Genomic DNA, 56597 nt, shown 5'->3' on the forward strand with positions numbered 1-56597 from the left:
CGGCATCGGCCTCACGCAGGAAGCCGATGATCTGTTCCTCGGTAAAACGCTTCTTCACGTCCAATCTCCTTGGGTTGCGGGATTGGACTCCAAATCGCCGTGCTACTCAAAACCGGGGGGACGTCGCGCCTCAACCCGCCCATTGGGCGCTCCTGGAGGGAGCTGCAGTGGCCGTGACTAGTGCGACTGACAAGTGGCGGCATCTCAGGCCTACTTGAGATTTTGTTCACGACCGATACACACGCGCCTTGTCTAAAGTGATTTACAATGTCGCCCGTGTCAGCCTCCTCACTTCTACTGCGACTGCTCCTGATCGTCATGCTCGTGCTTAACGGCGCGTGGTCGGCATTTGCGTCGATCAGTATGAACCCGGCCATGGAAGCGCAGGCCAGCGAAGTGGCTGCCGCGGTGCAAGGCGACGAAGACTGCGTCGCCCATCACAGTGCTGAGAATCATCCCGATGCCACCTCGATTGAAAGGGCTGGCACTGGGCATGGCGACCATGCCGGTCCCGACTGTTGCAAGTCTTCTGCGTGCCGGTGCGCCTGCGTACACGCGTGCGCGAGCGCACTTCCGGCGCGCCTGCATGTTTCGGTGCAACTGGCCTTGGGCCTGGATGTCATGCCGCTGCCCCTAGGGCATGCGGCACCTGCCTTGCCTCATCTGATCCGACCACCGATCGGCTAAGCGTCCCTAAGCGCCGCAATGGCGCCGTTGGTGTGGCTTGCATGCCTATTTATAGGCCAGCCGCCCGCTCTGTACCACCGCCCGCCGGTGGCAACACGACGCTTGGAGCATTTTCATGTCGCATGATGATTTTCGTGGTCCACACGGTGGACCGCCGCTGCTACCTTCGCGGCGGCGATTTGTCCAGGGCTTGGCCTTGGGAGGCGCAGTCGCAGGATTAGGTTTCTGGCCCAAAGCCAGTTGGGCGCTCAAGGGCCCGGGACAACCCAACGTACTATCGGGCACCGAGTTTGACCTAACCATCGGCGAGACGCCGATGAACTTCACCGGCAAGACCCGCACCGCGATCACCGTCAATGGGTCCGTTCCGGCGCCGTTGCTGCGTTGGCGGGAAGGCACCACGGTCAACCTGCGTGTCTCCAATGCATTGCCCGCTAACTCCCTCCATGGCGCGGACACCTCCATCCATTGGCACGGCATCATTTTGCCGGCCAACATGGACGGCGTGCCGGGCCTGAGCTTTGACGGTATCGGACGTGGTGAGACCTACCACTACCGGTTCACCCTGCATCAGGGCGGCACCTACTGGTACCACAGCCACTCGGGGTTCCAGGAACAAGCCGGGCTCTATGGCCCGATCATCATCGACCCATTGGAGCCGGAGCCCTTCAGCTTCGATCGCGACTACGTCGTGATGCTGAGCGATTGGACAGACCTGGACCCGACGGCCCTGTTCGATCGTTTGAAGAAGATGCCGGGCCATGACAATTACTACAAGCGCACGGTCGGCGATTTTGCGCGCGATGTGAAGCGCAACGGCCTGTCGGCCACGTTGGAAGATCGCAAGATGTGGGGCGTGATGCGGATGACGCCCACGGATCTGTCCGACGTCAACGCCAACACCTACACCTACCTGATGAACGGCACGACCTCGCTGGGCAACTGGACCGGTTTGTTCCGCAGTGGCGAGAAGGTGCGCCTGCGTTTCATCAATGGCTCTGCCATGACGTACTTCGATGTGCGTATTCCGGGGCTAAAGATGACCGTGGTGGCAGCAGATGGCTTGTATGTCCATCCGGTTTCCGTCGACGAGTTCCGCATCGCGGTAGCAGAAACCTTCGATGTGATCGTGGAGCCCTCCGGGCAGGACGCATTCACCATCTTTGCCCAAGACTCCGGTCGCACCGGCTACGTCAGCGGCACGCTCGCCGTGCGCGAAGGATTACGCGCGCCCGTTCCGTCTGTGGATCCCCGGCCGCTGCTGACGATGGCAGACATGGGCATGGATCATGGATCGATGGATATGTCTGGCGGCAGCAAGGGCATGGAAGGCGGCTGTGGTGCGGCCATGGGCATGCCTGGCATGACCCCACCTGCCAGCGGTAACGCGACCTCGGCCCATGCAGGCCATGCGATGCCCGCCGCCGGCGATGGTGCCATGGCAGGCATGCAGCACGGGGGCATGCAATCACACCCTGCCAGCGAGACCAACAATCCCCTGTTGGACAACCAGGCCATGAGCGTGAGTTCGCGCTTGGATGATCCGGGTAATGGCCTGCGCGATAACGGCCGTCATGTACTGACGTATTCCATGCTCAAGAGCACCTTTGAAGACCCTGACGGACGCGACCCCGGTCGCGAGATCGAGCTGCATCTGACCGGACATATGGAGAAATTCTCCTGGGGCTTCAACGGTCAGAAGTTCTCCGATGTCAAGCCGCTGCGGCTGAACTACGGCGAGCGTATGCGCATCGTATTGGTTAACGACACGATGATGACCCATCCCATCCATTTGCACGGCATGTGGAGTGACGTGGAGGACGACAACGGCAACTTCATGGTGCGCAAGCACACGGTGGATATGCCGCCGGGTAGCCGACGCACGTATCGCGTGCGTGCCGATGCGTTGGGCAGCTGGGCGTTCCATTGCCACCTGCTTTATCACATGGAAGCCGGAATGATGCGCACGGTGAGGGTCGACGAATGAACATCAATAGACGCGATACCACCCTGACTGCGCTGACGCTGGCTATCTCGCTGGCCCTGGCCAATGCGGCCAGCGCCCAATCCATGCAGCACGGCTCCATGCCGATGGAGCAGGGCGCGCAGACCCAGACTCAGGATCACTCTGCACAACAGGCGCCGACATCAAAACCTGCGCCAGCCCAAAAGCCTGCAACACCGGCCAAGCCGAGCGAAGCGACGATCGATCATGCGACGATGGGCCACGCCGCGCCGCAGGCTAAAGCAGCCGAGCCTGCCATGCAGGGCATGGACCATTCGCAAATGGGGCACGTCTCGCCCGCGAGCACACCTGCGGCGCCCACAGCACAGGCGCAGTCGATGCAGGGCATGGATCACAGTCAGATGGCACAGCCCGCTGCAGCCGACACCTCTAGTACGGCCACGCCTGCGATGCAGGGGATGGACCATTCCAAGATGGGGCACGGCGCGCCTCCGAGCACGCCCGCAACGCCCAAAGCGCAGACACAGTCGATGCAGGGCATGGACCACAGTCAGATGGGACACGGGCCTGCAGTGCCAACGCAGCCGCGCACCCCGATACCCGCGGTGACGGACGCGGATCGCAAGGCGGCCATCGCGCCGGAACACGCGCATCCGGTGCATGACAACTCGATCAAGAGCTACGTGCTGCTCAATCGCCTGGAAGCCTGGGATGCCGATCCGGGCACCGGGCTGGGCTGGGAGGGCCAGGCTTGGATCGGTACGGACCTCAATCGCGTCTGGCTCCGCAGTGAAGGCGAACGCACGGATGGTCAGACCGAGTCGGCTGATCTGGAAGTGCTCTACGGCCGCAGTATCTCCACGTGGTGGGATGTGGTGGCCGGTGTGCGTCATGACTTCAAGCCTGGGGCATCTCAAAACTTCGCCGCTATCGGTGTACAGGGCTTGGCGCCGATGAAGTTCGAAGTGTCCGCCACAGCCTATCTCGGCGAAGGGGGCCAGACTGCCGCCAATGTCGAGGCCGAGTACGAATTGCTGCTAACCAACCGGCTGATCTTGCAGCCGCTGGTGGAAGTCACCGCCTATGGCAAGAACGATCCATTGCGCGGGATAGGTTCGGGTCTGAGTACCGCTGAGGCGGGGCTACGACTTCGTTATGAGTTCACCCGAAAGTTCGCTCCCTACATCGGCGTGGTGTACGAGCGCGCGTTTGGCAATACCGCAGACATGCGACGCGAGCATGGCGAGTCCTTTGAAGACACGCGCTTGGTCATCGGCCTTCGTACCTGGTTCTAAGGGGAACTGACAATGAAATCCAACAAAAGGATGTGGGTATGGCTCGGTGCCGGCGTGGGATTGGTTGCGGTCGCGGCAACTGCCACGGTCTCTCTGGGCGTGTACAACGTGGCCGCCGACGATCCGCATAGTCGCCCGGTGTATGCGCTACTTGAAACGGCGCGCGAGCGTTCCATTGAGGTGCGCGCCGCCAAGCTTCAGGTGCCCACGAACCTGGATGATCCTGAGCGTATCCGCCAGGGTGCGGGCAACTACAACGCCATGTGCGTGACCTGCCATCTTTCGCCAGAGGCGGCGGCCACCGAGATGAGCAAGGGCCTGTACCCCGCGCCACCGAACCTAAGCAAACAGTCGGTCGCTCCAGCTGAGGCGTTCTGGGTGATCAAGCACGGCATCAAGGCCAGCGGCATGCCCGCGTGGGGCGGCAGCATGGACGATGAGTTCATCTGGAACATGTCGGCCTTCCTGCAGAAGCTGCCCACGCTGGACAAGGCCGGTTACCAGGCGTTGGTGGCCAGCAGTGATGGTCATTCGCATGGCGGCGGCGAGACGCAAGGCCACCATGACGACGAAAAGGCCGAGGATCACCCTGCCCCATCCGAGCCGGGCAACAACTCCATGCCGCATGCGCACCCGCCGGGCGTGGACGACGATCACCACGGCCCGACACTCAGCGACACGGAAGTCGGGTTGGTGGACCACCGCCATCCCAACGGCAAGGTGGAGTCGCACCCTGCACCACACACGCCCGTGGCCGGTGACGGCCATGCGCACACCCATTGATCTCCTTGGAGCCCACGCAATGAACGCAACAGCAATCTCGTTCACCCTCGCACTGGCACTGGCCGTCGTGTCCCCCGCAATGGCGCAGGCGACACAGCCGCACGCACATCACCCCGCTGCCGCGGCATCTGCGAACGTCGACGTCCCAGTCACTGCAGAGGCCGCGGTCGCCGTAGCGGAGCGTTTCAACAGCGCCCTGTCTAGCGGCGATCTGGCCACGGTCGAAGCCCTGCTCGCTGCCGACGTTCTCATCCTCGAGTCCGGGGGCGCCGAACACAGCCGCGAGGAATACATGGGCCATCACGCAGTCAGCGATGCGGCGTTCCTCAAGGGCGCCCATCGCCAGCTGCTCCGTCAGCGTGCACGAACCGCTGGCGAGTTCGCGTGGGTCGGAACCGAAAGCGAGCTGCACGCCCAGAAGGACGGCAAGCCACTGACCGTCCAGAGCACCGAAACGATGGTGCTGAAGCAGACCGCCGATGGCTGGCGGATCGTCCACATCCACTGGTCCTCGCGGACCAAGCGCTGAGCGGAGAACCAGAAATGAAAACCTGCAGATTGAACCGACTGGCGTGGGCGGCTTTTGCGGTCGCCGGCCTGGGTGCCTGCACCCAGGCGGCTACACCCGCGCAATCCACCATCGCGCCCACAGCGCAGGTCGCCCCGAAAACGGCCGACGCGACTCCCGCTACCCTGCCACGCATGACGGTCCACAAGACCCCGACCTGCGGGTGCTGCGGTAGCTGGATCGACCACGTGAAGAAGGCGGGGTTCACCGTGGATGTGCATGACATGGATGACCTGGGTCCGGTCAAGGAGCGCCTGGGTGTCCCCTATGCAAAGGGCTCCTGCCACACGGCGGAGGTCGGCGGATACGTCATCGAAGGCCATGTCCCGGCCGAGGACATCAAGCGCCTCCTCGAAGAAAAGCCGGACGCACGCGGCCTGGTCCTGCCCGGAATGCCGCTCGGTTCGCCGGGCATGGAGGTCCCGGAAGGACGCCAGCAGCCGTATACGGTCGAGCTGGTCCATCACGACGGAACCACCGAACCCTTCGCACAGCATTGATCCGCAAGAGCAACAGGGGGCGGTGTTGCGGGCGCGCCGATTCTCGTCCGCGATGAAGCAGGAGATCCACATGACTCACCATTCCGAAGACCACCGGTCTCAGGCCATGAACGAGTGCATCGACAACTGCACGCAATGCCACGCGATCTGCCTGGAGACCATCAACTATTGCCTGGGCAAAGGCGGTGCCCACGCAGCACCGGAGCACATCGCCCTGCTGGCGACGTGTGCCGATATCTGCGCCACCAGCGCCGACGCGATGCTGCGTGGCGCCAGCGTTCACTCCGTCGTTTGCGGTGCCTGCGCGGAGATCTGCCGCCAGTGTGCCGATGCATGCGATGCCATGAACGACCCCGAGATGACGCGCTGCGCCGATGCCTGTCGCCGCTGCGCGGAAAGCTGTAGTGCCATGGCAGCCTGATGCGTCGGGGATCCCGCCGTAACCAGCGGGATCCTCACTTCGCGAAACCACAAGCATCAAGAGTCGACGAACCGTTGTTTCACTGACAAGCAGGCAGCCAACGCTGTCGGGTCCACCACTGCACGGCCCCAGGAACGGGACCTTGCATCACACTCGCAAAGAGGACAATCCATGAAGTCGTCAAACCTTTTCCGCTCCTTCGCGCTCGTCCTGGCGATCGCTGCAGGGCAGTTCTCGCTGCAGATCGCGCATGCCCACGCTGCGCTGCAGCAGTCCACACCGGCGGCAGATGCGGTGGTGGCCTCTCCAGGCCAGATCGATCTCGTGTTCAACGAAACACTGATTCCGCGGGCGTCGCGTCTCAAGTTGCTCATGAAGCACGGCAGCTCCGCCATGCCGATCGAGAACTTCACCACCGAGATCGTCAACAACGGAAAGACCCTGCGCGCCAGGTTGACTGGTCCGCTTGCTCCGGGCGTCTACACCGTGGAGTACCGCGCGGTCGGTAGTGACAACCACCCCATGCCGGGCAGCTTCAGCTTCACGGTGCGCTGAGGAGTCGCGAATGTTCGACCTGTCGGCTTACGCACTGAGATTCCTGGAATACCTGGTTCTCATGCTTCTTTTCGGCGTCCCACTGTTCGGTTGGTACGGTTTGCGTCGACCGGCACTCGCCCACACCCTGGCCGGGTGGCCATTCATGGGCGTTCTGTTGGTGAGTGCCGCCGTCGGTCTCGTGCTCACCGGGGCCGATGTCGTCTTCAAGACCGCGGGCATCATGGGAATGCCGATTGCCGACGTTGATCGCGAATCGCTTGGCTGGTATCTGCTTGATACGTCCGCAGGCCGCGCAGCCATTGCGAGAGGCGCGCTGCTGATCGCCATGGTATTTGTGCTCGGGTGGCATCGTCGCCGCGGGAAGGTGGAGTCCGCCTACCCGCTGTCGGCGACGCTGGCGGGCGGCGCCCTCGCCTCGCTGGCATGGAACGGCCACGCCGCCGCTGGCGAGGGCGTGGCAGGCGCGGTCCGGCTCTCTGCGGGCCTCGTCCATCTTCTCGCTGCAGGCGGCTGGATCGCAGCGGTCCTGATGTTCCTGGGAATGCTCCTGCGCGGCAAGGACGCTGCGGGCAACGGGCGTCTGCGATCAACGCATGACTTCCTGCATGGATTCTCGACGCTGGGAACGATTTTCGTTGCTGCGCTCATCGTGTCTGGCATCGCGCATTACGGTGATCTCACCGCGTGGTCATTGTCGGCGCTGGTCCAGAGCACCTACGGAAACCTGTTGCTGTTCAAGCTTGCCCTGTTCGGCGGAATGCTGGGCCTGGGAGCGCTGCACCGATGGACGCTGGTGCCGCGCCTTGAACGGGCGCTGGCCGGCGGAGATCCCTCGCAGGAGGTGCGAGCCTTGCGGCAGAGCGTTGCGGCCGAGGCTGCGCTGGCGATCCTGATCCTGATTGTTGTTTCAATGCTCGGGACGCTCAGTCCTGTGTAGCGGTTGCAGTCCCTACGGCAGCTCGAGGCTGGTACCGAAGTCAACGGGGATCAGCGCGGGGGCACTACCACTTGACTCTGGACCATGGTCAAGGGCAGACACTCGGCATCTGGTCCAACGGAGCGCTCCCATGCAGATAGGTCAACTCGCCAGGCGGACACACGTGCCCATCGACACAATCCGCTACTACGAGAGCCACGGCATTCTGCCCGTCCCTATCCGCCGCGATTCTGGATATCGCTCCTACGACGATGCCGACGTGGCGCGCCTGCATTTCGTGCGTCGCGCCAAGGCGCTGGGCTTCACGTTGCGCGAGATCAGCGAATTGCTTCAGCTCTTCGGGCGGTCGGGTGAGGACATGGCGGCGGTACGTGCGTCGGCGGCGGCACGCCTCGTCGACGTCGAGCGCAAGCTGGATGAACTCGCACGCATTCGCGATGGGCTACGCCAACTTGTCGCTGCCTGCCCCGGTCAGGGTGGCATCCAGGACTGCCCGATCCTGGGCGCCTTGTCGAAGGAAGACGCATGAACACGCACGACCACCACCAGCAGGCACACGGACATGGCAGCAGCACTGGCGGGCGCGCGCCTGAAGGGGGTCCGCCAACCGCGCCTCCCGGAACGGTGAAGGATCCGGTCTGCGGAATGAACGTCGACCCGAAGACGTCGCCCCACCACGCCGTAAACGCTGGCACGACGTACCATTTCTGCTCGGCTGGCTGCCGCACGAAGTTCGTCGCCGACGCCGGAAAGTACCTCGCCCCCGGGCCGATCGAGCCAGCGGCCGCAGTTCCGGGCGCCATGTACATCTGCCCGATGCACCCCGAAGTCCGCCAGGACCATCCCGGTACCTGCCCGCTCTGCGGCATGGCTCTGGAACCGGAGATGCCCGGGCTTGACGACGAGGCGAACCCGGAGCTCGTCGACTTCAGCCGCCGGTTCTGGTGGACGCTTCCGCTGACGGTGGCGACGCTCGTGCTGGCCATGTTCGGCCGGCATCTCCCGAGCCTCGAACTAGGCGGCGTGCAGATCCTGCCGCTGTCCATCCACGTGCAGACCTGGGTCGAACTGTTGCTGACCACCCCAGTCGTACTGTGGGCCGGCTGGCCGTTCTTCGAACGCTGCGTGCAGTCGATCCGCAACCTCCATCCCAACATGTTCACGCTCATCGGGATCGGCGTAGCAGCGGCCTTTGGCTACAGCTTGGCCGCCACCCTGGCACCTGGGTTGTTCCCGGCCTCGTTCAACGAGCACGGGCGCGTCGGCGTGTACTACGAAGCGGCGGCGGTGATCGTGTCGCTGACCCTGCTCGGCCAGATGCTGGAGCTGCGGGCGCGTTCGAAGACATCCGCGGCGATCAAGGGCCTGCTTGGGCTGGCGCCGAAGGAAGCCCGACGGCTCAATGCCGATGGCACCGAGGAAGACATCCCGCTGACCCACGTGCACGTCGGCGACCAGCTTCGCGTGCGGCCCGGTGAGAAGGTGCCGGTGGATGGTGAAGTGGTGGAAGGGCGCTCCAGCGTCGACGAGTCGATGCTCACCGGCGAGCCGATCCCGGTCGAGAAGACCGCGGGCGACCAGGTCATCGGCGCGACGCAGAACGGCACAGGTGCGCTGGTGATCCGCGCCGCCAAGGTGGGTTCCGATACCGTGCTCTCGCAGATCGTGCAGCTGGTCGCGCAGGCGCAGCGCTCGCGCGCACCGATGCAGCGGATGGCCGACACCGTCGCCTACTGGTTCGTGCTCGCGGTGCTGGCGATCTCGGTAGCGACCTTCTTCATCTGGGGCTTCTTCGGCCCGGACCCGTCCTGGACCTACGCGGTGCTAAACGCGGTCTCGGTGCTGATCATCGCCTGCCCCTGCGCGCTGGGCCTGGCGACGCCGATGTCGATCATGGTCGCCACGGGCAAAGCGGCGCAGGTCGGAGTGCTGTTCCGCGATGCCGAGGCGATCGAACACATGCGCCGCATCGACACCCTGATCGTCGACAAGACCGGCACGCTCACCGAAGGACGCCCGGCGTTCAAGGAAGTCGTGTCCTTCGACGGCTTCGACGCCGACCGGGTGCTGCATCTCGCGGCCAGCCTGGACCAAGGCAGCGAGCATCCGCTGGCCGACGCCATCGTCGCCGAGGCCCGGCGCCGGAACTTCGAGTTCGACCGCGTGGAGGACTTCGATTCGGTCACCGGCATGGGGGTGCGCGGAACCGTAGCCGGTCATGCGCTTGCCTTGGGCAATACCGCATTGATGGAGGATCTAGGCGCCAATCCCGGCGCGCATGTCGACGTGGCCGAGCGGATGCGTCGCGAGGGTTCAAGCGCCATGTTCCTCGCCGTGGACGGGCGCCTCGCGGGCCTTGTCGCGGTCGCCGACCCGATCAAGGCGTCGGCTGCGGTCGCCATCAACGAGCTGCAGGCCGCCGGGCTGCGCATCATCATGGCCACTGGCGACGGGCTCACCACCGCACGCGCCGTGGCCGCCGAACTCGGCCTGGACGAAGTGCATGGCGAGGTCCGTCCCGAGGACAAGGCCGAGCTGGTGCAGCGCCTCAAGCGCGAAGGACGGCGGGTGGCGATGGCGGGCGACGGCATCAACGACGCGCCAGCCCTCGCCGCGTCCGACGTCGGCATCGCCATGGGCACGGGCACCGATGTCGCAATGTCCAGCGCCCAGATCACCCTGGTCAAGGGCGACCTGCGCGGCATCCTGCGCGCCCGCAAGATCTCGCAGGCCACGGTGGCCAACATGAAGCAGAACCTCACTTTCGCGTTTCTCTACAACGCGCTGGGGGTTCCAATCGCGGCCGGGGTGCTGTACCCCGCGTTCGGGATCCTGCTGAGTCCGATGGTCGCGGCGCTTGCGATGAGCTTGAGCTCGGTGTCGGTGGTCGCCAACGCGCTTCGCCTGGCCAAGACGGCGGCAGTTCCGACACCACCAAGGGCGACCGCGCCGGACCATACCTCCGGTCTGGCCCCGGATTGATCTGGATCAGTTGCATCTGACCGAGCAAAAGGTAACCTCAAGCCATGATCCGCCGTCGTCACCGTAGCTGGTTCCAGCGCACCGTCCTCCTCGCGATGGCGGCATTGCTCTGGTCCCAGTTCGCGCTGGCCAGCCATGGCGGCTGCCTGGGTCTTCCGGGCACACCCGCCGCCGCAGTCGCGGCCGGCGCGGATGCCCCCCACGACCACGGCCACGGCTGCGACGCGGAGCTTCCCTCGGCGGACAGGGCGGTGTGTGCCGCGCACTGCAGCGAGGGGGGTATTTCGGCCGACAGTGGGCGCATCCCACCGGTCCCGCCGCTGTTTGTCGGAGCGTGGGTCTCCTGGTTCGTCGTGGCCGAGGTCGCCGATGCCGGCCCAGGGGTCACGCCCAGCTGGGTGGAATCGCCCCCCAGGCCCGCCTGGCACCGCCCCACCGCCCATCCAGCGGCTCTCCTGCTGATCTGATGCCCGAACGCTGACTGCTCCGCACGCCTCTGTGCGGCGCAGTGCTGTGCGTTCGTGCCGTGCGCGTCACGGCATGTGTTCTGCCTCGTCCGAGCGACCTGCGTCGCGTCGGCCCAAGGACACTGATATGGCATCCCTGTTCGACCCGATGCAGGCCAGGCGCCTGCACCCTTACCCGCTGTTCCGCCGTCGGCCACTGCTCCGGCACCTGCTTGCCTGCGTGTTCGCCGGCGGCTTGTGGACGCTGGCGCTGCCCGCGACCGCCACCGAACCCATCCCGGGGCACAGCCTCGAGTCGATCCGCACCTGGGTTCTGGAACACAACCCCGAGCTGCGGGCCATGGACTTCGAAACCCAGGCCGCCGAAGCGAGGATCCTTCCCGCAGGTGCCCTGCCCGATCCGATGGCCTCGGTTGGATTCCGCGGCCTCGATCCGGACAAGCCCTGGCGCACCGCCGGTGCCGAGCGCGAGGTGAACTACGCGCTGCGTCAGCGCTTCCCGCTCTGGGGCAAGCGTGGTCTGGCGCGGACCGCGGCCAGCCAGGACGCGGTCGCGGTCGGGCTTGACCGCATCACCGCGGCGCGCGACCTGCTGGCAGAGGCTGAAGCGGCGTACGTGCGCTACTGGCATGCCGATCAGGCCGTGGCCGTGCTCGACCGCCGCATCGCCCTGCTCCGGCAGGTCGAGGAAATAGCCGGCGTGCGCTACGCCTTGGGTCGCGCGGCGCAGCAGGATGCCATCCGCGCCCAGGTCGAGCAGACCAGCCTACAGCGCGAGCGGATCGAACGCCTCGCGACCAAGCAGGAGGCGGCCGCCACCTTGAACGCGGTGCTGGGACGCCGTTCCGATGCACCGCTGGCGACTCCCGATGAGGCGCCGCGCCTCGTCGTCCACAGCGCCTCGCTCACCGAGGCACTGGATGACGCAAATGCGCACCCCGCGGTGCGCTCGCAGCAGGCCCGCGCCGAGGCCGCGCGCACGAACGTGGTACTGCAGCGTCGCAACCGCTTTCCCGACATCACCGTGGGCGTGGGTGCGATGCAGTACGGCAACGGCATCGAAAGCACCGAGCTGATGCTCGAGGTCGAGATCCCGTTCCAGCAGCGCGCCCGCCGCGAACGCGAGCGCGAGTCGCGCCTGCTCGAAGACGCGGCGCTGGCCCGCAGAGATGCCACGTTGCGGGCCGTCGAGGAAAGCGGCGCCTCCGCCTGGTCGCAGTGGACCAGCGCACGCGAGCGCCGCGCGCTGATCGAGAACACGCTGCTGCCGCAGGCCGACGCCACCTGGCAGTCCGCGCTGGCCAGCTACCAGGTCGGCGAAGTCGACTTCGGGACGCTGCTGGAAGCACTCAATGAATGGCAGGGCGCCGACCTCGCACGGGTCGATGCACTGCGTGACGAACTGTTGGGCGCCGCCGCCGTGCGCGCCATCGAAGGAGATATCCGATGACCCGTGTCCAGACCCTGTCGCTCGCCATCGGCGTCGCACTCGCCGCACTCGCCGTCGGCTGGATGGCGGGCCGCGCCACGAACGATTCGCCCACCGCAGCCACGTCCGCCGAGGCAGCGGCCGCGGAACGCAAGGTGCTCTATTACCGCAATCCGATGGGCCTGGCGGACACGTCGCCGGTGCCGAAGAAGGATTCGATGGGCATGGACTACGTCCCGGTCTATGCCGACGACGCCCCGCCGGCGGCGCCGGGTACGGTGGTGCTGCCCCCGGACAAGGTGCAGGCGCTGGGCGTGCGCACCGAGGCGGTCAAGCGAGGAGCCATGTCCGCCACCGTGCGCACCAGCGGCACGGTCGAGGTCGACGAGACCCGGCAGTACGCGATCGCGCCCCGCTTTGAAGGCTGGGTGGAGCGGCTGTACGCGAACCAGACCGGCATGCGCGTCCGCGCCGGGCAGCCGCTGCTCTCCGTCTACAGCCCACAGTTGGCGGCGGCGCAGCAGGAATACCGGCTGGCCGACGAGACCGCCCGCAGGTTGGCCGGGTCCGATCCCGCGAGCGCGGCATCGATGACCCGCCTGCGCGATGCCGCACGCACCCGCCTGCGCAACTGGGAAATCAGCGACGCGCAACTCGGCAAGACGGGGCTGGTGCTCACCGCGCCCGCGGACGGGGTCGTGATCGAGAAGCCGGTGGTCCAGGGCGCACGCTTCGAGCCCGGCGAAACCATCCTGCGCCTGGCGGACCTGTCGACGGTGTGGGTGATCGCGAAGGTCCCGGCGGCGCAGGCCGCGGGCATCCAGCCCGGCCAGCCCGCACGCTTTGAAACCGTGGCCTTGCCGGGCCAGGTGGCCGAGGGCGCGGTCACCTTCGTGCAGCCCGTCATCGATGCGATGACGCGCACCGTGGATGTGCGCATCGCCCTGCCCAACCCCGACGGCGACCTCCGGCCGGGGCTCTACGGGACGGTGGTGCTGGAGGAGCCGGGTGCTGGACCGGTCCTGACCGTTCCGCGCTCGGCCGTGCTCGACAGCGGCACGCGCCAGGTGGTGCTGGTCGAGACCGGCCCCGGCCGGTTCGCACCGCGCGACGTCACCCTGGGTCGCCGTGGCGGCGATCGCATCGAAGTGCTCGACGGGATCGCCGAAGGCGAACAGGTCGTGGTCTCCGCCAACTTCCTGATCGACGCCGAAAGCAACCTGCAGTCGGCACTCCAGGGGCTTGAGGGTCATGCAGGACACGGCGCGCCTTCGGGCACCACTGAGGATCCACACGCCGGGCACGGTGAGGACGCCGTCGATCCGCACGCAGGTCATGTTGACGAGGTCGCTGATCCCCACGCAGGCCATGCCATACCGGCGACATCGGGAGATCCACCGGCTGCCGCCAGCGATCCTGGCGCGTCCGACGGCCATGACAGCCATGGCGACCATGGAACGATGAACGACCACGGCACACCTGCTCCCGCCACCAGCCACGAGGGGCACTGACATGCTTGGCCGTCTCGTTGAATGGTCGGTGCGCAACGTCTTCCTGGTGCTGCTGATGGCGCTGGCGATTGTCGCCGGTGGCATCTACGCACTGATGAAGACGCCGCTGGACGCACAACCGGATCTGTCGGACGTGCAGGTGATCGTGTTCACGGAGTACCCGGGGCAGGCGCCCCAGGTGGTCGAGGACCAGGTCACCTATCCGCTGACCAGCGCCCTGCTCGCGACGCCGAAGTCGAAGGACGTCCGCGGCTTCTCGTTCTTCGGCGCCTCCTTCATCTACGTCATCTTCGAAGAAGGCACGGACCTGTACTGGGCGCGCTCGCGCGTGCTCGAGAACCTCAACGTCGCATCGAAAAACCTGCCGGCTGGCGTGGCACCGGCACTGGGACCCGACGCGTCCGGCGTGGGCTGGGTCTACCAGTACGTGCTGCAGAGCGACCGCCACTCGCTGGACGAGCTGCGCGCGATGCAGGACTGGTACCTGCGTTACCAGCTCACCACCGCGCCCGGCGTGGCCGAGGTCGCCAGCGTCGGCGGTTTCGTGCGCCAGTACTCGATCACCGTTGATCCGCTCCGGCTGCGCGAGTTCGACATCCCGATTTCACGGGTGTCCGAGGTGATCGCCGAGAGCAACCGCGACGTCGGCGGCCGCGTGATCGAGATGGCCGAGACCGAGTACATGGTGCGGGGCCGCGGCTACCTGCGCGGTATCGAGGATATCGAGAGCCTGGTTCTGCGCGCCGAAGGGGGCGCACCGGTGCTGATCGGCGACGTCGCCCGGGTCGAACTGGTACCCGATGAGCGCCGTGGCATCGCCGACCTGGACGGCGAAGGCGACGTCGTGGGCGGGATCGCCATTGCGCGCTTCGGCGAAAACGCCCTGGCCGTGATCGGGGGGGTGAAGGAAAAGATCGCCCAGCTTGCGAGTGGACTCCCCGAGGGCGTCAGCGTCCAGGCGGTCTACGACCGCTCCGATCTCATCGTGCGCGCGATCAAGACGCTACGCACGACGCTGCTCGAGGAGAGCCTGATCGTCGCACTGGTGTGCCTGGTATTCCTGTTCCATGCGCGCAGCGCGCTGGTCGCGATCGTCATGCTGCCCGTCGGCGTGCTGATCGCGGTGATCGCGATGCGCATGCTGGGCATGAACTCCAACATCATGAGCCTGGGCGGCATCGCGATCTCGATTGGCGTGATGGTCGACGCGGCGATCGTGATGATCGAGAACGCGCACAAGCACATCGAGCGCTCCGACGGCTCCCGCAGCCGGACCCAGCTGATCATCGATGCCTGTCGCGAGGTCGGGCCGGCGCTGTTCTTCAGCCTGATGATCATCACCGTCTCGTTCCTGCCCGTGTTCGCCCTGGAGGCTCAGGAAGGTCGCCTGTTCAAGCCGCTGGCCTTCACCAAGACCTTCGCGATGGCCGGTGGCGCGCTGTTGTCGATCACGCTGGTACCGGTACTCATGCTGCTGTTCGTGCGCGGCAAGATCGTGCCCGAGCACAAGAATCCGGTGAACCGGTTCCTGGTTGCGGCCTATCGGCCGGTGATCAACGTCGTTCTGCGGCATCGCATGGCCACAATCATGTTTGCGTTGGTCGCCCTGTTTGCAAGCCTGTGGCCTGCATCGCGGCTGGGCAGCGAGTTCATGCCAACCCTCAACGAAGGCACGCTGCTGTACATGCCCGCGTCGCTTCCGGGCATGTCGGTGACCAAGGCCTCGGAGCTGCTGCAGCAGCAGGACCGGATCATCAAGGGCTTCCCGGAAGTGGAGTCGGTGTTCGGCAAGGCGGGCCGTGCCCTGACGGCCACCGATCCCGCACCGCTGGAGATGTTCGAGACCGTCATCAACCTCAAGCCCGAGGACGAATGGCGGGACGGCATGACCACCGACAAGCTCATCGCCGAGATGGACGCGGCGCTGAAGTTCCCGGGCGTCGCCAACTCCTGGACGATGCCGATCAAGGCGCGCACCGACATGCTGGCCACCGGCATCCGCACGCCCGTGGGCATCAAACTCTTCGGCACGGACCTTGAGCAACTCGACGCGCTGGCCACCGAGATCGAAGCCGTGGTGCGCGAAGTGCCGGGGACGACCAGCGCGTTCGCCGAGCGCCTGACCGGCGCCTACTACCTCGACATCACCCCCGACCTGGGCCGCCTGGCGCAGTACGGCGTAACCCTGGGCGAGGTGCAGGACGTGGTGGCGGCCGCGCTCGGCGGCGAGATCGTCACCACCATCCTCCAGGGCCGTGAGCGCTTCAGCGCGATCGTGCGCTATCCCCGCGAACTCCGCGACGATCCGCACCGGATAGGCAGCCAAGTCCTGGTGCCGGTGCCCGGCGGCGCCCAGGTGCCGCTGGGCGAACTGGCGCGGATTGAGGTCAGGAAGGGTGCGCCGAGCATCCGCACCGAGAACGCGATGCTGGCGGCGTACATCTACGTCGACACCCGAGAGAGCGATCTCGGCCGCTACGTGAAGGCTGCGCAGGAAGCGGTCACCGAGCAGGTGCAGTTCCCGCCTGGCTACTACGTGACCTGGAGTGGACAGTACGAATACATGCAACGTGCCGCGGAGAAGATGCGTGTCGTCGTTCCGGTGACGCTGGCGCTGATTTTCCTGCTGCTGTACCTCAACTTCCGCCGTGTCACCGAGTCGCTGATCGTGATGCTGTCGGTGCCCTTCGCACTGGTCGGTGGCATCTGGCTGATGTGGATGCTCGACTACAACACCAGCGTCGCGGTGATCGTGGGCTTCATCGCGCTGGCCGGCGTCGCCGCGGAAACCGGCGTGGTGATGCTGATCTACCTCGACCACGCACTTGAAGCGCGTGCCGCGCAGAGGCAGGCCGAAGGCCGGGCACTGGATTCACGGGACCTGCGCGAGGCCATCATCGAAGGCGCGGTCGACCGCGTGCGCCCGAAGATGATGACCGTGGTCGCGATCATGGCGGGCCTGCTGCCCATCATGTGGAGCAGCGGTACTGGCTCGGAAGTCATGCGCCGAATCGCTGCGCCGATGGTAGGTGGCATGGTGTCTTCGACCATCCTCACCCTGGTCGTGATCCCGGCGCTGTACTCGCTGATCAAGCAGCGGCAGCTGGCCAGGAAGCCGCACCCCTCCTCCGCACTACCCAAGGAGAAGTAGTGATGGGGCCGTTCAACGCAGGCAGGGACCGACGGTTCATGCAACTGTGGCCGCGAACATCCGTCCGTCTACGGCCAATTCGCGCATTACTGGCTTCGCCCACCGCAAGGCCGGTTGACCTGTGTGCGAGACACAGGTCTAGCCTGATCAACACCTCGCCGGGAGCAAGCCGATGACGACCAAGGAAGAAGTGACGCTGCCGCTGATGACGGTCCGCCAGCTGGCACGGCAGGGCGATGTCACGGTGCATGTGGTGCGCAACTACCTGCGGCGCGGCCTGCTGCAGGCGGCGAGGCACACCGAGAGCGGCTACCAGCTGTTCTCGGCTTCGGAGCTCCAGCGCCTGCGCTTCATTCGCACCGCCCAACAGCTCGGCTTCACGCTGGCGGAGATCGAGGAAATCGTCCGCCACAGTGTTCTGCGAAGGAGTCCCTGCCCGCTGGTGCGCGACATCATCCGACGCAGACTCGAAGACACCCGCCAGCAACTGGACAACCTGCTGGCCATGCACGGGCGGATGGAGCATGCCGTCCACGCCTGGAATTCGCTGCCGGACTCCATCCCGACTGGCGACGATGTCTGCGCATTGATCGAATCCGTTGCAGCCGCTGAGGGCGGCGGATTCGTCAGGTCCACCCCGGGGCGACTCCCTGGACGCCGCCCCACTCAGGAGAACTTGCCATGACTGTTCCTGGTCCTGCCACCTCAGGGTCCCGACGTTGGGTCTTCTGGATCTTCCTGGCGCTGGCCCTGTTCTATCTCGGCGTCGAGCACCGCGCCCACCTTGCGGGGACGCTCCGCTGGCTGCCGCTGGCCATCTTGCTGCTGTGTCCCTTGATGCATGTGTTCATGCACAAAGGGCATGGCGGTCATGGAGGCGACGGAAGTCATGGGCGCGACGGCAATGCCGACGACCCACCCCATGGCCACCATCAGAGCCGTCGGAACCGGGCATGGAACGACGAAACGTCCGACACCTCGAACGAAGGACACCGACATGCACGCACCTGACTCCGGCTACGGTCTTTGGCTCCTCGCCGCCATCAACGCCGCGTTCTTCGTCTTCTTCGCCTGGAGCTTCTACAAACCGCTGACCCGTTGGGACTGGCGTGGGTTCGGTATGTTCTCCGCCTTCGTCGTGGCCCTGTTCGCGGAAATGTATGGCTTCCCGCTGACGCTGTACGTCTTGGGCGGGTGGCTCAGCGCCAACTATCCGCAGGTCAACTGGCTCAGCCACGACGCCGGCCATCTGCTGGAGATGTGGTTCGGCTGGCGCGCCAATCCGCATTTCGGTCCATTCCACCTGGCGAGTTTCATCCTGATCGGCGGCGGGTTCTGGCTCCTGTCGGCAGCCTGGCCCGTGCTGTATCGGGCACAGCGTGAGGGTCGGCTTGCCCGGGAGGGCGTGTATGCACGCATGCGTCACCCGCAGTACGTCGCCTTCGTACTCGTACTGACTGGTTTCCTCCTGCAGTGGCCCACGCTGCTCACGCTCGCCAGCTATCCGGTGCTGGTGTGGGCCTATGCCCGCCTCGCGCGTCGTGAGGAGAGAGATTGCCTGAGCCGCTTCGGCGAGGACTACGTGAGCTACATGCAGGAGGTGCCGGCCTTCATACCGCGACGCCGGCGCGGTCCTGTCCGATCGGCGGGGGAAGTCCGATGAAGGCCGACCGTCGTGTTCCATCCCTTTGTGCTCTCGCAGTCTCGCTGTTTCGCCTCACATCCATTCAAGGAGTCCACACAATGAACAACGTCACACATGCCGCCTGTTTTGCTGGCCCACGCACCAATCCCAATCGCTGGTTCGCCGCGCTGGCGCTGGCGGGCGCCTTTGCCTTCTCCTTCGCACTGCCGGGGGCTGCTTCCGCGAGCGAAGGCGGGTTCCGCCACAACGTGTTGATGCGCGGCCAGGTTCTGGAGACGCAGGACGACACACTGGTGGTCTGCGTCGGCAAGGCCGACGGAGCCCAGGTCGACCAGGTGCTGGATGTGATCCGGCACAAGCGCCGTAACCGCGGTCCCCGGGATATCGGGCCGCGCTTTCGCCGGGAAGCCGTCGGTCAGGTGCGCATCACCGGGCTGTTCGACGACCACTACGCAGAGGCTGAAGTGATCTCCGGAAAGCCCAAGGTCAATGACATCGTCGAGCTGATTCGACCGTGAGCAAGCCACGCGTCCGGCGCGATCTGCGTCGGACGTGTGCCCGCTTTCCGCCATCACTTCCTGCCAGAACCGGAGCTCATCATGACCTCGACTTCCCGCCCGACGCTGCAGTTCCTCGGTGCCGCCGGTACCGTCACCGGATCGCGCTACCTGGTCGAGGCCAATGGCCAGCGCGTGCTGGTCGACTGCGGTCTCTTCCAGGGCTACAAGCAGCTGCGCGACCGCAACCGGGCACCGTTCCCAGTCGATCCGGCGTCCATCGACGCGGTGGTCCTGACCCACGCCCATCTGGATCATTCGGGCTACCTGCCCGCGCTGGTCAAACAGGGATTCCGCGGCTGGATCCACTGCACCCACGCCAGCGTGTCCCTGTGTGGCCTGCTGCTTCCCGACAGCGGGCACCTGCTTGAAGAAGAGGCGAAATACGCAGCCCGCAAGGGGTACTCCAAGCACAAGGAACCTCGACCGCTTTACACCGAGGAGGACGCCCGCCGCAGCCTGAAGCAGCTCAAGGGGCATGACTACGAGCGCGACATCGAGGTCGCGTCGGGCTTCAAGGTCCGCTTCCATCCCGCCGGCCACATCCTGGGCGCCGCACACCTCAGCTTGGACGTCCAGGGCCAGCGTCTGCACTTCAGTGGCGATCTGGGGCGTCAGCAGGAATCGCTGATGAATCCGCCCACGCCGCTGCCCGCCTGTGACGTGCTGGTCTGCGAGTCCACGTATGGCGACCGCGAACACATTCCCATCGACCAGGAAGCGGAACTGGCGCCCATCATCCGCCGCGTTGCCGCCCGCGGGGGCGTGATCGTCATCCCCGCCTTTGCCATCGGCCGCGCCCAGGCGCTCATGCTGCATATCTCCCGGCTGCGCGAGCGCAAGGAGATTCCCCGCGTGCCGGTCTACCTCAACAGCCCGATGGCGATCAACGCGACCCGGCATTACCACGCCCACCATTCCGAACACCACGTGTCCGAAGAGGACTGCCAGCGGATGTTCGACGTGGCCACCTTCGTCAACACGGTGGAAGAGTCGAAGGCGCTCAACCGCCAGCGCGGGCCGATGATCATCATCTCCGCCAGCGGCATGATCACCGGTGGACGCGTGCTTCACCACATCGAGGCGTTCGGCCCCGATGACCGCAACGCGATCCTGCTCGCCGGCTACCAGGCCGGTGGAACACGCGGTGCCGCGCTCGCGGCGGGCAAGCCCAGCTTGCGCATGTTCGGTCGCGAGGTGCCCATCCGCGCCGAGGTGGTGCAGTTGCAAGGCTTTTCCGGCCACGCCGACGCCGGGGAGCTGCTGGACTGGATGCGCACCGCGCCATCCGCGCCGCGCGTCGTCTATCTCACCCATGGCGAGCCCGATGCAGCCGACACGTTGCGCGGGCGCGTGCAGCGCGAGCTGGGCTGGCGGGCGCGCGTGCCCGAGCATCTGGAGCGCGTGGGACTGGAGGATGCGCAATGACCGGGCAGGCCGCAGGCCATACCCGCCTGCGCGTCACCCGTGCCGGCATCGACACCTACCAGCAGCCGGTGGTCTACATGCATCGCGACTGCGAAGTCTGCCGCTCGGAGGGCTTTGCCGCGATGACACGCGTGAGGCTGGACGTGGACGCCCGCACGTTGGTGGCGACGCTGAACGTGGTTGTCGACGATCGGCTTGGCCTGGATGAGATAGCCCTGTCGGAGGCCGCGTGGACGCTGCTGGATCCCATGCCCGATGCCTTGGCCTGGGTCGGGCATGCGGAACCCGCGTCGTCGGCAGGCGCGCTCCGGGCCAAGGTATTCGGCGCGCGGCTGGACGACGCGCAGTACCTTGCCCTGGTGCAAGACGTGATGGAAAGCAGGTTGTCGGACCTGGAGCTTGCCGCGTTCGTCACAGCCAGCGCCGGCGACCGCCTGGACCACGCGGAGACGACCGCGCTGACGCGCGCCATGATCGCCGTCGGCCAGCGCCTGGACTGGGGCGAAGGGCCGGTGCTGGACAAGCACTGCGTGGGCGGCCTGCCGGGCAATCGCACCACCCCGATCGTGGTGGCCATCGTGGCTGCGCTGGGCTACCGCATCCCGAAGACGTCCTCGCGCGCGATCACGTCGCCCGCGGGCACCGCCGACACCATGGAGGTCATGGCGCCGGTGGCGCTCGATCTGGCGGCGATGCGCCGGGTGGTGGAGCGCGAGGGCGGCTGCATCGTCTGGGGTGGCAACGTGCGCCTGAGCCCGGCCGACGACATCCTGATCCGGGTCCAACGGCCACTCGACTTCGACAGCGACGGCCAACTGGTTGCCAGCGTGCTGTCAAAAAAGATCGCCGCGGGTTCAACCCACGTCCTGATCGACATGCCAGTGGGTCCGACCGCCAAGGTGCGTGGCGAGGCCGCGGCCCACAGCTTGGGCACGCGGCTTGGACACACCGGCGCTGCGCTTGGACTGCACTTGGGGATCCATCGCACTGACGGCACCCAGCCGGTGGGTCGGGGAATCGGCCCGGCGCTCGAGGCGCACGACGTGCTCAAGGTGCTGCGCAACGCGGCCGATGCACCCGCCGACCTTCGCGAACGCGCACTTGCGCTGTCCGCGGCGCTGCTGGACATGGCAGCGGGCAGCAACGCCGGCACCGGACTGGAGCGCGCGCGCGGCGTGCTGGATTCCGGGGCGGCGCTGGCCAAGTTCCTGGCGATCTGCGAGGCCCAGGGAGGCTTCCGCGAACCGCGGCGGGCAGCATTCACCGCCGACGTCCCGGCAACCGCATCGGGTCGGATCGCGGTGATCGACAACCGCAGGCTGGCCAAACTGGCCAAGCTGGCCGGCGCACCGACATCCCCCACCGCCGGCCTCGAAACCGGTCTGCGGATCGGCGATACGGTCGAGCGGGGACAACCTCTGCTCACCCTGCATGCGGAGTCGCCGGGAGAACTGGCCTACGCCCTGGAGCACGCCGTGACGCTGCAACCTTTTGTGCTTGGAGAGGTTCCATGACCCGTGTGCTGATGCCATTCCCGGCCGATGCAGTGTTGGCCGGCAACATCAACCAGCCCCTGCAGGCGCGCATTGCACCCGTGGCTTGGCGGCACTTCCCAGATGGCGAGTCGCTGGTCACCCTGGACGACGCACTGGCCGGAGCCGATGTGGCGCTCCTGGCCAGCCTGCGCAACGCCGATGCCACGGCCCTCCCGTTGCGCTTCGCCGCCCGGACCGCGCGCGAGTTCGGGGCTCGTTCGGTCGGCCTCATCGCACCCTACCTGGGGTATATGCGCCAGGACACCCGCTTCCATCGCGGCGAGGCGGTCAGTACACCGCTGTTTGCGCAATTCCTCGAAGAGGCTTTCGACTGGCTGGTGACCGTGGACCCGCACCTGCACCGCGTCGAGCGCCTGCAGTCGCTCTACCGCATTCCGACGGTCCACGTATCGGCGACGCCGGCCGTGGCCCGCTGGATCGCTGAGACCGTCCCCGACGCTGTGCTGATCGGCCCTGACAGCGAGAGCGAGCAGTGGGTAGCGGACATCGCCGCCCTGTCCAGCATGCCCTACCAGGTGCTGGCCAAGGAGCGGCACGGCGACTACGACGTGCGCGTCAGCCTGCCCGACCCGGCAGCCGTGGCTGGTCGGACTCCGGTGCTGATCGACGACATCGTGTCGTCCGGCCACACGATCCTGGAGACCCTCGCACACCTGCGCCGGTTGTCGTTGCCGTCGCCGTTGCTGGTCGCCATCCATCCGGTGTTCGCAGGCGACGCCTATGCCCGCCTGCAGGAGGCGGGCCTGGCCCGCATCGTCAGCACTGACACCATTTCCCACCCCTCCAACGCCATCGCGCTGGGTGCGGACCTCGCCGCCGCGGCATCGACCCTGATGACCGCTTCGACCGATTCCCCGGAGGACCCATGAACCTGCATCTCAACTGCTGCACCGCCGACCAGCTGTCGGCCGCCGAGCGCCAGCGGATCCTTGAACTCGCCGACGCCCACCGGCAGGCCGATCCCGCGTTCGCCCACTGGGCGGCCGGCTACGGGGTGATCCGACATGACCCGCTTACCCAGCTCCGGGTCCGCCAGATGGTGCACGAGCTGGTCGCCCTGGGCCGCACGCCGGATGCCGGCACCGCGTGGCAGCGGCTCGCCGCGGCCGACCGCGTCACCAGCGCCGGCATGTGGCTGGTGGCGCACATGACCTACAGCCAGCGCGTTCGTACCGACGGCGCGGCCCTGGAGGTCGATGATTTCAAGACCACGCCTGAAGGCCACACCGGCGGGTCCCTCAACATGGTGCCCGCCTACGCCGGCTACCTGCTGATAGATTCCCTGGATGGCGTCACCCGCGCGTGGATGATGGGCCAGGGGCACTGCGTGGCCGCCATCGACGCGCTGAACGTGCTGGTTGGCAACATGACCGACCGGCACGCCGAACGTTACGACCGCACCGGCGAAGGGCTGAGCCGGTTCGTAAGCGACTTCTATGCCTACACCCTCAATCCGGACGGAACGCCGGCGTCGCCCCTCGGCTCCCACGTCAATGCGCACACCGCCGGGGGCGTGATGGAAGGCGGCTATCTCGGCTTTGCCGAGCTGCAGTACGTGCATGCGCCGCTCAAGGATGAACGCCTGGTCGCCTTCCTCAGCGACGGTGCGTTCGAGGAACAGCGTGGCAGCGACTGGGCGCCCCGCTGGTGGCGCGCCGAGGACAGCGGACTGGTCAGCCCGATCATCATCCTCAACGGGCGCCGCATCGAACAGCGCAGCCAGATCACCCAGCAGGGCGGCGAGCGGTGGCTGGACCGGCACCTGCGATTGAACGGCTTTGATCCGATCGCGCTGGACGGGCGCGATCCGGCCAGCATCGCGTGGGGCATCCACGTGATGGAGTCGCGCCTGCAAGCGGGCGCCGCTGTTCCCGCCGACGTGCGGCTGCCCTATGGCATCGCCGAAACCGTCAAGGGCTTCGGCTTCCCCGGCGCCGGGACCAACGCCTCGCACAACTTGCCGCTGCCGGGGAATCCGGCGAAGGATGCCGCGGCGCGCACGCTCTTCAATGAAGGCGCAGCGGCGCTATTCGTGGCCGCGTCGGAGCTCGAGCAGGCCGTTGCCGCACTCAACAGCCACGATCTCCAGCAGCGGGTGCGCGAGCGCGACCATGCGCTGGCCGATCGCCAGGTGGAACCGCCCCGCGTCCCGGCGATCGCCGACCGCGGCGCCGGCGGTGAGAGCTCGCCAATGACCGCACTCGACGAGCAGTTCGTCGCCATCGCCGAGGCGAATCCGGGACTGCGGGTGCGCGTGGGCAATCCCGATGAGCTGCGCAGCAACAAGCTCGACCGGACCCTGGACGCGATGAAGCACCGGGTGCACGAGCCCGAGCCCGGCGTCGCCGAATCGCCAACCGGCGCGGTCATCACTGCGCTCAACGAAGAAGCCGTGGTCTGCGCGGCGCTCGGCAACAAGGGCGGGCTAAACCTGGTGGTCACCTACGAGGCGTTTGCACCGAAGATGCTCGGCGCCGTACGTCAGGAACTGATCTTCGCCCGCCACCAAGCCCAGGCCGGGCGCCCACCCGGCTGGCTGGGCGTGCCCCTGGTGCTGACCTCGCACACGTGGGAGAACGCGAAGAACGAACAGTCCCACCAGGATCCGACCATGGCCGAGGCACTCATGGGCGAAATGGCCGACATTTCGCGCGTGGTGTTCCCGCCGGACGCCAATGGCGCTGCCGCCGCCCTCGCCCGCGCCTACGCGCAACGGGGCACGGTCACCACACTGGTCGTTCCCAAGCGTCCGGTGCCTCATGAGCTGACCCCGCAGCAGGCCCAGGCACTGGCCGAGACCGGCGCAACATGCCTCGCCGGCGATCCGGAGACGGCGGCGATCCTGCTGGTGGCCACCGGCGCGTACCAGCTGCAGGAAGTGCGCCGCGCACAGGCGCGTCTGGCCGCACGCGGAATGTCGGCCGCGATCGTCTATCTCGCCGAACCCGGCCGATTTCGCGCCCCGCGCGATCCGGAGGAGGCAAGGTACGTGCACTCCGACAGTGCGGTCCAAGCGCTGTTTCCGGTGGGCCGGCCGCGCGTATTCGTTACCCACACCCGTCCGGAGCCCTTCCTCGGTGCGCTGCGCCGACTCGACACCGGCCCCACCACCACCGCGGCGCTGGGCTTCGTCAACCGGGGCGGCACACTGGACGTGCCGGGCCTGCTGTTCGCCAACCGCAGCACCTGGGCGCACGTGGTTGACGCGGCTGCGGGCGTCCTCGGCGAGTCCCGCGACAACCTGCTGTCCGAAGCGGAGCTGGCGGCCGTGGATGGTCGCGGCGATCCGACCGCCATCCTGCGCGCGGAAGCGGGGCCGGCATCGTGAGCCGGCCGGCCAGGACCTCGCGCTGATGGCGGGCACGGTGCGCCGCGGAGGCCAGATCGCCTGGGCCGGACTGACTCTCGGGGTCGCGGTGTTGCGCCTGCGCCGACGCAGACCCGAACGGCTTCCCGCGTACGTCAGCGCCACCCTGGTGGGGCTGGGTACCACCTTCGTCAAGCTGGGCCAGGGTTTGAGCCTGCGCTGGGACCTGCTGCCGGCGCCCTATCGCGAGGCATTGTCGCGGTTGCACAGCGACGTGCCGGCATTTCCTGCTGACCAGGCCAGACACATGGTCGAGCAGGCGTTCGGCGCCTCCGTCGAAGAGCTTTTCGCCAGCTTCGATGACCATCCGCTGGCCGCCGCGTCGGTGGCTCAGATCCATCCGGCACGCATGCATGACGGTCGCGACGTGGTCGTCAAGGTCACCCGGCCCGGCATCCACGCTCAAGTGCAGGCTGACCTGCGGCTGCTTCGACGCACGCTGCGCGTAGCCCAGTGGATCTGGCCGCCTCTGAAGCGACACCGCCCCCTCGAACTGGTGGACGAGCTGGGCGCATTCCTGCGCGATGAAATCGACATGCGTCACGAGGCGCAGAACATGCGCCGCATGGCGAAGGTGCTCGATGCCCTGCCCGGCATCACACAGCCACATGTCGTTGAGCCCTACGCCACCCGCGACGTGCTGGTCCAGGATCGTAGCCACGGCACCCGCCTGGAAGCCGCTTATGGAACGGCGGCGGCTCCCGCACTGGCAAGGGCGCTGCTCGGTGCCTACGTGCATCAGCTCTTCGGCGCCGGCGTCTTCCATGCGGACCCGCACCCGGGGAATCTGTTCTTCTTTGACGACGGTCGCCTGTGCCTGCATGACTTTGGCTCGATCGGCGTGCTCGTCCCTGCATCCCGGCTCGCGCTCGGCGGCATGGTCGAGGCCATTGCGGCCGACGACGCCGAGGGCGTGCTGGATGCAGCGATCGCCATGGGCTTCTTCCCGCCGCAGGTCGACCGCCGCTCGCATGTGCGCGAGATCCACCTGATCCTGGCCGAGATGGCCAGCCGTCCGCTGGCGCAGTGGTCCATTGCCGAGGCAATCTGGCGCGTGGCACGCATTGGGCAGGGCGCTGGCTTCCGGCTTCCGGCCCACCTGCTGTCCCTGATCCGGACGCTGTTCCTGGTCGAGAACACGCTGCGGGCGCTGGATCCGGATCTGGACCTGCTGGGGACGCTGTCCGCGCAGGCGGCCGCGATCGCCGACATTGCCGAAGCCAGCCGCCCCAGCGGCAACAGGCCGCTTGCCATGCGGCTGGCCCGCACTGCGCGCCAATTGCCACAGATCGCCACCGACCTGTTGCGGCAGGCGCAACTGAGCGACGGACGACCCGCCTTCTCCGTACACCACCATGGCCTGAGTTCCACGCAGGAGGCAATCGCGCGCACGGGCAACCGGCTGGCGTTGGCCCTGGTCACCTTGGGCCTGTACGTAAGCGGTGCGCTGTTGAGCCTGCATTCCGACGGCCCGCAAGTGTTCGGTCACATGCCTTTCCTGGCTATGGTGGCTTTCGCTGCTGCGGGATTGCTCTCACTGCGGCTGGTGATGGCCATCGCCAGATCGGGACACTTGTAACAGAACACTGATCTATCTCCCCGCTGGTGCCCGGCGCATCAGTGCATCCAGGAAGGCAGACCCATGACGCAACACAATCATCATCATCAAGATCATCAGGCGCGCGGCGAGCAACAGCCGCATCCCCGCACGGGTGCTGAAGGTGACGTCCATGCCGGGCACGACAAGCACGCCGGCCACAGCGTGGCGAGCTTCCGCGACAAGTTCTGGCTCACGCTGCTGCTGACCATCCCCACTCTGATCTGGAGCGGGATGATCCAGCATTGGTTCGACTACACCGCACCACAGTTCCCGGGGTCGGCGTACATCCCGGCGGTGTTCGGCACGATCGTGTACTTCTACGGCGGCTCGCCGTTCGTCCGCGGCGGATACCACGAGCTGAGAAATCGCCTGCCGGGCATGATGACGCTGATCTCGCTTGCGATCACCGTCGCCTTCTTTTACAGCGCGTTGGTCACGCTCGGCGTTGTCGAGGGCTTGGACCTGTGGTGGGAGCTGGCGACGCTGGTGGCGATCATGTTGCTCGGCCACTGGATCGAGATGCGTTCGATCAACCAGGCACAGGGCGCTCTCAAGGAACTCGCGAAGCTGCTGCCTGATATGGCGGTGCGGTTGGATGAGGCCGGTACCGCGAAGGAAGTCCCTGTCGCGGAACTGAAGCGCGGCGACCTGCTGCTCATCAGGCCCGGCGCGAGCATTCCCGCCGACGGCGTCGTGAAGGAAGGGACCAGCGCCGTCAACGAAGCGATGATCACCGGCGAGTCCAAGCCGATGGACAAGTCGACGGGCGACCGGGTGATCGCCGGCACCGTCAACGGACAGGGCTCGTTGCGTGTCGAGGTGACGGGAACCGGCGACGAGACCGCGCTCGCGGGTATCATGAGGCTCGTCGAGCAGGCCCAGACGTCGCGCTCGCGCGCCCAGGCCCTGGCGGACCGGGCGGCGTTCTACCTCACGATCATCGCCATCGTCTCCGCCGCGGTTACCGCCATTGTCTGGCCACTCCTCGGTCGACCGTGGAGCTTCACGATCGAGCGCGTAGTGACCGTGCTCGTGATCGCCTGTCCCCATGCGCTAGGTTTGGCCATCCCGCTGGTGACCGCCATCTCGACCACGATTGGCGCACGGAACGGCCTGCTCGTGCGCGATCGACGCGGCCTGGAAGAGGCCCGTTTGCTGAACACGGTCGTGTTCGACAAGACAGGCACGCTCACGCTCGGTTCGCACCGCGTCGTGAAGACCACTGCCGCCGATGGACTCACCGACGACGAGGTGCTTCGCGTGGCCGCGTCGGTCCAGCGCGACGCTGAACATCCGATCGCGCAGGCGCTGATGACCAGCGCCAAGGAACATGGCATCGACGTTCCGATGTCGCAGGACTTCGAGTCCATGCCGGGACGCGGCGTGCGCGCAGTCGTCGAGGAGCGCTCGCTCCACGTTGGCGGGCCGGGTCTGTTGAGAATGCTCGCGGTCGAACCGCCGGAGACGCTTCGGCGGGCTGCCGAATCAGCGGCAGCCGATGGTCAATCTGCAACCTACCTGGTGGAAGGCGACCGGGTGCTCGCCGTGTTCGCGATCGCTGACGCCATCCGTCCCGAATCGTTCGATGCGGTCAAGCGTCTGCACGACGAAGGACTGGAGGTTGTCCTGCTGACGGGTGATTCCACGGCGGTCGCAAACGCGGTCGCGAAGGAACTCAACATCGACACCGTCTTCGCCGAGGTATTGCCCGAGGACAAGGTGGCAAAGATCGAGGAGCTGCAGGCCCAGGGCAAGCGCGTCGCGATGGTGGGTGACGGTGTCAATGACGCTCCGGCGCTGCTCACGTCCGACGTCGGCATCGCCATCGGCACAGGGACGGACGTCGCGGTCGAGGCCGGCGACGTCGTACTCGTGCGCAGCGACCCGCGCGACGTGCCAGCGATCATCGAATTGAGCAAGGCCACCTATCGCAAGATGATCCAGAACCTGTGGTGGGCCGCCGGCTACAACATCGTCGCCATCCCTCTCGCCGCTGGCGTTCTCGCCGCATGGGGGATCCTGCTGCAACCTGCGCTTGGGGCAGTGCTCATGTCGCTGAGCACCGTCGTTGTGGCAATCAATGCGCAGTTGTTGCGCCGGGCGGTGCGGTCCCCATGAACATGATTCGGGGACACCTGTGACCACGCGCCGGCTTCTTGCACTCAACGTTGGCTCGTCCACCCTCAAGGGCGCGTCCTATCTGTTCAACACTGAGGGACACGGCGCGCAGTCTCGTCTGCTCGAGCGCTCCCGGGCCGAAATTCCAGTCGGCGTGGATGCGCAGGAGCGCCTTGCCACCCTGCTCGAGGCATTGTCGGAGCCGTGGCCCAGCCCCGACGTGGTGGTGCACCGAATCGTACATGGCGGTGACCTGCACGACGCCCGCGAGCTCGACGAAACCGTGCTCGCGAAACTGGATGCATTGGTGCCGTTCGCACCCTTGCACCAGCCGGTAGCCCTCGCTTTCGCGCGTGCCGCGCGCATGCGTTGGCCGCACGCGCGCCAAGGCGTGGCCTTCGACACCGACTTCCACGCGTCGCTCGCGCCCTGGAGCCGGCGCTTGCCTGTCCCTGAAGCATGGGATGCGCTGGGCATCCGCCGCTACGGTTTCCATGGACTCGCCTTTGCCTCCGCGCTCCGCATAGTGGCCAGCCACGACGCTGGAATCCTGAAGGGCCGCGCTGTCTTCGCGCATCTGGGGGGGGGCTGCAGCGTCTGCGCCGTCGAGGGCGGCCGCAGCCGCGACACCACCATGGCGCTCACTCCGCTGGGTGGAATCCCGAGCCCTACCCGCTCCGGAGATCTCGATCCCGGCGCGTTGCTGTATCTGCTGAGGCATGAACGCCTGGATGCGCAGGCGCTTGAAAACGGCCTGTACCGCAGTGCAGGCCTTGCCGGAATCGCCGGCCATGGCGACATGCGCGTGTTGCTGACGGATCCCGGCCCGCAGGCCCAGCTTGCCGTGGAGCTCTTTGCAGTCCGGATTGCGCAGTCCATCGCGGCCATGGCCACGGCAATTGGCGGTCTCGACCATGTCGTCTTTTCCGGCGGCATCGGCCATCGCGCGCCGGTTTTGCGGGCTCGCATCGTCGCGCGACTGGCCTGGCTCGGCCTGGCGCTGGCACCTGACGTCAACGATGCTGGAGCCACGCGGATCGACCGCGGGGGCGGGCCGAGCATATGGAACGTCGCGATCGATGAGGAGCGCGAACTGGCTGAATCGGCACTCGCCTGGCTGTAGCCACGACACGCCCCAAGGGTCGGCTCCGGTGGGGAATCACTCCTCGATCCGTGACGACGTGAGCACCGCTGCGAATCCACCACCGGGGGTGCGCATGTTCGTGGTCTGGCCCTGGTACAGCCTGGCCGCGAACAACAGGACACCCGCCTCGGACGCGAAGCAGCGCACATCCGCCTTGAGGGACTGGCCCCCATGCACGATCCGCATGCTCGGTGGCGCGAAGGCCTGTGCGATGTAGGTCGCCGACGCCATAGACGCCCAAGTCCGCCGGGTCAACTTGTCGCCCCGATAACTCCCACGGCTGCCAAACCCTGCTGCAGGCTTGAAGAAATATCCGTTGCGCACTGCCCACAACGCATCCCGGTTCGCGGGCACGAGTTCGACCGTGGGCGGGATCACCTGGCCCAGCAGTGCCGTCGAACCCGCATCGACCCCGAACCCGCCGAGCAGAGCCGGGTCCCCGAGCACCGCAAGGTTGCGCTTGTCGGCAAACAGCGCGTGTGCTCGGGGATGCGGCATCAGCGCGACGTCCCCTGCCAGGTAAGCCTCACGAATGTCTGCATGCGAGGCATCCTCGAGCGCGAAATCGGTCAACCGGTTGTAGACAGTGTCGATTCGACCGTGGGCATCCTCAAGCCCGTCCGAACCAAACGACAAATCCTCGGGAGCGCTGATCACGCAGTCCACGCCATGGTCCCGAAACGCGTTCGCGTACAGCACAAACTCGGGGTAAAGGAACTGCGCTCGCGGAGTGCTGTCCACGATGGCCAGGCGCGACGGCGTGCGCCCGGATTGCTGCCGAGCATCCTCCATCCAGGCCGTGACGGCCGCATCACGCGCTTGGGCCGCGTTGGTCCAGGTGGCCCATGCTGGCGGCGCGCAAGACCGCACGGCATCGAGCAACAAGGCATTGAGGAGCAGACCGCCTGGATTGGTGTTGACCTCGATCAGCCGCGGGCCATCGACCGTCAGGTGAAAGTCCAGACCCAGGACGCCCCCCGCCGAACCCGGATCATGGGTTGCAATGTCAGGGGCCCATTGCAGGACCCGTTGGCTATATCCCGGGTTTCCTGCGACGTCGAAGACCGCCGCCGCGACTCGTCCCATGGCCTCCAACGCGGGCCGATCAACGAACAAGGCATAGGGTGAAAATAAGTGCGCGTGTACGGCGGGATCAGTCGTGAACTCCGGAAAGGCACCCCGGATCGACTCGTGCAGACGGAGGATGTCGACCACTTCGCATGCACACCGCTGGTTGAGCGGCGCGCTTTCCAGGGTGGCACAGTCGATCTCGCAGCCTGTCTGTCCAACTATTATCGGAGTCCGCGGTTCAACCACAACAGGGATTGTTCTGTTGGATCGGTGGACATGGCACTGTTCCGAACGAGCAGAACACACAGCAGTCGCCTTGATGCGGACGCAAAACCGCTCCACAGCCCGTGCACTCATAGAAGAATTGACACGCTGTGATGGGCATTGTCTCGGTCGCCCGATGGCCGCACTCCGGGCAGGTCAAGATGCTTTCCAGCTTGACGTCACTCACCGCCAGTCCGCACCTTGGCCGGGAAGCCTGCTTCCGTGACTGCACGCGCGATTCCGGCTGCATCCGTCTGGCTCGATTCGAACGTCACCGTGACTGTTTCAGCCCGGGTGTCCACCTTCACATCGGCCACGCCCGGCACCTTCTCCAGCGCCTTCCTGATGGTGATGCCGCAGGCGGGACAGGTCATGTTCTCAGCATCGAGCATCACTACGGTTGCGGGCGTCGCAAGAGCGGCACCGACCGACAGAGCAGCCACCAGGGCCAGTATCCACTTGTGCATCGCGCCTCCTACAGAATCCAGACGATGTAATAGGGAAACAGCAGCAACAGGACGATGAGGGCTGTCGCCAACCAGAGCCAACGTCGCCTGCGTCGCAGAGCGTCCGGGGCGATGCAACTGCCATCCACACCGCACCGTGCCGCCGGTCGATACAGCATCCAAAACGCCACGGCCAAGGACAGTACGGCGGCGGCGCTGAACCAGGGCCTCAAGGGATCGAGAGCTGTCAGGGTGCCGATCCAGGCGCCACTGATGCCCAGCAGGACCAGCACCAGCGGCACGACGCAGCAGACCGATGCGCCAATGGCGGCGATGCTCGCGCCAACGATGGCTGGAACAGACGATTTGGCCGGGGTTGTTTGCATCAGAGCATACTAGCCTCTGTACCTAGGTACGGAGTCAAGCCGTGCGTCCGAACACGTTTACGATCAGCCGGCTGGCGGCGGCGGCCGATGTGCACGTCGAAACCGTGCGCTACTACCAGCGGCGTAGGCTGCTGCGTCAACCCGAGCGACCCATAGGAGGCGTGCGTCGTTACGACGAAAACGATGTCAATCGGCTTCAGTTCATCCGGCGCGCTCAGATGATGGGATTCAGCCTCGACGAGATCGCTGGCCTGCTAGAGATCACAGGCGAAGGTTCTTGCGAGCAGACCCGTCAGCTGACCGAGCGAAAGCTCGTCGATGTCCGTCTACGAATCCGCGAGCTGCGACAGCTGGAGAGGGATCTCGAACAGAAAATAGCGCGGTGCGCCCAAGTGCCGGCGGGAGAGTGCTGCCCAACCCTCGATTTTCTGGAGCGGCCAATAAAGCCAGCTGCGACAGGCAGTTAGCTCACTTTCGGCCCGTTTTTACACGAATCCCTGCCGACCCTCGACTGCGTGTAGGCGCGGTAGCCCGCGTCGGTTCGGTTCGCCGGCGGGATCAGGCCGATTTCCTCGTAGTAGCGGATCATCTTGGCCGAGACCTTCGATGCCGTGGACGCTTCACCGATGTTCATGGTCGTCCTCCTTTCTCAATGTGAAGCCGCGGAGGCCGTATCCAGCGGCGGCTGGAAGCGGCGCAGGCGCAGTGCGTTGCCGAGCACGAACACGCTCGACATGCCCATGGCCGCAGCGGCGAATACTGGCGACAGCAGCACGCCCCAGGCCGGGTACAACGCCCCGGCGGCCACGGGGATCAGCGCCGTGTTGTAGGCGAAGGCCCAGAACAGGTTCTGGCGGATGTTGCCGATGGTGGCCTTGGACAGCGCGATGGCATTGGGCACGCCCTGCAGGTTGCCGGACATCAGCACCACGTCGGCCGATTCCACTGCCACATCGGTGCCGGTGCCGATCGCCAGACCCACGTCGGCCTCGGCCAGCGCAGGCGCATCGTTGATGCCGTCGCCCACATAGGCGATCTGGCCGTGGGTGGCCTTCAGCCGGCGCACCGCCTCGACCTTGCCCTCGGGCAGCACCTCCGCCACCACCTCGTCGATGCCCAATTGCCTGGCGATGGCCTGCGCCGTGCGCGCGTTGTCGCCGGTGATCATCGCCACCTTCAGGCCGAGCTGGTGCAGGGCCGCGATGGCGGCGGGCGTGCTGGACTTGATCGGATCGGCAACCGCGATGATGGCGGCCAGCCGGCCGTCGATGGCGGCATACAGAGGCGACTTGCCTTCGTTGCCCAGCCGCTCGGCCGTGCCGGCGAAGCCGCCGACGTCCAAACCCAATTCGCGCATGAAGCGATCGGCACCCACTTCGACACGAACCCCATCCACGGTGGCGCGCACCCCCATGCCGGTGACCGAATCGAAATCGGCCATGGTCGGCAGCGTGGTGCCTCCCTCCGTCGCAGATTCGACGATGGCCCGGGCGATCGGGTGCTCGGAACGCGATTCCACGGCAGCGACCTGCATGAGTACCTGCCTGCGGTCGAAGCCGGGAGCGATCTCCAGGTCGGTGAGCACCGGGCGGCCTTCGGTGAGCGTGCCGGTCTTGTCCACCGCGACCACCTTGGCGTCTCGAAGCAACTGCAGCGCCTCGCCCTTGCGGAACAGCACGCCCATTTCCGCGCCGCGGCCGGTGCCGACCATGATGGACGTGGGCGTGGCGAGCCCCATGGCGCAGGGGCAAGCGATGATCAACACGGCCACCGCGTTGACCAGTGCGAAGGTCAGCGCCGGGGACGGCCCGAAGATGAGCCAGGCCAGGAACGTCAGCGTCGCCGCCAGCATCACCGCCGGCACGAACCACAGTGTCACCTTGTCCACCACGGCCTGGATCGGCAGCTTGGAGCTTTGCGCCTGCTCGACCAGGCGGATGATCTGCGCGAGCATCGTCTGACCACCCACGGCGGTGGCGCGCAGCGTCAGTGCCCCCTTCTGGTTGACGGTGCCGCCGACCACCGGCGAGCCGATCGTCTTCTCGACGGGGATCGGCTCGCCGGTGATCATCGACTCGTCCACGAAGCTGCGGCCCTCGGTCACCTCGCCATCGACCGGCACCCGTTCGCCGGGACGCACCTCCACCATGTCGCCCAACGCCACATCTTGGATCGGGATATCCACCGCGCGGCCATCGCGCAGCACGTGCGCTTCCTTGGCCTGCAGCTTGACCAGCCGCTTGATGGCCTCCGAGGTGCGGCCTTTGGCGCGCGCCTCCAGGAACCGCCCGAGCAGGATCAGCGCCACGATGACCGCGGCTGCTTCGTAGTAGACGTTGACCGTTCCCGCCGGCAGCAGGTTGGGGAGGAAGGTGGCCACCACCGAGTAGCCGAACGCCGCGGCCGTGCCGACCGCGACCAGCGAATTCATGTCCGGCCCCAGGCGCATCAGGGCCGGGAAGCCTTTCGTGTAGAAGCGCCGTCCAGGGAAGGCCAGCACCAGCATCGTCAGCACGAACTGCAGATACCAGCTCTGCTGGATGCCGATGGTGGACTTGATCCAATGGTGCATCCCGGGGACCAGGTGCGAGCCCATTTCGAGCACGAACACCGGCAGCGCCAGCACGGCGGCCAGGATCAGGTCGCGCTTGAGTCCGGCCCGTTCGGCGTCTTTCTTCTCCGCAGCCTCGTCGTCGGCCTGGGCGCTGTTATCGACGGCACGTGCCTCGTAGCCGGCTTTCTGGACCGCGGCCACCAAGGCATCCATCGAGGCCGTTCCGCGCACGGTGGCGCGCTCGGTCGCAAGGTTAACGGCAGCCTCTGCAACGCCGGGCACCGCCTTGAGCGCCTTTTCGACACGGCCCACGCACGAGGCGCAGGTCATGCCCTCGACCGCCAGCTCCACGGCGCTGGCAGGCACCTCGTAGCCCACCTTCTCCACGGCCTGGATCAGCGCCGCGCGATCCACCGGGCCGGCCAGGCGAATCTCCGCTTTCTCGGTGGCAAGGTTGACGGACACGCTGTCCACGCCCTCGACCTTGGTCAGGGCAGCCTCCACGCGGCCGACGCAGCTCGCGCAGGTCATGCCCTCGATGGGCAGACTGATAGGGGCTAACGCGGCCCGGCTATCTGAGATGCTTGGCGTGCTCATGGTTTACTTTCCATAGTTGAAGTCCGACATGGGCATAGCTTGCGGCTTACCATCGTGGGAAGGTAAAGCACTATGTTGCAGATGGCACTGCCCACTGTCGATGGCTGCAACTTTGTCGGTCCCGGGAAGGCAGGGACGGCCTTCCAAGGATAGGAATCAGCACGAGCGCGACGATGGTCACCCGGCGGACGGGGATGACGCCCCCGCCTGTGCTTCAACGGGTTCCTGCTCACCCCGGCCCGCGGGCAATCCCGCTCATCGCTCGAATTGAAGATCGCTCGCTGCTCACCGGCATCTTCTACGTGCTCGCATACAGCGGCTTCTTCTGGCCCATCCTCGTCAACGTCCTTGCGCCAGCGATCCCGAAGACTGCGATGTTCGCTCTCTCGGCAGCCGTTGGCCTTGCCACCGTGATCCCCGTGCGCAAGCAGCGGATCGGATGATCCGAAACCATTGCATATCGTGCCGCAGGTCACTTCTGAACCAGCGACGCGCGGCATCTGGCGGCATGGATTACCGAGAAAAGATACCCCTTGACCTTCCCACCGTGACAAGGCCCACAGTGCCAGTTCCCTACCAGTAACTCCATTGGAGAAATCTCATGATCAGTTTTGAAGTCAAGGACATGACCTGCGGGCACTGCGTCAGCATGATCACGAAGGCGCTGAAGGCAGCGGATCAGGATGCCAAGTTCACCATCGATCAAAGCCAGGGCCTGGTGCAAATCGAATCGAGTAGCGCTGATCCGAAGGAACTCCAGGACGCCATCGCCGATGCGGGCTATACCCCCGTCCTGATCGAACAAAGCCGCGCCGCCGCATCGGCTTCGGCGAAGACCTGCTGCGGCGGCGGCAAGTGACACCGCTTGACCGTCATCAGGCTCGCCGACTCCCCGGCGGCGCTGCGCAGCGGGCCTAGACCACCTGTGAACGATAGGGGTCTGGAGATGGAAGCCCATCGCATCAAGCGGAGGCAAATTCCGGCATCGTATTTTGGGGTCGTCCTTGGAGTCGCCGGCCTGGGACAGGCCTGGCGCTCCGCTGTGCAGCTCTGGCATTTGCCTTCTGCCATTGGCGAAGCCCTGCTCGCGATGGCCGGACTGATCTGGGCTGCGCTCATCATCGGCTACGTCTGGCAGTCGATTCGGAATTTCGAGGCGGCAAAGGCCGAGTTCCTGCATCCGGTCCAGGGTGGAACGCCCGCACTGATCGCGGTTTCCACCTTGCTCATCGCCATCGCGGTGATCCCGTATTCCATGGCCCTTGCGTGGCTCCTGACGATCGGCGGCATTGCCTGGAATATCGGCTTTGCGCTTTGGCACACCGGCACGCTCTGGCAAGGCGGGAGGAACTCGGAGGACATGCTTCCGACCTTGTACCTGCCCACGGTCGCAGGAAACCTCACCACGGCGGCCGCACTGGGCGCGCTAGGCAGTGCTGATTGGGGATGGATTTTCTTGGGTGCGGGATTCTTCTCGTGGCTGGCCCTCGAATCCCTGGTCATCCATCGCCTATGGCACTCGACATCGATACCGGCGCCGCAACGTCCGCTGATTGGTATTCAATTCGCGCCACCCGTCGTTTGCGCCATGGCCTGGTTGGCCCTGTCTCCCGGCAGCACGGACCACTGGCTTCTCATGCTGTGGGGCTATGGCCTTTTCCAGCTATTGCTTGGCCTTCGCCTTGGCCTTTGGTTGGGCGTGCAGCCCTTCATCCCCGCCTACTGGGCCTATACCTTCGGTGTGGCCGCTGCAACCGTCAGCGGCCTGAAGCTGGCACAGGCCGGCATCCATTCGGCACAGGTTCTGGCCGTGCCGGTTTTCGTCGGCGCCAACGTGTTCATCGGCTACCTGGTCATACGGACGGTCCACCTGCTCATTACAAGCAAGGACACACCGCAACGGGCTACCGGGGGACAGCGATGAAGATGGCCGGCGGCCCAGCCCCCCAGGCACGGCTTTATTTTCGCTTAATCGGACAAGCCCAGCATCCGGCTTCTAGCCAGTTCTCTTTCACCACGCGAGGAAACGAAAAATGAAAACAACAGTCTTTTCCCTCCTTTTTGCAGTACTGGCTTTTTTCGCCTCCCCAACGAACGGCTTTGCCCAAGGCCCGCAGATGCCCGACATCAACAAGATGCCGGACATCGTAATTCCCTATGAAGGCACCTCCACCAAGTTCGCGCTGATGGTTTCGGACGTGCTGCACTTCAAGGCCGCTGTGTTGACCGCCAAGCAAATGGACGTGAAGAAGAAAGGACTGACCTTTGAAATCGTGGCCGTAGGCGCGGTGGTCAAGGATCTTGCAAACGACCATTCACTGGCCGAGTGGTTTGCAAAAAGCGAGGACTACGGTGCCAAGATCGTTGTCTGCGAGAACGCGATGGCCGTGTTCGGGGTCACGAAGGACCAACTGGACAAGAGACTGAGCACAACCCGAAGCGGAACCATCCATCTGCTTGAGCTTAAGGACAAGGGATATAACACCTTGCACATCTAGTTCCTATTGAACTGGGCACGGATGTTTGCCGGGAAACCGCTTTCGTTCACTTTTTCGGCTTGGTGGGCCCGGCAAATATCCGGGCTCGCGGCTGTGCAATTCACTTCGCCAAGCCATTACTTCAGGAGAACCCTATCCATGTCCATGAAAGAACTGATACGCAAATATGCAAGCCTGCTCATTGCGGGCTTTATCGCCGCAGGAGCTGCTGCCAGCGCGTCCGCCGAATCGGCACCAGCGCCTAGTGCTGGAACGAAATCGTTTGTGCTGCAGCAGATAAGGAACGCGACGATCAAGATCGACTACGGCGACGTCAGGTTTCTGGTCGATCCGATGCTGGCGAAAAAAGGCTCATATCCCGCGGCACCGGGAAGCTTCAACAGCGAAATCCGCAACCCTACCGTAGACCTTCCCATACCCCTTGAAAAAGTGATCGACGTGGATGCGGTAATCGTCACGCATCTGCACTTCGATCACTGGGACAACGAGGCCAAAGAACGCATCCCGAAAGACATGCCGATCTTTGCGCAGAACGATGAGGATGCCAGAACGATCCGAGGCTCAGGCTTCCGGGACGTGCGCGTCTTGAATGAGGCAACCGAATTCAAGGGAGTCCGCCTGATCAAGACAAGCGGCCAGCATGGCAGCGACGCTGCAATGGCCGTCCGCGGGAAACTTCTGGGCACGGTGTCTGGCGTGGTCTTCCAGCGCCCAGGCTTCAAGTCGCTCTACGTGGCTGGCGATACCGTCTGGAATACCCACGTCCAGGACGCTCTCGCCACATACCACCCGGACGTCATCGTCCTGAACGCGGGCTATGTGCGATTCAACGATATCGATGGCGCCATCATCATGGGCAAAGAGGATCTATATCGAGTGAATCAAGCCGCCCCTGGCGCTTATATCGTGGCGGTGCACTTGGAATCCCTGAACCATGCGACGCAAAGCCGGCAGGAACTGAAGGATTACATCAAGGAGAAATCGCTCGACCCTCAGCGAGTCCTCGTTCCCGATGACGGCGAAAGCTACAGCTTCTGAATGGCCCTTTCACCAGACCGACAGTGGTATCGGAGCAGTCCCGACCCTGGAGATACCCCCGCATGAAACGACGTCATTTTCTGATTGCCGCTGCGATGGTGCCCTTGGCGCCGCTGGCCAATAGCGTTTTCGCCCAAGAGGCTTTCAAAGCGGGCAAGGATTTCCTGGAGCTGGACAAACCCGTGCCGGTCGATGCGCCGCCTGGCAAGGTGGAGGTCATTGAGTTCTTCTCGTACAACTGTCCGCACTGCGCTGCCTTCGAGCCGCAGCTCGAAATCTGGACCAGGCAACTTCCCTCCATCGCATCCTTCCGGCGAGTTCCTGTGCCCTTTGTAGGCAGCGACGTGGAAGCCAAACAGCGCATGTACTACGCACTGCAGGCTCTGGGTAAGGAGGACGAATTCCGACCCAGGATCTTCCGGGCCATCCATCAAGAGCACCAACGCCTATTCGGCGACGATGCCATCCTAGCTTGGGCCGACAAGCAACCTGGACTGGACGGCAAGAAGTTCGCCGAGGCGTATCACTCGTTCTCGACCATGACCAGAGCCAAGCGCGCAACGCAGACGACCAGTGATTTCAAGGTGGCGGGCGTGCCGGCGCTAGGCATCGCCGGACGTTGGTACGCGGACGGAGAAACCGCCGGCAGCCCCGAGCGCGCGCTTCAGGTAACCAGTTTCCTGATTCGGGAAGCAAGCCGGGCGTGAGGGTTGCCCGGTACTGCTCAGGAGACCGGGCCGGTGCTGCCTTGCAGCGCAAGGCCCGCCGCCCGCCATTCGGGCACGCCCCCCGCCAGTGGCGTGGCCTGCATCCCGTGAGCCTGCAAGATGCTCACGGCCTGCATGGATAGCACACAGTACGGACCGCGGCAGTAGGCCACGACCTCCGTATCCCGGGACAGTTCACCGATCCTGTCGGCCAGTTGCTCCAGCGGGATATTGATCGCGCCCGGCAAATGAGCCTGCGCGAACTCCTCATCGCCGCGAATGTCCAGCAGCACCACGGCCCCTTCATCCATGCGATCAAGCAGGCCGTCGATCGAGACCGATTCCATCTCCTGGGGCCGTTGACGGCTATCGGCGATGGCCTCGCGGATGCGGGAATGCTGGAACTCCACGTAGTCATGCAGCGCCACGACCACCGAGGCCAACGGTCCCGGCCCGAGGCGATAGAGCATGTGCTTGCCATCGCGCCGCGTCTGCACGCAGCCAGCACGCTTCAGGTGCTGAAGGTGCTGAGAGGCGTTCGCCACCGTGATCCCGGTCAGCTCGGCCAGTTTCTCGACCGACCGCTCCCCACGCACGATCTGCTCCAGCAGCGCCAGGCGATGCGGATGCCCCAAGGTCTTGGCGACTTCGGCCAATGGGTCCAGACGGCTGCTGCCGTCGATGTGGGCGGGCGGGTTCATTGACGCCACGATACCATCGCACTATCATTCAATCAAATAATTGAACGTATATTGCAAAGCATATCCCCGCCCGCGCACGACTGCTGTAACCGGCAGCCATGCCTCCCATCCGCTGCTCAACCAAGCCTCTCTGCTTGCAGCGATCCGCACTGGCTGCGCCAGTGACTCCTTTCCAACTTCAGGAGCCCCCATGCTTCAAGAGCTGAACAACGACAATTTCGATACGACGCTCGGCCAGGTGCCCGGCGTCTATGCCGTCCGCTTCTGGGCCGAATGGTGCGGCCCGTGCAGGGTGATGTCCCCGATCTTCAAGGACGTCGCCCGCGACATGCAGGATCGCGCGCACTTCGGCGAGGTCGATATCGACCAGGCCCCGGAATTGGCTGGCCGCTTCGGCGTGCAGAGCATCCCAACGGTGGTGCTGTTCAAGGATGGCCAGGTGATCGACCGGATGACCGGCGCAGCGCCCAAGCCCAACGTCCTTCGCTTCATCAACAACCACCTCGATTGAACCGGACGGTGCGACCACTCGGCATCACCGCGTCGGCCGTAGCGCACCTGCAGCCCCCCGACCGCCCATAGAGAACAACACCAATGACCCATGTAAGAGTGAAACCTTGGCAGGACGGCGATAACGCTCCCCCCGAGCTTCTGGAAAACATGCAAGCCCGTCGCCCGAACGGCGAGCTGATCGGTATCGATCGCGTCTTGCTCAAGAGCTTTCCCCTGGCAACCGGCTGGAACGGTTTGCTCGGTCGCGTGCGGGCAGAGTTTGAGCTGCCCCTCGAATACCGAGAACTCATCATGTGCCGCGTTGCCGTGCTCAACCGGGCCGAATTCGAGTGGAATGTCCACAAGCCCGCCTACCTGCAGGCCGGGGGCACGCCAGAGAAATGCGATGCGCTGCGCGCCGACGGTATCGCTTCGCTTTTCGACGGCAAGGAGCGAGCGCTGCTGGAACTGACGGACCAGTCCACCCGCAACGTCGAAGTCGATGCTGCCGTCATCGAGAAGCTCAAGGCCTTCTTCGGAGAGCAGCAGACGGTAGAGGCGGTCGCGACGGTCGCCGCCTACAACATGGTGTCCCGCTTCTTGGTCGCCCTTGCGATCTGAGCATGCCGACCCGCCTTCCAATTGATCAACCGACACTCATCATGACCATGGCAACACACCATCAGCTCATCATTCTCGGCTCCGGGCCGGCCGGCTGGACCGCCGCGGTCTACGCCGCCCGTGCCAACCTCAAGCCACTGGTTCTCACCGGCCTGCAAATGGGCGGCCAGCTCATGACCACCACCGAGGTGGACAACTGGCCGGGCGTTGCCCATGGGCTGATGGGGCCGGACCTGATGACGCGCATGCAGGCCCATGCCGAGCGCTTCGAGACCGAGGTGGTATTCGACCACATCCACACCGCCGATCTGTCCAAGCGCCCGTTCACCCTGACCGGCGACAGCGCGCAGTACACCTGCGACGCGCTGATCATCGCCACCGGCGCCACCGCCAAGTACCTGGGCATTCCGTCCGAGGAAGCCTTCAAGGGCCGCGGCGTCTCGGCCTGCGCCACCTGCGACGGCTTCTTCTACAAGGACCAGGATGTGATCGTGGTCGGCGGCGGCAACACCGCGGTGGAAGAGGCGCTGTACCTGTCCAACATCGCCCGCAAGGTCTACCTGGTGCACCGCCGCGACACCCTGCGCGCGGAGAAGATCATGCAGGACAAGCTGTTCGCCAAGGTCGCCGCCGGCAAGATCGAGACCGTCTGGCACCACGAGGTGGACGAGGTGCTGGGCAACGACATGGGCGTGACCGGGGTGCGGGTGAAGTCCACCCTGGACGGCAGCACCCGCGACATCGACGCCCACGGCTTCTTCGTCGCTATCGGCCACAGCCCGAACACCGAGCTGTTCAAGGGCCAGTTGGCGATGAACAACGGCTACCTGGAAATCCGTTCCGGCTTGGGCGGCAACGCCACCCAGACCTCGGTGGAAGGCGTGTTCGCCGCCGGCGACGTGGCCGACCAGCACTACCGTCAGGCCATCACCTCGGCCGGCTTCGGCTGCATGGCGGCACTGGACGCGGAGCGATTCCTCGACTCGGCCGTTGTCCGATAAGGAACGCGCCATGGCCGGATGGAGAGGCAGGCGATCAACCCCTTGCATCGAGGCATCGAGCCTCTATCCAGGGAAAGTGCTGTCCCTCGGTGCGTTTGTTCCCGGCAGGGAAATCTCCGCGATCAGGCCGCCTCCATCCCTTGGCCTCAATTCAAGACTGCCACCGAAACGCTCCGCAATCGCACGCACGATCGAAATGCCCAGGCCTGACCCATCCTTGCTGTTCCGGCCCTGGTCGCCACGCCAAAAGCGCTGGCCGATTTGCGCTGCCTGCTCGGTAGTGAGGCCAGGGCCACGGTCCGATACAGTGATCAAGCACCGCGGCACATCCTGTTCCAAGAGCACGCTGACATCGATCACGGCATCTTGGGGCGAATAGCGCATCGCATTGTCAACCAGGTTGCGAACCGCCGTTTCCAGCATCGACCTGGGCACTGGAGTTCCGATGCTTTCGCCGTTGACGGTCAGCGACAGGCGCTTGCCTTCGTCGGCGTTCCATTGCCCCAGCACGCCACGGACACAATCGGCCACGCAGGTGCAGCCGTCCGCCTTGTCGGCAGGTGCCTCGGCACGGGCCAGGGTCATCATCTGGTCCAGCGTGCGCCGCAGTCGCTTCACCCCTTCCTCTGCACTGGAAAGCGAGGAAGCCACCTCGTCGCCCTCGCTGATCCTGGCTACCTGCAGGTGCGTGTCGATTACGGTCAGCGGCGTGCGCAATTCGTGCGCCGCGGCATCGGTGAATGCCCGTTGGCTGGAGAGCGCCCGTGCCAAGCGCCTGAGAAGCCCATTCATCGCATCCAGAACCGGACGCAGTTCGGAGGGCGAGTGGTTGACGGCGATCGGGGATGTATCGTCCGCATGCTTGTCACGCAACTGCTGTGAAAGCGCCTTCAGCGGGGACAGCCCCCGGCCGATGCCGATCCAAAGCGCAGCCAAGCCGCCGAGGAAGGCGATCACGAACGGTACGCCAGCCACGCTCAGCAATTCGTTGATCAGCATGTCCCGCTGATCCACGCGATCGGCCGTAGTGATCTGATAGCCATCGGCACGAAGAACGTAGACCCGCCACTGGTGCCCCAGAACCTCCCGCGTACTGAAGCCTGTCGGCAGCGACTCAAATTCCGAATGAGGTCCAGTGGTCGTGCGTGCCAGGATCTCCCCACGCAGGGATCGAATTTCGCATGCGATGCCTTCCTTGCCGCTGACGCGCACGGCCTCGGTGAAGTCGGTAGCCGCCGAGTTGGGGGCCAGTGCCGCGCGTTCAAGAAGCCCCGACACCATGCGTGCCGACATGGCAAGACGACCGTCGAGCGTTCGGTCGAGATTGGAATGAACGCCGCGCATCATCCAGCCCGCGGCAGCGCTCCACAGAACCAGCAGCGAAATGCCGGCGATCAGAACGGCGCGAAGGCGCAGGCTCATGACGTAAGCCTCCAGCCCAGCCGATAACCGAGTCCGCGAACCGTCTCGATCGCCTCGGCCCCGAGCTTGCGGCGGATGTTGTGGATATGCACGTTGAGCGCATTGCTGCCGATTTCTTCCCCGAGTCCGTACAGGCGTTCGTTAAGCATGTCGGGGGGCACCCACCGGCCATCGGCGTTGGCGAGATGGGCCAGCAAATCGACTTCGCGGCGCGACAAGGTGACGGCCTCGCCCTGGAACCAGGCCAGCCCGCTCTCCGGCTCCAATCGCAAAGGGCCGGCCGAGATGACCTGGGCAGCGCGACCTTGCGTGCGCCTGACCAGCGCGTGCAACCGGGCCGCGAGTTCCCGCAGGTCGAACGGCTTGACCATGTAGTCGTCGGCACCGTCATGCAGCCCCTTGAGCCTGTGCTCGATGGCGTCGCGTGCGGTGAGGATCAAGACGGGCAACTGCGGTTCGACCGCCCGCATGCTGGCCAGCAATTCCATGCCATCCCGGTCGGGCAGACCGAGATCGAGTACCAAGGCATGAAAGGTTTCTTCTGCGTGCACGGTTTCCGCGTCCTGTGCCGTGAGGACATGCTGGACGGAAATGCCGTGCTTTCGCAAACCGGCGACGATTCCCTTGCCGATCAACTCGTCATCCTCTACCAGCAGTACCCGCATTTCCGCTTCACCTTGCCTCGATCAAATGCTCATGGTAGGACAGAAATCCCTTTCACGTCAGCGAAAAAATAGGCCCTCACGGCACTTTAGTTTCGCTTAATCGAGCGAGCGCATCCTTCAAGCAGCTTTGCTTGGAGGATTCGGATTTGGCTTTTTATCGGCGCATAGTTGCGATCTTTCTACTGTGTTGTTGCATGGTCGGCAGCGCCTGGGCGAATGGCCTTCTTCCCTCCTGGGGCAGTAGCGAACGGCAGTTTTTGGACGTTGCCGAAGTATTCAAGCTGGACCCAGCGCAGCAACAAGGCGACTCGTTCTTAATTGCAGGACATATCGCCGATGGCTACTACGTTTACCGCCATGCCATCAAATTGGTCGATGCGCAGGGCCATGAGATCAGCCTGACCCTTCCAGCAGGAACTGCCAAGCACGACGAGTTCTTTGGCGACACGGAAATCTATAAGGGTGATGCGCTCAATCTGCGCTTTCCCGTCACTGCCGCCGGCCCGCTGACACTCCATTGGCAAGGGTGCGCCGAAGCAGGCATCTGCTATCCGCCGCAGACCGTAAACCTGGCACTGCCGGAAGTGGCAGCAGGCACATCTACCGCAGGCAATGGCTCCACGCACGAGAGCCCAACCGCGGCACCCGCCAGCCAAGGCAGCGTGGCGGGGGCGACCGAGATCGCCGAGGATCAAGCGGCAGCGCAGCGGCTTGCCGCACTCGGCCCCGTATGGGGAACGCTGCTGTTCTTCGGCTTCGGGTTGCTGTTGGCCTTCACGCCATGCTCGCTGCCGATGATCCCCATCGTCTCCTCCATGGTCGTAGGCAGCCAAGCCAAGCCGCGACGGGCCTTCTTCCTCTCCCTGTCCTATGTCGTGGCAATGGCGGGCACCTACGCGGTGGTGGGTGTGGCCGCTGGCGTGGCCGGTGCCAACCTGCAGGCCACCCTGCAATCGCCTTGGCTGCTGGGAGCGTTCGCGGCCCTGTTCCTCGTCCTGGCAAGTTCGTTGTTCGGCCTGTTCGAGCTGCAGATGCCTTCGGCCCTGGTCAATCGTGTCGAGTCTGCCGGCAGAGACCGCTCGGGCGGCAGCATTCCCGGCGCTGCAGCACTGGGCTTCCTCTCGGCGCTCCTGGTCGGCCCCTGCATGACCGCGCCATTGGCGGGTGCATTGCTGTACATCGGGCAGACCGGCAGCGCGGTCTATGGCGGAATGGCATTGTTCGCGCTGGGTTTGGGCATGGGATTGCCCCTGTTGGCCATCGCCGTGTTCGGTGCCCGGGTCCTACCTCGCCCGGGCGCATGGATGGATCGCGTGCGCGTGGCATTCGGCTACGTCATGGTCGGCATGGCCGTGATGATGCTGACGCGCTTCCTGCCCGGCACCGTGGGCCTGGTGCTTTGGGGGGCCTGGGTCTTGTCCGTGGCGATTGGCCTGATCGCCTGGGGTCAGGCCGTGGCGGCGAAGCATCGGCTGGCATGGACGCTGCGGTCCGGTGCTGTCTTCGCCGGCTTGTGGTCCGTCCTGATGCTGGTCGGCGCTGCGTCCGGGGGCGAATCCGCTTTGCAGCCGTTGGCGCATCTGCGCGGTGGATCGACTTCGGCCGCATCTGCCGAGGCCGGTGTCGCTTTCGTTCAGGCGAAATCGGTCGAGGATGTGGATGCGCATTTGGCCCAGGCGGCTTCGCGCGACCAATGGACCCTGATCGACTTCTACGCCGACTGGTGCGTCAGTTGCCATGTGATCGAGCGCAACGTATTCGGAGACCCGGCTGTCGCGTCCCGGCTGGCGCGCATGCAGGTGGTGCGGCCGGACGTCACGCGCAATGATGCGACCGACCAGGCTCTGCTCAAGCGCTGGGGCGTCATGGGACCGCCCACACTCATCCTGGTTGGCCCGGACGGCAAGGAACGCCGGGATCTGCGCGTGGTGGGTGAGATCGATGCTCGCACCTTCCTGGATCATCTGGACAAGGCGGGCTCCTGATGATCAGCGTGGGGCCTTTCTCCATCCAGGTCGTGGCTGTCTTCGCTGCCGTGCTGCTGGCCTGGGCAATAGCTCGCATGGTTGCCAAGCGACTGCCCGACTCGCCGTACAAGGCGGCCGGCGGAATGCTTATGGACGCGGTGTTCGTGGGGTTTGTAGCAGCTCGCCTGGGCTATATCGCGCAGTGGTGGGACGAGTACGCGCAGTCGCCAATGTCCATGTTCTTCATCGGCGACCAAGGCTTCACCTGGTGGATAGGCGTCGCGGCAACGCTGGTGTTCATCTGGTGGCGCACCCGTTCGACCCGGGCATTGCGCCGCCCTGTACTGGTAGGTGTTACAGCCGGACTTTTGGCGTGGTTTGCCGCAGGTGGCGTGCTTGAGCTGTTGCAGCGCTCGGCACCGCCGCTACCGGCCTTGGCGCTCGCCACGCTCGACGAAAAGCCTGTTGTCCTGAACTCCTATATCGGACGGCCAGTCGTGCTCAACCTCTGGGCTTCATGGTGTCCGCCATGTCGTCGCGAAATGCCGGTGTTCGAGCAGGCGCAAGCGCAGTATCCCGAGATCGCTTTCGTCATGGTCAACCAGGGTGAAAGCGCCCAGCAGGCGCGTGCCTTTCTCGAAGCCCAAGGCCTGCAGCTCAAGGATGTGTTGCTCGACCCTGCTTCCCAAACCATGCAGGCGGTTGCTTCGCGAGGCCTGCCCACCACGTTGTTCTTCAATGAGCACGGACGCCTGGTGGATACACACCTGGGCGAACTCTCGATGGCCAGCCTCAAAAACACGGTGTCGCGCCGTTTCGCGCAATCCCAACAGATCAAGACAGAAAAGGAATAATCATGTTTGCAAAACGCTCTCGCATTTCTCTCTTTTTGGCCGCCAGCCTGCTGTTGGTCACCGGCTGCAGCCAAGCGGAAACCGCCAACCAGCCACCCGCCCTGAAGGCACTGGAGGATCAGGGCCTGACCGTCATGCAGGAATTCAAGGTCGGAGGCGGACTGCGCGCTTTCGCGGCAGTTGCCGGTGACAGGCCCGTCGCCATTTACATCACGAGCGATGGCAATGCCATCGTGGGAACACGCCTGAATGCCAAGGGAGAGCCGATCGATGAGGCAGCCCTGAACAATCTGGCGGCCAAGCCGCTCAGCGACAAGGAATGGGCGCAGCTCCAATCTGCAACCTCTGTCCGGGACGGGCAAGCGAATGCCCCGCGCATCGTGTATGCCTTCTCCGACGCCAACTGTCCCTATTGCCATCGCTTCTGGGAAGCCGCACGTCCTTGGGTCGATGCTGGCAAGGTCCAGATTCGGCACATCATGGTCGGAATCATCAGGGAAGACAGTCCCGCCAAAGCTGCGGCAATCCTGGGTGCCGCTGATCCCTCGGCAGCGTTGCTGGAAAACGAGCGGAAGTATTCCCAGGGCGGGATTACACCGGCCAAGAGCATTCCAGCAAATGTACGGAAGACCCTCGATGACAACCAGATGCTGATGTTGAGCATGGGCTTCCGCGGAACTCCTGGCATCGTCGTTCGTGGCCCCGATGGCGTACTCAAGAAATATAACGGCATGCCTCAGGGGCCCCAGTTGGCCGAGGTGCTGGGACCACGCTGAGACCCATCCTTTGGCGCGCGAATGCGATATGTGCCGCATCGCGCGCCAGAGCTGCACCTACTGGGCTAACCAACTGCAATTCAAGGAGGTGAATCATGTCCACTAACCATCGCCTGATTGCTGGCTTGTTTTTTGGCCTGGTGTGCCTGCTTGTCGCCGCTCCGTCGGCCGCAGGAGTCGATTGGCCCAAGGATGGCTGGAGGGTGATTGAGACGAGCCAGAGCTATTCGGAATTGCTCGCCAATCTCAAGAAAGCGGTCTCCGCGAATGACCTGAATGTTGTCTTTGATGTTGGCCCGACGGAGGCTGCTGCAAAGCGCGGCATCCACATTCCGGGAAACCGGGTGGTGGGGGTCTTCAACAACAAGTTTGCCGTCGATATTTTGCGCCTCAGCGTGCCGGCGATGATCGAGGCACCAGTCCGGTTTTATGTGACTGAGCGGGATGACGGGCATGCAACGCTGTCGTGGGTCGAACCCAGTCATATTTTCGCGCCATATATCGAGGACGTTGGCAGCAGCGATGACGCAAAAATGCTGCGTCAGGAAGCGGAGGAACTCGATGTTCGCTTCTCTCGGATTGCATCCGAGGCTGCACAAGGAAAATAGCTGAAAGGGGCGTTCACTATGCTCTCGCTGACAGGTGGGCTGCTGGGCCTCATCATCGGAGCCGTGCTGGGATTGACCGGCGCCGGCGGCGGCATCTTCGCGGTGCCGGCGTTGGTTTTCGGCTTAGGCATGGACATACGTAGTGCCGCACCCGTGGCGCTGCTTGCGGTGGGTGCGGCGGCGGCATTGGGCGCTGTACAGGGACTGCGCCGGGGTATTGTCCGGTACAAGGCCGCGATGGTGCTGGCGGCCGCCGGCACCGTGACTGCCCCGCTGGGTGTTCAGCTCGCGCACTGGCTTTCGCCGCGGTGGCTGAACCTGGTCTTCGTGGCCATCATGCTCGTCATCGCGTACCGGATGTTCCTGTCCTCGCGCAGCACCCAAGCCGATGGCGACTTGCGCGACGAGCAGGCCAAGGCGTGCAAGGTCTCCAAAGACACGGGGCGCTTTCTCTGGAACCTGCGAACCGCGACCACGCTGGGCAGTATCGGCGTCGTGTCCGGCTTGGCCACGGGCATGCTGGGCGTAGGCGGCGGCTTCATCATCGTCCCAGCCTTGGCGCATTTCAGCGAGCTGCGCATGCACAGCATCGTCGCGACCTCGCTCATGGTGATCGCGCTGCTGTCCGCCGTGACCGTGTTCATCGCATGGAATCATGGCCTGCTCCTTACCGCGCCTACTTGGGCATTCGTACTCACCGCGCTGGTGGGCATGGCGGGTGGTCGCGCTGTGGCGCTAAGGATTCCTTCCAAGATGCTGCAGCGGGTGTTCTCGATCACCTGCGTGTCCGTGGCGGCTCTCATGCTCATGCGCAACGTGGGCTAGAGATTCGCTATTTGGTTAATTGATTGGACGGAGATTTCCAATGCAGGCAAGGAAAGTAGATATCGCCATCATCGGTGCTGGAACCGCCGGCATCACGGCATTTCATGCACTCAAGGCGGCAGGAAAGGATGTCGTCCTGATCGATCGTGGACCGCTGGGAACGACCTGCGCGCGCGTAGGGTGCATGCCGTCGAAGGCCGCTTTGCATGCAGGGATGCGATGGACGACGGCCAAGGAGTTGCCCGCGGGCGTCACGCTCTCCGCGCAAGGGCCACAGGCTTTGTGGCGGCATACCCGCCAGACGCGGGATGCTCTAGCCGGTGCCGCCGCGGAGCGCACGCGCAAGGCTGCCGGCGAAAACCTGATCATGGCCGAGGCTCGCTTTGTCGCGCCAGGCATCTTGGAAGTCGGCGACCAGCGTATCGAGGCGAAGGCTTTCATCGTAGCCACGGGTTCGCATCCGGTGGTGCCCAAGTCGCTGGGCGGCGCGGCCTCCCACATCCTCACCACCGACACCCTTTTCGAGCAGAAGGAACTGCCGCAGCGCCTGGGGATTCTAGGACTGGGAGCGATCGGTCTGGAACTTGGCCTGGCGCTGTCGCGGCTTGACGTGCAGGTGATCGGTGCCGACCAACAGGACACGATCGGCGGTATTCAAGATCCCGAGGTGCAGGATCGGGCGCTTTCGAGGTTCGGCGGCGAGTTTCCCATGTGGCTGGGGGCACCCGTCGAAGTTACCCTGGCAGGCGACAAGGTGCGCATGCGCACCGACAAACATGAAGCGCTCGTGGATCGCTTGCTGGTCGTGACTGGCCGCCAGCCCAATACCGAAGCGCTCAATCTGCAAGCGGCAGGCATCCTATTGGACAAGGCAGGCCGGCCGAACATCGACGCCTCCACCATGCAGGCATCGGATGCACCGATCTTCTTCGCGGGCGACGTGCAGCCGGATCGTCCGCTGATGCACGAGGCCGCCGACGAAGGCCAGATGGCGGCCCAGGCCGCCTTGACGCGCCTGCGTGGCGAACAATGGCAGGGAGCGCCGCGTCGGGTGCCGATCAGCATCCTGTTCACCGATCCCGACGTCTGCGCTGTCGGCATGTCCTACCAGGCCGCAATGAAGAAAGATGCCGTGGTCGGCATCGCGGACGGTAGTGGCAACGGGCGCTCGAAGATCCTCGGTGCCCAGGACAACCTGCTGCGCATCTACGTCGAACCCGGCACTGGCTTATTGCTTGGGGCCAGCATGTTGCTGACGCGAGGCGAGCATCTGGCGCACTTGCTCGCCTGGGCAATCCAGGCCAAGCAGACCGTCAATGACCTGCTGACGATGCCGTTCTACCACCCATCCATCGAGGAGATGCTGCAGAGCGCCTTGAAGTCGGCATCCCAGCAACTCAACCCGTAAACGGACTCCTTCTTTCCGCCATCACGCCCGAACCATCATGAGCCAAAACATCCAGAACCAAGCGTTGAAAGTGATCCTGCATGCGCCAACTCCCGCAGCACTGGAGCGCGCACGCAAGAATGCGGTCAATCTCCTGCGCGAAGCGCCTGATGCCGAGCTGCGCATCATTCTCAATGCAGAGGCTGTCAAGGCAGCACTCGATCAAGCGCATGCCGAGGTGGACATCCACACCTGGGTGTGCCCGACGACGCTGACCCGGATCGGCAGGGAGAACCGGCCGCCGCTCCAGGTGATGGCAGGCCCAGCCGTGATCGAAATCGCGCGCATGCAGCGGACAGGATGGGTCTATATCAGATCATAGCAACAGGCCGCCCAGGCGGCAGAAGGGGCTGGGGACATGGAACTGCGACATCTTCGCTACTTTGTCGTCTTGGCTGACGAGCTGCATTTCACGCACGCCGCGGAGCGGCTGCATATCGAACAACCGCCCTTGTCTCGGGCGATCAAAGAGCTGGAAGACGAACTAGGGGTCGTACTCTTTGATCGTGATCGCAGAGGAACGCGGCTGACCGCCGCAGGAGTTGCCTTCCTGCAAGACTCTCGCAGGCTTTTCACCGTTCTCGAACAAGCCCGGGAGAACGTCAAGGCCGTCGCGGCGGGTTTGCGGGGTAGCCTGCGTATCGCGGTGTCTGATGGAGCAATCGACCCTAGGCTTTCATCGTTCCTGGCCCGTTGCCGCGCCGAAGAACCAGAGATCGAAATACGCCTGTCCGAAGTACCCTTGGCCGAACAGATGCGGGGGCTTCGATCCGGCGATTTCATGATCGGCTTCGCACACACCGCGGATGTCAACGACGGTATCGTTGCCGAACCAATATGGCGAGACCCGCTGGTAATTGCCGTACCGGCACGGCACGCGCTACTCGCTCACAAGGAAGTGCCACTTCATGAACTTAGCGGTCACCCGCTTGTCTTGTGCGATCCGCAAGTCTGCGAGGGTTACTGCCGCGAGCTGGCGCGCCTTCTAGGACCTCTGGGACACCAGAAAAACGTCGTTGAGCATGTAACCTCTTTGGACATGATGCTCACGCTGGTCGGTGCCGGTTATGGTGTTGGCTTCATGGCCGCGAACAGAACTCCAGCCACACAGCGGCCTGATGTCGTAATACGCCCGTTGGCTGTTGAATCCGCAATTATTACGACCTACGTGCTTCGGCCCGACAATAGCGCCTCTTCGGCCTCTCTGGAGCGGTTTATCGCGCGCCTGCGCGAAGGGCTGGGCAACTAACCTGGCTCAAGATTCGACAGTGGAATCCATATTGCGCTCCGTGGCGGCCATTAGATCGGTCCCACTCATCTTCAGCGCGGTGGCGATTTTCAGTATCAGGGCCAAGGAGGGCAAATGCTCCCCTCGTTCGATCTTGCCCATGTGGGAACGCTCTATTCCAGCCAGCCCGGCCAGTTCCTCCTGAGCGATGCCCTGGTCCATGCGGAACGCGCGCACAGCCTTGCCAAAAGCCTGGGCTGGCTCGGCTTCATATCTGGTTGTGCCAGGGGGACGCCCCCGTTGAACAGTACGCCTCTGCATCGACAGAAGCGTCAGGCAGTCACTAGAATTTAACCACGTTAAATTTAACTCACGGGTATCATGTCGGATTGGTTTCTTGATCAATTCTCTTCTTGGGGGCTCTTATGCACGATGCCACCAGCCCGTCCCCCCGTCTTAGGCTTGCGGTAGCACCGGGCGTATCGTCATCTCAACTCTCGGCGCTTCTCGCGCGTCAACGCGCAGAGGAGCCGAGCGTCACCCTCGCGGTTTTCGAGGTTGCAGGTGACGTCCTGCTTGAGGGGCTTCTTGAAGGCCGCTATGACGTCGGGATGTCGCTTCAGGGGTATAGCGACCCCGCTCTCAAAACGCAGCTCTTATGGACCGAGACCATGGCTGTCGCCATGCCGACACGGTTCCACTTATTCGACCAGGCGAAGCTCGCCATCGCCGATCTTCGGGACTATCCCGTCTATCGCTGGCAGGCAGAAGCCTGCCCCCTGCTGGATGAGAGGCTGGCCTCCCTCATGCCAGTGGACCAGGAAAACCTCCAACGGGTGACTTCCTTCGAGATGATGGCGCTATGGGTCGCAGCGGGCTATGGCGTCGGGGTATCTACGCGATCGCGCATTGAGCGTGCCCATAGATGGGGGATCACCGTGCGACCGCTCGCCGGCGGTCCCTACGAGATCGCGACATACCTGCAGCGGCCCCACGCGCAAGCCAATTCCACTTCGGAGCGGTTCGAGCGCAGAGCGCTGCAAGTCACCGGGGCTGACATCACATAGTGGCACCTACGGCCGGGGCCATCATCCCGGCCATAGCTGACGCGCAGGATCAGGCCCCCTCAAACACTACCGCGCTGTCCACCAGCCGACGCACGCTCTGCCGCACATCGTCGGGGGTGGGCCACATGGCAACGGCCTCGGGCGCATCCGCATGGCGCTGGTAGTCGCCCATGATGACCCGGATGATTGTGGGCACATTGGTCGGCGTGACCGCATCGATGGCCGCACGATCCCCCAGATCGGGGTGTGGCTGGGTCAGCATGCGGTATAGCTCCCACGAATCCGCGCGAGGGCACTGGTTCATGAGCACCTGGGCCAGCTTGTGCTTGAGCGGCACCAGTTGCCAGTCAGGAACCCGCTGCCCCCGGTTGCCCAGACTGATGGACAGCAGCTTGCCCGCTTTCAGCTCCCGATTGATCTGATCCTTGGACTTCCCAGCCAGCTTGCCGAACAGCGGGACCGGCAGGTTGTTCGGCGACTCGTACATCGCCAGCATTTCCTCGCGCTCGCGCTGAATGGCGGAGACTTCCGGCTCCGGGGCATGCGTCGGGGGTGGCGGCACCTGCGACAGCCTCTGGAACGTGATTCCGCCGCTGTTGGGGGTCACGACGATGGGCGTAGCCACCACGGGCGAGACACCGGAGGCAACAGGCTCGGCCACCGTGGGGGCCGCACTCACCACATCCTCCGCTTCTGCCATCACCGGCACCCCGTCGATACGAATGGTCAGGTGCGCGCTCGCAGCTTCCACTTCGCCCTGTTCGAGCAGGTCGAGGCGATCGGCCCAGTCCTGCATCATGCGGCGTCGCGGCTCAACGTACTTGGCGTGGTTGTAGGCCGAGCTGACCTTGTTCGGGTCGGAGTGCGAAAGCTGCGCGTCCACCCAAATCTTCGGGTATCCGATCTCATTGAGCGCGGTCGAGATGGTGCCGCGGATTCCGTGGCCGGTCAGGCGCCCCTCATACCCCATGAGCTGCACGGCCTTGTTGAGGGTGTTCTCGCTGATGCGTTTCTTGAGTTCGCTGCGATGCGACAGCAGGTACTTCTGCGCCGGCCGCATCACGCCCAGGAGATAGCGGACGATCTCGACGGCCTGCAGGGACAGGGGCACGATGTAGGGCGGCACGTCCTGCGGCCGCTTGCCGGCCTTGCGCATTTCGTCCTGGAGCTGCTTGACGACCTGTGGCGGGATGATCCACAAGCCGCGGTCGAGGTCGAACTGCTCAGGTTCGGCCAGCCGCAACTCGCCCGTGCGCACCCCCGTCAGGAACAGCAGACGGACACCAAGCTGGGTCTGCCAGCCGCGGGGGTTGTAGAGCCGGAGCTTCTGAAGGAACTCGGGCAGCTCGGGAAGGTGCAGGTAGGGGTTGTGTGCCACCGGGGGCTTGGGCTCGGCCACCACGTCCAGGTCTGCGGCCGGGTTGACCTCCAGCCCCTCGGCGATGACCAAGGCATAGCGGAACATCTGGTTGAACCAGGTACGGACCTTCTCGGCGGTGGTGAACGCCTTGCGCTTCTCGATCGCCGCCACGACGCCCACGAGCTGGGGCCGACGAATGTCGTAGATCGACATCTTCCCCAGGGTGGGCAGCACGTCCTTGTTAAAGATGCGCAGGATCTGCGACAGCGTGCTCTGGCGGCCTTCCTTGAGTTCCTTGCGGCGATGCTCGACCCAGGCATCGAAGACGTTCTTGAAGGTGTATTCGCCTGCCAGCCTGGCCGCGTGCCGGCGCTGATCACGCTCGATCCGGGGATCGATCCCCCTGGCGATCAGGGCTTGGGCCTTGTCCCGCTCGGCGCGGGCCTCCCGCAGGCTGAGGGCGGGATAACTGCCCAGGGACATGCGCTTTTGCGTGCCCAGCCAGGAATAGCGGAAGATCCATGACTTGCCGCCTGCGGCAGAGACCATCAGGCTCAGGCAGTCGTTGTCGTGGAGGGTATAGCGTTTGCCGGTGGTCTTGGCCTGCCGGACGATCAGATCAGAGAGTGCCATTTCGAGGCTCCTAAGTGATGACTTAGGCCTTATGCTCGTCATGGTTCCCGCTCAGCCCCAGCAACTATACGGAAGCCGCCTCACCCGTATTCCTGTGCCTAAATTGGCGCCTAAAAAAGGCTGGCTGTGGGTGGATTTCCGTGGCGCTCGCTGGAATGAAAAAAGGGGCCGAAGCCCCTCTTTTCAACGACTTACAGACGTCAGTAGAAGTCTGTAGATCATAACTTGGAGCGGGAAACGAGACTCGAACTCGCGACCTCAACCTTGGCAAGGTTGCGCTCTACCAACTGAGCTATTCCCGCTTGGGAGGCGAAATTCTACATGCAATCGCCTACCTGTCAACAGCCCTGTTTCATCTTTTTTTCGACTGCGAGCGCGCGGCGATTTCGTCCTCGCGCAGGCTCGGCCAGGCCGCGCGCAGGTACTGCACGGCGGACACCAGCGTGAGCAGCGCGGCGATCGCCAGCATCCAGTCGCCGATGTGGAATATCGGCCCGCCCAGCCAGATGTCGGTCACCGGCGTGTTGGGGGATACCGAGTACAGCAGGCACAGCAGCGCGATCATCTGCGCGGTGGTCTTGATCTTGCCGATCATCGCCACCCGCACCTTGGCGCGCTGGCCGATCTCGGCCATCCACTCGCGCAGCGCGGATACCGCGATCTCGCGACCGACGATCACCGCGGCCCAGAACGCCATCC

56 protein-coding genes, 1 tRNA gene and 1 pseudogene (1 of these 58 running past the window's edge) are annotated in these 56597 nt (G+C 64.7%); 45 read left to right on the forward strand and 13 right to left on the reverse strand.

Annotated features, from left to right (window positions below; genetic code table 11):
• Window positions 1-267: 267 nt before the first annotated feature.
• The 26 genes from MKP15_RS00005 (at window position 268) to MKP15_RS00130 (ending at window position 30649) form a co-directional block, all read left to right on the forward strand.
• Complete coding sequence (locus MKP15_RS00005) at window positions 268-687, forward strand: CopL family metal-binding regulatory protein (RefSeq protein ID WP_080354476.1); 420 nt, start codon at window positions 268-270, stop codon at window positions 685-687.
• Window positions 688-802: 115 nt separating this feature from the next.
• Entirely contained in the window at window positions 803-2674 is a 1872-nt protein-coding gene (locus tag MKP15_RS00010) for a copper resistance system multicopper oxidase (protein WP_017354985.1), read from the forward strand.
• Window positions 2671-3948, forward strand: a complete 1278-nt coding sequence (locus MKP15_RS00015) for a copper resistance protein B (RefSeq protein WP_017354984.1) — start codon at window positions 2671-2673, stop codon at window positions 3946-3948. Before MKP15_RS00010 ends, MKP15_RS00015 begins: the two co-directional genes overlap by 4 nt.
• 12 nt (window positions 3949-3960) lie before the next feature.
• Window positions 3961-4731: a cytochrome c gene (locus tag MKP15_RS00020; RefSeq protein WP_240211413.1), complete on the forward strand. Its 771-nt coding sequence runs from the start codon at window positions 3961-3963 to the stop codon at window positions 4729-4731.
• Window positions 4732-4750: 19 nt separating this feature from the next.
• Window positions 4751-5260: a nuclear transport factor 2 family protein gene (locus MKP15_RS00025; RefSeq protein ID WP_240211414.1), complete on the forward strand. Its 510-nt coding sequence runs from the start codon at window positions 4751-4753 to the stop codon at window positions 5258-5260.
• A gap of 14 nt (window positions 5261-5274) precedes the next feature.
• On the forward strand, window positions 5275-5799 hold the full coding sequence (locus MKP15_RS00030; protein ID WP_240211415.1) for a DUF411 domain-containing protein: 525 nt from the start codon (window positions 5275-5277) through the stop codon (window positions 5797-5799).
• Window positions 5800-5869: 70 nt separating this feature from the next.
• Window positions 5870-6220 carry a four-helix bundle copper-binding protein gene (locus MKP15_RS00035; RefSeq protein ID WP_240211416.1) on the forward strand — a complete coding sequence of 117 codons (351 nt, stop codon included), beginning with the start codon at window positions 5870-5872 and terminating at the stop codon, window positions 6218-6220.
• A gap of 171 nt (window positions 6221-6391) precedes the next feature.
• Complete coding sequence (gene copC / locus MKP15_RS00040; protein ID WP_240211417.1) at window positions 6392-6775, forward strand: copper homeostasis periplasmic binding protein CopC; 384 nt, start codon at window positions 6392-6394, stop codon at window positions 6773-6775.
• Window positions 6776-6785: 10 nt separating this feature from the next.
• Window positions 6786-7715 carry a copper homeostasis membrane protein CopD gene (gene copD, locus MKP15_RS00045; protein ID WP_144889432.1) on the forward strand — a complete coding sequence of 310 codons (930 nt, stop codon included), beginning with the start codon at window positions 6786-6788 and terminating at the stop codon, window positions 7713-7715.
• Between the two features lie 130 nt (window positions 7716-7845).
• Window positions 7846-8244 (forward strand): heavy metal-responsive transcriptional regulator, encoded by a 399-nt coding sequence (locus MKP15_RS00050; protein ID WP_240211418.1) that lies wholly within the window; start codon window positions 7846-7848, stop codon window positions 8242-8244.
• Window positions 8241-10697, forward strand: a complete 2457-nt coding sequence (locus tag MKP15_RS00055; protein ID WP_275692429.1) for a heavy metal translocating P-type ATPase — start codon at window positions 8241-8243, stop codon at window positions 10695-10697. Before MKP15_RS00050 ends, MKP15_RS00055 begins: the two co-directional genes overlap by 4 nt.
• Before the next feature lie 44 nt (window positions 10698-10741).
• The gene (locus MKP15_RS00060) at window positions 10742-11164 is read left to right on the forward strand and encodes a hypothetical protein (protein WP_240211419.1); all 423 of its coding nucleotides are present in this window, start codon (window positions 10742-10744) and stop codon (window positions 11162-11164) included.
• A 127-nt stretch (window positions 11165-11291) separates the two neighbouring features.
• Window positions 11292-12614, forward strand: a complete 1323-nt coding sequence (locus tag MKP15_RS00065; RefSeq protein ID WP_240211420.1) for a TolC family protein — start codon at window positions 11292-11294, stop codon at window positions 12612-12614.
• Entirely contained in the window at window positions 12611-14104 is a 1494-nt protein-coding gene (locus MKP15_RS00070; protein WP_055765270.1) for an efflux RND transporter periplasmic adaptor subunit, read from the forward strand. Before MKP15_RS00065 ends, MKP15_RS00070 begins: the two co-directional genes overlap by 4 nt.
• A gap of 1 nt (window position 14105) precedes the next feature.
• Window positions 14106-17255, forward strand: a complete 3150-nt coding sequence (locus tag MKP15_RS00075) for a CusA/CzcA family heavy metal efflux RND transporter (protein WP_182335399.1) — start codon at window positions 14106-14108, stop codon at window positions 17253-17255.
• Window positions 17256-17427: 172 nt separating this feature from the next.
• Window positions 17428-17940 carry a MerR family transcriptional regulator gene (locus tag MKP15_RS00080; RefSeq protein ID WP_240211421.1) on the forward strand — a complete coding sequence of 171 codons (513 nt, stop codon included), beginning with the start codon at window positions 17428-17430 and terminating at the stop codon, window positions 17938-17940.
• Window positions 17937-18266 (forward strand): DUF2933 domain-containing protein, encoded by a 330-nt coding sequence (locus tag MKP15_RS16950; RefSeq protein ID WP_081759952.1) that lies wholly within the window; start codon window positions 17937-17939, stop codon window positions 18264-18266. Before MKP15_RS00080 ends, MKP15_RS16950 begins: the two co-directional genes overlap by 4 nt.
• Complete coding sequence (locus MKP15_RS00090) at window positions 18253-18918, forward strand: isoprenylcysteine carboxylmethyltransferase family protein (protein WP_240211422.1); 666 nt, start codon at window positions 18253-18255, stop codon at window positions 18916-18918. Before MKP15_RS16950 ends, MKP15_RS00090 begins: the two co-directional genes overlap by 14 nt.
• 80 nt (window positions 18919-18998) lie before the next feature.
• A complete protein-coding gene (locus MKP15_RS00095) occupies window positions 18999-19418 on the forward strand; it encodes a hypothetical protein (protein ID WP_024867875.1) in 420 nt (139 codons plus the stop codon).
• Window positions 19419-19499: 81 nt separating this feature from the next.
• Window positions 19500-20885 carry an MBL fold metallo-hydrolase gene (locus MKP15_RS00100; RefSeq protein WP_146384940.1) on the forward strand — a complete coding sequence of 462 codons (1386 nt, stop codon included), beginning with the start codon at window positions 19500-19502 and terminating at the stop codon, window positions 20883-20885.
• Window positions 20882-22399: a thymidine phosphorylase family protein gene (locus tag MKP15_RS00105; RefSeq protein ID WP_146384938.1), complete on the forward strand. Its 1518-nt coding sequence runs from the start codon at window positions 20882-20884 to the stop codon at window positions 22397-22399. The genes MKP15_RS00100 and MKP15_RS00105 overlap by 4 nt, the downstream gene beginning before the upstream one ends.
• Window positions 22396-23310: a ribose-phosphate diphosphokinase gene (locus MKP15_RS00110; RefSeq protein WP_096209550.1), complete on the forward strand. Its 915-nt coding sequence runs from the start codon at window positions 22396-22398 to the stop codon at window positions 23308-23310. The genes MKP15_RS00105 and MKP15_RS00110 overlap by 4 nt, the downstream gene beginning before the upstream one ends.
• Window positions 23307-25769: a xylulose 5-phosphate 3-epimerase gene (locus MKP15_RS00115; RefSeq protein WP_240211423.1), complete on the forward strand. Its 2463-nt coding sequence runs from the start codon at window positions 23307-23309 to the stop codon at window positions 25767-25769. Before MKP15_RS00110 ends, MKP15_RS00115 begins: the two co-directional genes overlap by 4 nt.
• Window positions 25714-27387: an AarF/UbiB family protein gene (locus tag MKP15_RS00120; protein ID WP_240211424.1), complete on the forward strand. Its 1674-nt coding sequence runs from the start codon at window positions 25714-25716 to the stop codon at window positions 27385-27387. The genes MKP15_RS00115 and MKP15_RS00120 overlap by 56 nt, the downstream gene beginning before the upstream one ends.
• 63 nt (window positions 27388-27450) lie before the next feature.
• Window positions 27451-29526, forward strand: a complete 2076-nt coding sequence (locus MKP15_RS00125) for a heavy metal translocating P-type ATPase (protein ID WP_240211425.1) — start codon at window positions 27451-27453, stop codon at window positions 29524-29526.
• A gap of 19 nt (window positions 29527-29545) precedes the next feature.
• The gene (locus MKP15_RS00130; protein WP_036196077.1) at window positions 29546-30649 is read left to right on the forward strand and encodes an acetate/propionate family kinase; all 1104 of its coding nucleotides are present in this window, start codon (window positions 29546-29548) and stop codon (window positions 30647-30649) included.
• 36 nt (window positions 30650-30685) lie between these two features.
• Here the strand turns inward: MKP15_RS00130 and MKP15_RS00135 are convergent, their stop codons facing one another.
• The 4 genes from MKP15_RS00135 to MKP15_RS00150 all read right to left on the reverse strand — a co-directional run bounded on the left by MKP15_RS00135 (window position 30686) and on the right by MKP15_RS00150 (window position 32837).
• A complete protein-coding gene (locus MKP15_RS00135; RefSeq protein ID WP_017355170.1) occupies window positions 30686-31885 on the reverse strand; it encodes a hypothetical protein in 1200 nt (399 codons plus the stop codon).
• A 94-nt stretch (window positions 31886-31979) separates the two neighbouring features.
• On the reverse strand, window positions 31980-32192 hold the full coding sequence (locus tag MKP15_RS00140) for a GDCCVxC domain-containing (seleno)protein (protein ID WP_080354540.1): 213 nt from the start codon (window positions 32190-32192) through the stop codon (window positions 31980-31982).
• Window positions 32185-32472 (reverse strand): heavy-metal-associated domain-containing protein, encoded by a 288-nt coding sequence (locus MKP15_RS00145; RefSeq protein WP_017355169.1) that lies wholly within the window; start codon window positions 32470-32472, stop codon window positions 32185-32187. The genes MKP15_RS00140 and MKP15_RS00145 overlap by 8 nt, the downstream gene beginning before the upstream one ends.
• Window positions 32473-32480: 8 nt before the next feature.
• Window positions 32481-32837, reverse strand: a complete 357-nt coding sequence (locus MKP15_RS00150; protein ID WP_017355168.1) for a mercuric transporter MerT family protein — start codon at window positions 32835-32837, stop codon at window positions 32481-32483.
• A 41-nt stretch (window positions 32838-32878) separates the two neighbouring features.
• Here MKP15_RS00150 and MKP15_RS00155 point away from each other — a divergent pair, with 41 nt between their 5' ends.
• Complete coding sequence (locus MKP15_RS00155; RefSeq protein ID WP_017355167.1) at window positions 32879-33304, forward strand: MerR family transcriptional regulator; 426 nt, start codon at window positions 32879-32881, stop codon at window positions 33302-33304.
• Window positions 33305-33345: 41 nt separating this feature from the next.
• Here the strand turns inward: MKP15_RS00155 and MKP15_RS00160 are convergent.
• Together MKP15_RS00160 and MKP15_RS00165 are read right to left on the reverse strand one after the other, a co-directional pair.
• A pseudogene (locus tag MKP15_RS00160) lies at window positions 33346-33471 on the reverse strand (MerR family DNA-binding transcriptional regulator); the annotation flags it as partial.
• Window positions 33472-33486: 15 nt separating this feature from the next.
• Window positions 33487-35988 carry a heavy metal translocating P-type ATPase gene (locus tag MKP15_RS00165; RefSeq protein ID WP_240211426.1) on the reverse strand — a complete coding sequence of 834 codons (2502 nt, stop codon included), beginning with the start codon at window positions 35986-35988 and terminating at the stop codon, window positions 33487-33489.
• 173 nt (window positions 35989-36161) lie between these two features.
• Between MKP15_RS00165 and MKP15_RS00170 the strand changes: the two genes are divergently transcribed.
• The 6 genes from MKP15_RS00170 (at window position 36162) to MKP15_RS00195 (ending at window position 40231) form a co-directional block, all read left to right on the forward strand.
• Entirely contained in the window at window positions 36162-36431 is a 270-nt protein-coding gene (locus MKP15_RS00170) for a hypothetical protein (protein WP_240211427.1), read from the forward strand.
• 158 nt (window positions 36432-36589) lie between these two features.
• The gene (locus tag MKP15_RS00175; RefSeq protein ID WP_114470468.1) at window positions 36590-36847 is read left to right on the forward strand and encodes a heavy-metal-associated domain-containing protein; all 258 of its coding nucleotides are present in this window, start codon (window positions 36590-36592) and stop codon (window positions 36845-36847) included.
• 87 nt (window positions 36848-36934) lie between these two features.
• On the forward strand, window positions 36935-37912 hold the full coding sequence (gene tehA / locus MKP15_RS00180; protein ID WP_011347515.1) for a dicarboxylate transporter/tellurite-resistance protein TehA: 978 nt from the start codon (window positions 36935-36937) through the stop codon (window positions 37910-37912).
• A gap of 109 nt (window positions 37913-38021) precedes the next feature.
• Window positions 38022-38486, forward strand: coding sequence for a DsrE family protein (locus MKP15_RS00185; protein WP_240211428.1), 465 nt, complete (start codon window positions 38022-38024; stop codon window positions 38484-38486).
• A 138-nt stretch (window positions 38487-38624) separates the two neighbouring features.
• Complete coding sequence (locus tag MKP15_RS00190) at window positions 38625-39524, forward strand: MBL fold metallo-hydrolase (RefSeq protein ID WP_114470467.1); 900 nt, start codon at window positions 38625-38627, stop codon at window positions 39522-39524.
• A 62-nt stretch (window positions 39525-39586) separates the two neighbouring features.
• Window positions 39587-40231, forward strand: a complete 645-nt coding sequence (locus tag MKP15_RS00195; RefSeq protein ID WP_114470466.1) for a thiol:disulfide interchange protein DsbA/DsbL — start codon at window positions 39587-39589, stop codon at window positions 40229-40231.
• 17 nt (window positions 40232-40248) lie between these two features.
• Here MKP15_RS00195 and MKP15_RS00200 read toward each other — a convergent pair whose 3' ends face one another.
• Complete coding sequence (locus MKP15_RS00200; protein WP_011347511.1) at window positions 40249-40932, reverse strand: metalloregulator ArsR/SmtB family transcription factor; 684 nt, start codon at window positions 40930-40932, stop codon at window positions 40249-40251.
• 190 nt (window positions 40933-41122) lie between these two features.
• Between MKP15_RS00200 and trxA the strand changes: the two genes are divergently transcribed.
• From trxA to trxB, 3 genes are all read left to right on the forward strand, one after another.
• The gene (trxA, locus tag MKP15_RS00205; RefSeq protein ID WP_011347510.1) at window positions 41123-41443 is read left to right on the forward strand and encodes a thioredoxin; all 321 of its coding nucleotides are present in this window, start codon (window positions 41123-41125) and stop codon (window positions 41441-41443) included.
• An 83-nt stretch (window positions 41444-41526) separates the two neighbouring features.
• Complete coding sequence (locus MKP15_RS00210) at window positions 41527-42045, forward strand: carboxymuconolactone decarboxylase family protein (RefSeq protein WP_114470465.1); 519 nt, start codon at window positions 41527-41529, stop codon at window positions 42043-42045.
• 41 nt (window positions 42046-42086) lie between these two features.
• Complete coding sequence (gene trxB / locus MKP15_RS00215; RefSeq protein ID WP_240211429.1) at window positions 42087-43046, forward strand: thioredoxin-disulfide reductase; 960 nt, start codon at window positions 42087-42089, stop codon at window positions 43044-43046.
• A gap of 63 nt (window positions 43047-43109) precedes the next feature.
• Here trxB and MKP15_RS00220 read toward each other — a convergent pair whose 3' ends face one another.
• Both MKP15_RS00220 and MKP15_RS00225 read right to left on the reverse strand, forming a co-directional pair.
• Window positions 43110-44468 carry an ATP-binding protein gene (locus MKP15_RS00220; protein WP_240211430.1) on the reverse strand — a complete coding sequence of 453 codons (1359 nt, stop codon included), beginning with the start codon at window positions 44466-44468 and terminating at the stop codon, window positions 43110-43112.
• Window positions 44465-45133 (reverse strand): response regulator transcription factor, encoded by a 669-nt coding sequence (locus MKP15_RS00225; protein ID WP_011347506.1) that lies wholly within the window; start codon window positions 45131-45133, stop codon window positions 44465-44467. Before MKP15_RS00225 ends, MKP15_RS00220 begins: the two co-directional genes overlap by 4 nt.
• 131 nt (window positions 45134-45264) lie before the next feature.
• On the opposite strand from MKP15_RS00225, the gene dsbD reads away from it, so the two are divergent.
• From dsbD to MKP15_RS00265, 8 genes are all read left to right on the forward strand, one after another.
• On the forward strand, window positions 45265-47118 hold the full coding sequence (gene dsbD / locus MKP15_RS00230) for a protein-disulfide reductase DsbD (protein WP_240211431.1): 1854 nt from the start codon (window positions 45265-45267) through the stop codon (window positions 47116-47118).
• The gene (locus MKP15_RS00235) at window positions 47118-47954 is read left to right on the forward strand and encodes a TlpA disulfide reductase family protein (protein WP_240211432.1); all 837 of its coding nucleotides are present in this window, start codon (window positions 47118-47120) and stop codon (window positions 47952-47954) included. The genes dsbD and MKP15_RS00235 overlap by 1 nt, the downstream gene beginning before the upstream one ends.
• A 2-nt stretch (window positions 47955-47956) precedes the next feature.
• Window positions 47957-48730 (forward strand): thiol:disulfide interchange protein DsbG, encoded by a 774-nt coding sequence (dsbG, locus tag MKP15_RS00240; protein WP_011347503.1) that lies wholly within the window; start codon window positions 47957-47959, stop codon window positions 48728-48730.
• A 95-nt stretch (window positions 48731-48825) separates the two neighbouring features.
• Window positions 48826-49338, forward strand: coding sequence for a DUF302 domain-containing protein (locus tag MKP15_RS00245; protein ID WP_240211433.1), 513 nt, complete (start codon window positions 48826-48828; stop codon window positions 49336-49338).
• Window positions 49339-49356: 18 nt separating this feature from the next.
• Entirely contained in the window at window positions 49357-50163 is an 807-nt protein-coding gene (locus MKP15_RS00250) for a sulfite exporter TauE/SafE family protein (protein WP_240211434.1), read from the forward strand.
• Window positions 50164-50203: 40 nt separating this feature from the next.
• Window positions 50204-51571, forward strand: a complete 1368-nt coding sequence (locus MKP15_RS00255) for a dihydrolipoyl dehydrogenase (RefSeq protein ID WP_240211435.1) — start codon at window positions 50204-50206, stop codon at window positions 51569-51571.
• A 37-nt stretch (window positions 51572-51608) separates the two neighbouring features.
• Window positions 51609-51932 carry a hypothetical protein gene (locus tag MKP15_RS00260; RefSeq protein WP_011347499.1) on the forward strand — a complete coding sequence of 108 codons (324 nt, stop codon included), beginning with the start codon at window positions 51609-51611 and terminating at the stop codon, window positions 51930-51932.
• 36 nt (window positions 51933-51968) lie between these two features.
• Window positions 51969-52859 carry a LysR family transcriptional regulator gene (locus MKP15_RS00265; RefSeq protein WP_011347498.1) on the forward strand — a complete coding sequence of 297 codons (891 nt, stop codon included), beginning with the start codon at window positions 51969-51971 and terminating at the stop codon, window positions 52857-52859.
• Window positions 52860-52865: 6 nt separating this feature from the next.
• Here MKP15_RS00265 and MKP15_RS00270 read toward each other — a convergent pair whose 3' ends face one another.
• Window positions 52866-53159, reverse strand: coding sequence for a helix-turn-helix transcriptional regulator (locus MKP15_RS00270; RefSeq protein WP_011347497.1), 294 nt, complete (start codon window positions 53157-53159; stop codon window positions 52866-52868).
• 104 nt (window positions 53160-53263) lie between these two features.
• Here MKP15_RS00270 and MKP15_RS00275 point away from each other — a divergent pair, with 104 nt between their 5' ends.
• The gene (locus MKP15_RS00275) at window positions 53264-53905 is read left to right on the forward strand and encodes a substrate-binding domain-containing protein (protein ID WP_205168741.1); all 642 of its coding nucleotides are present in this window, start codon (window positions 53264-53266) and stop codon (window positions 53903-53905) included.
• 49 nt (window positions 53906-53954) lie between these two features.
• Here MKP15_RS00275 and MKP15_RS00280 read toward each other — a convergent pair whose 3' ends face one another.
• The 3 genes from MKP15_RS00280 to pgsA form a co-directional block, all read right to left on the reverse strand.
• A complete protein-coding gene (locus MKP15_RS00280) occupies window positions 53955-55898 on the reverse strand; it encodes an integrase arm-type DNA-binding domain-containing protein (RefSeq protein ID WP_205168739.1) in 1944 nt (647 codons plus the stop codon).
• A 226-nt stretch (window positions 55899-56124) separates the two neighbouring features.
• Window positions 56125-56200 (reverse strand) — tRNA-Gly (locus tag MKP15_RS00285).
• Between the two features lie 50 nt (window positions 56201-56250).
• A protein-coding gene (gene pgsA / locus MKP15_RS00290; protein WP_104938586.1) for a CDP-diacylglycerol--glycerol-3-phosphate 3-phosphatidyltransferase crosses the window boundary here: on the reverse strand, window positions 56251-56597 show its 3' portion. Its footprint extends 268 nt past the window's final position; 347 of the gene's 615 nt are visible here — the last part of the coding sequence; its start codon lies beyond the right edge, outside the window; its stop codon occupies window positions 56251-56253.

Origin of the sequence: Stenotrophomonas sp. Y6 (assembly GCF_022436665.1) — a bacterium.
GTDB lineage: Bacteria > Pseudomonadota > Gammaproteobacteria > Xanthomonadales > Xanthomonadaceae > Stenotrophomonas > Stenotrophomonas acidaminiphila_A.

Bases quoted from the DNA above. Each gene is read 5' to 3' on its own strand.
- MKP15_RS00005 (WP_080354476.1), top strand. From the start codon at position 268: ATGTCGCCCGTGTCAGCCTCCTCACTTCTACTGCGACTGCTCCTGATC.
- MKP15_RS00010 (WP_017354985.1), top strand. From the start codon at position 803: ATGTCGCATGATGATTTTCGTGGTCCACACGGTGGACCGCCGCTGCTA.
- MKP15_RS00015 (WP_017354984.1), top strand. From the start codon at position 2,671: ATGAACATCAATAGACGCGATACCACCCTGACTGCGCTGACGCTGGCT.
- MKP15_RS00020 (WP_240211413.1), top strand. From the start codon at position 3,961: ATGAAATCCAACAAAAGGATGTGGGTATGGCTCGGTGCCGGCGTGGGA.
- MKP15_RS00025 (WP_240211414.1), top strand. From the start codon at position 4,751: ATGAACGCAACAGCAATCTCGTTCACCCTCGCACTGGCACTGGCCGTC.
- MKP15_RS00030 (WP_240211415.1), top strand. From the start codon at position 5,275: ATGAAAACCTGCAGATTGAACCGACTGGCGTGGGCGGCTTTTGCGGTC.
- MKP15_RS00035 (WP_240211416.1), top strand. From the start codon at position 5,870: ATGACTCACCATTCCGAAGACCACCGGTCTCAGGCCATGAACGAGTGC.
- copC (WP_240211417.1), top strand. From the start codon at position 6,392: ATGAAGTCGTCAAACCTTTTCCGCTCCTTCGCGCTCGTCCTGGCGATC.
- copD (WP_144889432.1), top strand. From the start codon at position 6,786: ATGTTCGACCTGTCGGCTTACGCACTGAGATTCCTGGAATACCTGGTT.
- MKP15_RS00050 (WP_240211418.1), top strand. From the start codon at position 7,846: ATGCAGATAGGTCAACTCGCCAGGCGGACACACGTGCCCATCGACACA.
- MKP15_RS00055 (WP_275692429.1), top strand. From the start codon at position 8,241: ATGAACACGCACGACCACCACCAGCAGGCACACGGACATGGCAGCAGC.
- MKP15_RS00060 (WP_240211419.1), top strand. From the start codon at position 10,742: ATGATCCGCCGTCGTCACCGTAGCTGGTTCCAGCGCACCGTCCTCCTC.
- MKP15_RS00065 (WP_240211420.1), top strand. From the start codon at position 11,292: ATGGCATCCCTGTTCGACCCGATGCAGGCCAGGCGCCTGCACCCTTAC.
- MKP15_RS00070 (WP_055765270.1), top strand. From the start codon at position 12,611: ATGACCCGTGTCCAGACCCTGTCGCTCGCCATCGGCGTCGCACTCGCC.
- MKP15_RS00075 (WP_182335399.1), top strand. From the start codon at position 14,106: ATGCTTGGCCGTCTCGTTGAATGGTCGGTGCGCAACGTCTTCCTGGTG.
- MKP15_RS00080 (WP_240211421.1), top strand. From the start codon at position 17,428: ATGACGACCAAGGAAGAAGTGACGCTGCCGCTGATGACGGTCCGCCAG.
- MKP15_RS16950 (WP_081759952.1), top strand. From the start codon at position 17,937: ATGACTGTTCCTGGTCCTGCCACCTCAGGGTCCCGACGTTGGGTCTTC.
- MKP15_RS00090 (WP_240211422.1), top strand. From the start codon at position 18,253: ATGCACGCACCTGACTCCGGCTACGGTCTTTGGCTCCTCGCCGCCATC.
- MKP15_RS00095 (WP_024867875.1), top strand. From the start codon at position 18,999: ATGAACAACGTCACACATGCCGCCTGTTTTGCTGGCCCACGCACCAAT.
- MKP15_RS00100 (WP_146384940.1), top strand. From the start codon at position 19,500: ATGACCTCGACTTCCCGCCCGACGCTGCAGTTCCTCGGTGCCGCCGGT.
- MKP15_RS00105 (WP_146384938.1), top strand. From the start codon at position 20,882: ATGACCGGGCAGGCCGCAGGCCATACCCGCCTGCGCGTCACCCGTGCC.
- MKP15_RS00110 (WP_096209550.1), top strand. From the start codon at position 22,396: ATGACCCGTGTGCTGATGCCATTCCCGGCCGATGCAGTGTTGGCCGGC.
- MKP15_RS00115 (WP_240211423.1), top strand. From the start codon at position 23,307: ATGAACCTGCATCTCAACTGCTGCACCGCCGACCAGCTGTCGGCCGCC.
- MKP15_RS00120 (WP_240211424.1), top strand. From the start codon at position 25,714: ATGGTCGCGGCGATCCGACCGCCATCCTGCGCGCGGAAGCGGGGCCGG.
- MKP15_RS00125 (WP_240211425.1), top strand. From the start codon at position 27,451: ATGACGCAACACAATCATCATCATCAAGATCATCAGGCGCGCGGCGAG.
- MKP15_RS00145 (WP_017355169.1), bottom strand. From the start codon at position 32,472: ATGCACAAGTGGATACTGGCCCTGGTGGCTGCTCTGTCGGTCGGTGCC.
- MKP15_RS00150 (WP_017355168.1), bottom strand. From the start codon at position 32,837: ATGCAAACAACCCCGGCCAAATCGTCTGTTCCAGCCATCGTTGGCGCG.
- MKP15_RS00165 (WP_240211426.1), bottom strand. From the start codon at position 35,988: ATGAGCACGCCAAGCATCTCAGATAGCCGGGCCGCGTTAGCCCCTATC.
- MKP15_RS00170 (WP_240211427.1), top strand. From the start codon at position 36,162: ATGGTCACCCGGCGGACGGGGATGACGCCCCCGCCTGTGCTTCAACGG.
- MKP15_RS00175 (WP_114470468.1), top strand. From the start codon at position 36,590: ATGATCAGTTTTGAAGTCAAGGACATGACCTGCGGGCACTGCGTCAGC.
- tehA (WP_011347515.1), top strand. From the start codon at position 36,935: ATGGAAGCCCATCGCATCAAGCGGAGGCAAATTCCGGCATCGTATTTT.
- MKP15_RS00185 (WP_240211428.1), top strand. From the start codon at position 38,022: ATGAAAACAACAGTCTTTTCCCTCCTTTTTGCAGTACTGGCTTTTTTC.
- MKP15_RS00190 (WP_114470467.1), top strand. From the start codon at position 38,625: ATGTCCATGAAAGAACTGATACGCAAATATGCAAGCCTGCTCATTGCG.
- MKP15_RS00195 (WP_114470466.1), top strand. From the start codon at position 39,587: ATGAAACGACGTCATTTTCTGATTGCCGCTGCGATGGTGCCCTTGGCG.
- MKP15_RS00200 (WP_011347511.1), bottom strand. From the start codon at position 40,932: ATGAACCCGCCCGCCCACATCGACGGCAGCAGCCGTCTGGACCCATTG.
- trxA (WP_011347510.1), top strand. From the start codon at position 41,123: ATGCTTCAAGAGCTGAACAACGACAATTTCGATACGACGCTCGGCCAG.
- MKP15_RS00210 (WP_114470465.1), top strand. From the start codon at position 41,527: ATGACCCATGTAAGAGTGAAACCTTGGCAGGACGGCGATAACGCTCCC.
- trxB (WP_240211429.1), top strand. From the start codon at position 42,087: ATGACCATGGCAACACACCATCAGCTCATCATTCTCGGCTCCGGGCCG.
- MKP15_RS00220 (WP_240211430.1), bottom strand. From the start codon at position 44,468: ATGAGCCTGCGCCTTCGCGCCGTTCTGATCGCCGGCATTTCGCTGCTG.
- MKP15_RS00225 (WP_011347506.1), bottom strand. From the start codon at position 45,133: ATGCGGGTACTGCTGGTAGAGGATGACGAGTTGATCGGCAAGGGAATC.
- MKP15_RS00235 (WP_240211432.1), top strand. From the start codon at position 47,118: ATGATCAGCGTGGGGCCTTTCTCCATCCAGGTCGTGGCTGTCTTCGCT.
- dsbG (WP_011347503.1), top strand. From the start codon at position 47,957: ATGTTTGCAAAACGCTCTCGCATTTCTCTCTTTTTGGCCGCCAGCCTG.
- MKP15_RS00245 (WP_240211433.1), top strand. From the start codon at position 48,826: ATGTCCACTAACCATCGCCTGATTGCTGGCTTGTTTTTTGGCCTGGTG.
- MKP15_RS00250 (WP_240211434.1), top strand. From the start codon at position 49,357: ATGCTCTCGCTGACAGGTGGGCTGCTGGGCCTCATCATCGGAGCCGTG.
- MKP15_RS00255 (WP_240211435.1), top strand. From the start codon at position 50,204: ATGCAGGCAAGGAAAGTAGATATCGCCATCATCGGTGCTGGAACCGCC.
- MKP15_RS00260 (WP_011347499.1), top strand. From the start codon at position 51,609: ATGAGCCAAAACATCCAGAACCAAGCGTTGAAAGTGATCCTGCATGCG.
- MKP15_RS00265 (WP_011347498.1), top strand. From the start codon at position 51,969: ATGGAACTGCGACATCTTCGCTACTTTGTCGTCTTGGCTGACGAGCTG.
- MKP15_RS00270 (WP_011347497.1), bottom strand. From the start codon at position 53,159: ATGCAGAGGCGTACTGTTCAACGGGGGCGTCCCCCTGGCACAACCAGA.
- MKP15_RS00275 (WP_205168741.1), top strand. From the start codon at position 53,264: ATGCACGATGCCACCAGCCCGTCCCCCCGTCTTAGGCTTGCGGTAGCA.
- MKP15_RS00280 (WP_205168739.1), bottom strand. From the start codon at position 55,898: ATGGCACTCTCTGATCTGATCGTCCGGCAGGCCAAGACCACCGGCAAA.